We start from the raw sequence: 57,671 nt of genomic DNA on the forward strand, positions 1-57,671 counted from the left end.
ACGCATTCCGTCCGCAGGAAGACAGAAAACCATCAAAAAAAAGACTGGAGAAAGTCGCTATTTGGTGCAGATGATAATATTCGCCTATCTTTGCCGGGAATCACTGACGGCAACCCATGAAGCTACCCGCCCTACCCGGTTTTGACGCCCATGCGTTTGACAAGTACCTGAAAAATACCGGGTGGCTGTTAATGGCTCGTGTAGGATCGCTACTGATCAAGATGCTCGTCACAGCTGTTGTCCTTCCCAACTACCTCGGCGATGCGCAAACAGGGATACTCAATTACCCGCTGGTATTGGCTTCGTTCTTTGTTGCTGCAAGCAGCCTAGGCACCGACAGCCTGGTGACCCGCGAGCTGCTCGTGCATCCACAGCAGCACCGCACCATTTTGGGTTCGGCATTCCGATTGCGCCTATTCTCGGGCTTAACGGCTATCCCGTTGATCTATTTTGCCTACCTGTGCATCGGCCACTACGCTCCGGAACCTCCGGCAGCACCGTTAAGCTATGTTGCCATCGTGTCTTTCGTGTGCGTAGCTCAATCCGTCAATATCATTGATTGTTATTTCCAGTCTATTGCCAAAGGCAAGTTTATCATGTATGTGCAGGTTGGCGCCAACCTGCTGTCGGCGCTGCTAAAGCTTGTCCTCATTGTATCCGGCGCATCGTTGACAGCCTTTGTTTGGATGCTACTCGCAGACGCCGCGCTGCTATCGCTGGGCTATGTGTATGTATACCGCGCGCAGCACCACAATCCGTTCCACTGGAAATTTGACCGCGCAGTCGCCCTCAATTTGCTCAAACATTCCTGGCCGCTGGCGTTGTCTTCTGTGTTTGTAACCCTCTACATGAAAATAGACCAGCTCATGCTGGATGCCTTTTGGGGAAAATCGGCATTGGGTGTCTACGCCACGGTAGTGACACTGAGTGAAGGCTGGTATTTTTTCCCAATGGCCTTGGTAGCGGCCTTGTTTCCTGCGCTTATGCACGCCCGGCGTGACGATCCGGCGCGGTATCAGAAACGGCTACAGCAACTTTATGAACTCATGGTCATCATCAGTATTGGCATCGCATTGATCACCACATTTGCGGCCCCTTACATCTACCAATGGCTTTACAGACCCGAGTTTCATATCGGTGCCCCCACGCTGGCCATCCACATCTGGGCCGGAGTATTCGTTTTTCTCGGCACGGCAAGTGGCCAGTACCTCATCGCTGAGAACCTCACGCGGATATCGTTCCTGCGTACAGCCATCGGGGCTTTAACCAACGTGCTGCTCAACCTGTGGTTGTTACCTCGTTACGGCATGAACGGTGCGGCAGTCGCTACACTACTTGCCTATTTTATTTCCACTTTTTCGGTGCTGCTTATTCCCAAAACGCGCCAGCATGGCTTTTCCATGCTGAAAGCACTCGTATTATGGAATACATTAAGTACTTTAGCACACAAATCTGAAAAAAAATGAAGTTCATCTATCCGATAAGCAGTTTGTTCAGCTTGCGCAAGATCCGGTCGCTCCTTTCATTCGGTGTGAAAGGTTATTTGGCGGAGATCGGCTGGATGGAGGCTTATCGGGCACGCGTACCCCTTGACAACAACAAACAGCCACTACCTTGGTTTACATACTCATTTATCGATTTTATGGAACCACGGCTTTCCGACACGCTGCACGTATTTGAATATGGTTCCGGTTACTCTACCCGCTATTTTTCAAAGCGGGTTGCCTCTGTTACTTCTGCCGAGCATGACCGCGAATGGTTGGCAGCGGGAATGAAAGACAAAGCCGAAAACGTCACATTGGTCCATTACGAAGGCACGGTAGACGGCGATTACTGCCGTGCAGCAATGCTGCAAAACAAAAAATTCGATATCATACTGATTGACGGATTTGACCGTAATAACTGCTGCAAGCATGCCGCCGATGCGCTGAGCGAACAGGGTGTGATCATTTTCGACGACAGCCAATTGGAGAAATTTCAGGAAGGTGTCGCTTATCTTAAACAAGCTGGCTTCAAGATGCTGCCTTTTAGTGGTATCTCTCCGGGTTTATTTTACCGGAAAGAAACCAGCGTCTTCTATCGACCAACCAATTGCTTCGCGATATGACCCAGGCACCGGTATTGCTGCTTACGTTCAACCGCTTGGACACCACCAAACGGGTATTCGAGCAAGTGGCCCGATACCGTCCTCCCAAACTTTACCTCGCTTCGGACGGCCCACGGAAACACACGCAGGGCGAACAAGACAAGGTTGACCATATACGGCAATTTCTAACGGAGAGTGTGGACTGGGAATGTGAAGTAAAAACGTTGTTCAGGCCGGCGAATCTCGGTTGTAAAATTGCGGTAAGCGACGCCATATCATGGTTCTTTGCCCATGAGGAGTGTGGCATTATCCTCGAAGACGACTGTCTGCCTGATCTGTCGTTTTTCCACTTTTGTGCAGCCATGCTGGACATGTATCGCGAGGACACCCGCGTCATGCAGATTTCCGGCACTAATTTTATCGGCCACTATACCTCCGATCCGGAGTATCGTTATTTTTTTTCCAAGTACGGGGGAATATGGGGGTGGGCGAGCTGGCGCAGGGCTTGGAAACATTTTGATCTGTCGCCGGAGAAATACCACCAGGCTAAAACTTCCGAAATACTTAGGGGTTTTTTAGGAAATGCTTATGCTTGGCGGATGTCTCTGTACGAACAGGTATTTGAAAAAAATCTTGACACTTGGGATTATCAATGGAGTTTTGCACGTGCCATCAATTCAGGACTCAGTATTGTTCCAGCGGTAAATCTGGTCAAGAACATCGGGTTTGGAACGGATGCGTCTCACACACATCGGACGGCATCCGACCTCGCCGATATGCGAACAAGCGAACTCGATATACAGCAATTCCAACTCAACCCATTTGTCGTACCGGATCCCCATTATGACGAACGACTCATCCGCAAGCTCTCCGATGGCCTCTATCGCATTAAGCCTTTTATCCGACGGGCAAAAAATCTGCTGCCTTAGGCGGTTAGTTAGGTTCTTCGTAGTAATAACTAATTGAAATACCGTATCTTGCGGCAAGATAAAAAACATGGATACCCTAATTTGCGACAAACCGGGAGCTTTACGGATCATTCAAACGAACGAACCTGAATTAGGCAAGGAAGAGGCCCTATTAAAATTCGTCAGGTAGGCATCTACGCTCATGAGTAGCCGCAACGCCACCCAGGAAGATTTTGAACACGTCATCCAAACACTGCAGCAAGGCACTATTCAGCCCGCCCTGTTCATTACGCATCGCACCCCCTGCCAACAACTACCGGATGTCTTCAGCTCATTGCTGGATCCGACAAGCAATGTGATTAAAGCAGTGGTCGACTTTTCGTAACATAAGCATTGAGGCAGGACAGTGCAGTGCAGTTAATTCACAAATGTGTAGTACCTTTGTCCTATCATAATTTAGGTTTATAATTGGTTAGTAAAGGTTTCCATTCTCCCCGTTTGGAAACCTTTCGTTTTTACAAATCACTCATTTAACTACCTCCCAATGTGCTATGTCTCCCTCTTCCAACGAAAACATCGGGTGGGGATCAAGAGATGCTAAGCTCACCAATGACCGGTAATGCTCCGGATCCCGCTGTTTTAGTTTATTCAAAAGATGCTCAGTTTCGTAACGCATTTGCCCAGTCGTCACCGACATAGCTGGAGCATGAAAATCCCAATCTACTTTATTTCGGTCAAAGCAATATCCTCTCAGCACCGCCTCGTCATAAACGACGGCCAGATATCGGTTTATACTGGCTATGGGTTCAGACGAGCGCCTAAATCGCCACAATTGTGGATGCAAGGTGTATCCCTTCGTTTTTCCCTCAAGCACGTGTTTTGCCAACAAGGCCTCCCGCCAAAGCGCTACCAATCCTTTCGCATCAAGATATTTAGGATGAAGTGACCAAATACGCATAAGCTCAGTACAACTAAATACCCCGGATTTTCAACCGCGGACATACGACAAACGCCTGCTAAAGCGGTTGACCAGCAATAAACCGGCGACGAATCCACCGATGTGCGCAGCATACGCTACGCCTCCCGCTTGTTCGCCACCTAGTGCACCGATCCCATTGCTCACCTGAAAAAGAAACCATAAACCGATTGCGACGATAGCTGGGATCGAAACAACGAAAAAAAACAGCAAAAATGTAATCCGTTTATGTGGAAATAACACCAAATAACCCGCCAATACTGCCGAGATAGCTCCCGATGCCCCCAAACACGGTGTTAAAGGGTCCTGACCGAAAAACCACACACTAAACACGTGGCTTAACCCACTCAAGATACCACATAGCAAATAGAAAACGAGATACCTGAAATGCCCCAAGCGGTCTTCCACATTATCTCCGCATATCCATAGATAGAGCATATTCCCTGCCAGGTGTCCGACTCCGCCATGCATAAACATAGCTGAGATGAGTGTCAGAAAAACAGGGATCCCGGTCGGCTGCAATCCGGGCATTTCGAAAGACTCACCCGAAATCGGGTCGACGATCAGTTGACTGTCGGTAATAATATCTCTGCCGGTCAGTATCTCCGCAGGAATGGTAGCGTACGAAAAGGTAAAGTGAATATTATAACCAAAGCCCTGGAGAAACACAAACACCAAGATATTTAATCCGATAAATAAATAATTGACGAACGGAAATGATTTCCGGTCATGGTTCTCGTCTCCGATCGGCAACAACATACTACTTGCTTTATCCTAAAGACGAAGATAAGTGATTCGATCGGGATTGTTGGGTAATCGTGAATTCTTTTAACTAGCTTCGCGTAAAATTTGCACCGAGGTTGAAAACGCAATTCCAACAGTTTACCTATATCCTTGCAGGAACGATCTTCGCTATTTTTTGGGCCTCTGCTTCGGCAGCTACAAAAATCGGCCTCCAATCATCCCAGCCGTTTGTTATGGCCGTGGCGCGGTTTGCCTTGGCATCCGCGCTGATGCTGGGAATAACCCACGGCATCTTGCGACAACAGTTACCTTCTGGCAGAAAGATTTGGAGACAGCTCTTTATCTACGGATTACTCAATATAAGCTTATACCTTGGTTTATACGTGCTGGCGATGCAAGAAGTATCAGCCGGTTTGGGGACATTGTTCGTGGCAACCAATCCCGTACTTATTCTATTAATCAATGCCATCTGGTTTAAGCAGCCCATCCGCTTACACACCATACTCAGTTTCGTCCTATGCATTGCAGGCATGCTGCTGGCTGCCTATCCGCTCTACCAAGAGAGTCATGCCAGTTTGTTCGGTTTAGGCACTCTCTTTCTGAGCATGCTTTCCTATTCCGCAGGGGCGATCTATTTTGCCCGGCAGAATTGGGGCAATCTCCATATTCTAACGATCAACGGTTGGCAGACGCTCATTGGAGGGATTTGCCTGTTACCTTTTATGGTGCTATTTTTCGACCGATCGGCAAATGTATTTGATTCCGCTTGGTGGGGCGCTGTTACCTGGCTGGCCATCCCCGTATCCATCATTGCCATGCTATTATGGCTGTACCTACTGCGCGACAACCCCGTTAAAGCATCGGCCTGGCTCTTTCTTTGTCCCATCGCAGGTTTCGCTATTGCGGCGGTATGGATGAAAGAGCCCCTCTCGTGGCATACCTTTGTTGGCGTATTGCTTGTTTTAGCAGGTCTTTACCTGGTACAGCGCATGAAAATGGCCAAAAAATAATATTCAATTTGTATAAGGTACCGTTTCCGTATCGTCCAATGGAGGATAATTATATTTCTTCACATACTGTAATCCCGGCAAAAATTCGTCGCCATCTGCCGCAAGGCGATCCCGCAGCTGACGGTCAAATGCTTCCATCAGCTCCCGATAGCTGCGATCGCCTACCAAATTATTCCTTTGATAGGGGTCCCGTTCGTTATCAAAGAACAGCCAGGGCCCATTGAGGTCCCGTACATAGGTAAACCTTTTGGATCGCAGACCACGGAATTCTTTTCCCCCGGTTTTCCGCGTCCATTGTCCATAGGGTTGCACACAGGTGATCACCTTCATGGTGTCGGGTGCATCTCCTTGACCTAAGATATACGGAGAGTAGTCGATGCCGTCCACGTCTGCCGGAATGTCAATATCGCAGAGACTCAACAAGGTAGGCATGAGATCTTCAATTCCGATCGGAGCATCTTTTGTTTGTGCCGAGACACCGTATGAGTCGGGCAGCTTAAACATCATAGGTACGCGTATGGATTCATCGTAGGGTTGTTGCTTTTTAGTAGCTCCTTGGGATCCTAGCATATCTCCGTGATCGGAAAGGAAAAGCACAATCGTATTCTGATCTAATCCGGTTTCTTGGAGGAATTTAAGTAAATCACCCAATTGATCGTCCAAAGCTGTACAGTGGGCATAGTAACCTGCTAAATCTTTCCGGGCTGCCGCTTGACTGTTCGTTGGCACATTAGGACGCAGCTGAACGTTTTCGGCTTGGTACAACTCGCGGTAAGATTCCGGAGCGGTATGATAGGGCGCATGGGGTGGCCCCCATGATAAAAACATAAAAAAGGGCTGTTGATTTCCCAAACGGCTACGCATATAGGCTTTCGCATCTTCGGATTGTGCAAAAGCATCATATCCTTCCCAACGTAACGTATCAGGTGTGTCGGCGTAGTAACGAGAGTGATTGTAATTATGGGTACATTCCAGCACCTTCCAATATTCAAAACCCTGCCGACGACCGCCCGGGGGGATAAATGTACTTCTTCCCCGCCCATCGATGTGCCATTTGCCGATACAGGCGGTTGCATATCCTGCGTCGCCGAAAGCTTCGGCCAACGAGCGTGCATCGGGATCAAGCTGCACATCATTCATGAACACACCGTTGCGTAACGGGCGTTGTCCCGTCAGAAAAGACGCCCGTGCCGGTGTGCATACGGGAATTCCCGATACTGCATTTATGAAGTCGATTCCCTTCCGGCTCAATGCATCGAGGTGGGGGGTCCGAACATTCGAATCACCGTGGCTACCGATGGCCTGTGTCCGCCACTGGTCGGCCATGATAACCAACACGTTGGGTTGTTCGGGCAGGGTAATTTCGTTTGATTGGCTGGCAGCAATACCCGGTAAGCCTACCGTCAGCAATGCAACACCTAATCTGATTAAATACTTATTTTTTCTTTTGATATACATTTTCAAAAATTTGAATGGTTATCTAATTCGGTAACTTATCGGGCGGCCTGCTTCAAAAAATCAAAACGCGCCCGTATTTTTTTCAACTGCCGTGCATAGGTTTCATCCTTGGCCACATTGTTCAATTCATAAGGATCTTTTTTAAGATCAAACAGTTCTTCATACCCATGCTCCGTATAAATCATGTACTTATACCGGCCACCGACAACGCCCTCTACTTTCGGTATACGCGGGCTTCCCGCGAAGGTGTGCTCATAAAAGAACGCTGACCGGGTAGAACGCTTGTCCAAAGCTGTCTGCCGAAGGTTTACACCCTGCATACTTGGTGGAATGGATACCTGAGCATAGGCAAGCACGGTTGGCGCAATATCTATGTTCAAAGCGATGTCCGGGATGTCGCCCTGACGGCTTGTCGGCTTTTGAGGATCGTAAATAATAAGTGGTACCCGTACCGACTCCTCGTAGCCAAACCATTTCCCCTCCAGACCATGGTTACCTAAACAGAACCCATTGTCGCCCATATAAATGATCACAGTGCGATCGTCAATGCCTAACTCCGAAAGCTTTTCTCGCAATTTGCCTACCACCTCATCCACCCCCGTAATCAACCGATAATAGTTCTTTACGTTCGTTTGGTATAATTCAGGCGTGCCAAACAAGCCTTCCCATCGCTTACGGGCGATACTTTTACTGTCATGGAAAAAAGGCGGAGTCCGTTCCCACGCTTCCTCGCCACCATTTGGCTGGGGAGGAATGACTATCCCTTCATATAGATTTTCGAAGCGCTCCTGAACCTGATAAACCGGCGGATCACCATCAAGTTCGTGTGGTGCTTTGAAACTGACCGACAAGCAAAAAGGCGCTTCCTTCGTTCCATATTCGTCTAAAAAACGCATGATATCATGGCTCACACTATCGGTTTGATGGACCTTTCTCCCCGCGCCATCTTCTAGCCAATACGGTGGCTGACCACGATCCCAACACGACCAAAAGTCAAAACGATCGCTTGGCGGCTGGTTTCCCACGCCGTACTTACCAATAAATCCAATGTGATAACCCGCTTTCTGCAACAACATCGGATAGGTGTCTGCAAGTGCCGTTTCTGTAAAATTAGTACCAAAATCACTGATTTGGTGTCTCGACATGTATTGGCCGCTAAGCACACTGGCCCGGCTTACCGCACATATTGAAGTGGTCACATAGGCGTTGCGGAAAAGGTAGCCGTTCCTGGCCATCTCATCTAAATGGGGCGTCTGGATAATCGGATTTCCCATCACCCCCAACGCATCCGCCCGTTGGTCATCCGTCAGCAGGAAAATAATGTTGGGCCGGGCCTGATTTCCCGCCTTAGGCAGTTGCGCACAAACCGTTCCCACATGGCTAACCAACGTGAGAAAGGCGACGCCGATAATGGTTTTAATACCCTTCATTCTGTTCAATTTTATTCAATACAATCTGTTCGACAGGAATGGGTGCCAGCAACTTATAGGGTTGCATATCAAAAGCTTGGTCATTCAGCCAGGGCCGAAGCGCCTTCTCGCGTACACCATGGCCAGCTAATACTTCCAGCGCTTTGCCGGTACGTTTCAAATCATACCACCGTTGGTTTTCAAAACAAAACTCGACCTGCCGTTCTTTGGCGATCAATGCTTGTAACCGGGTTTGGTCGTAGCCATCGAGTGGCTGACGGAGTCCAGCACGTTCACGAACCTGGAAAACGTATGGAATGGCTTCCGAAGTGCGCCCCAATTCGTTCAATGCTTCTGCATACATGAGCAGCACATCGGAATACCGCAACACGGGCAGGTTATCACTGCACCGATCATCCGGTGCAGAAACCGGGGGTTTATATTTACTGCAATAGGGAATATCCCGTATTTCGCCATCCGAATCTTTCCCTTTCCAATAGGCAATGGATACTTCTTTTCGCAGGTCTCCTTCCTCAAACGCATCAATCAGATCCCGGGTAGGTTGATTCCATCCGCTACCCGATCCATTGATATTGATATTCGGCCGCTGGGTCACCGCTCCGCCGGAAGACCATGGCGCGAACAGGAAAATAAACCGATTTGCCAGTTCGACACTAGCGTCGGCATATTGCACGGCAAAAATCGTCTCCCTATAGTCTTTCGCGGCCGGATTAAAAAGCGCAGCATAATTATCAAGCAGTCCGTGCTTGGGAGATGACAGTACTGGCTCCAATGTATTCAACGCCTCTTCGTACCGATGAAGGGTAAGATACACCTTCCCTAATAACGACAGTGCTGCAGCATGGCTGGCCCTGCCGTTTTCCACTACCTCTTCAGCCATCGCCAGGTTGTCTACCGCCGTTGTTAGATCAGCAATAATCTGTTCGTATATAATACCTTCGGAAGACCGTTTGATTTGGATTGCATCCTGTGAGTTAACAGGTGCGAGCACCAAGGGTACCCCACCAAATTGCCGGACAAGGTTGAAATAATAAAGTGCCCGCAAAAAATGAGCTTCACCAGCTGTGCGCTCTTTGATGCCTTCATTCCAGGTCACCGTTGATTTGTCCAGTTCTTCAATCAACTTGTTACACCGCCTGATTCCCTGATAAGACTGATTCCAGAAATTGCCATAATTGTCGTTACTCGAAGATGCCAAAAACTGATCAATCACACGGCGGGGCCAGGTTCCACCGTCATCCCGCTTATCCTGATAGCTGGCATTGTCAGATGGGATTTCGGCAATTACCCAATGATCTACTTTCTCATAATTACGCATGGGCACATAGCACCCGTTAGCCAGTAAAATGTACTCCTCTTCCGACGAATAAAAATTGTCTTCATTAAGCGTAGTTTCAGGATACAGTTCCAAAAAATCGTGGGAGCAAGCCGCAAAAACTGGTAAAACCAAAAGTAAATATCGATAAAATATTTTCATAACCTAGCTATTAAAAAGTCAAATTAATACCAAACGAGGCGGTCCTTGCCAAGGGATACGAAGAAATGTCAAACCCCGGTGCCAACGTGTTGCTCAATGAAACAGACTGTCCTTCCGGATTGGCACCGCTATAGTTGGTAAACGTCGCAAGATTCTGCACCGTAACATATACGCGGCAAGATTTAATGAATGACGACCGACTAACCAGCGCTTCGGGCAGGCCGTATCCTAGTGTCAAATTGGTGATACGAAGATAGGAAGCATCTTCAACCCACAGATCTGAAACGCGATGTCCTCGGCTCGGCGCCGAGAAAGGTACCGCATAATGGCGCCCATCTCCCGGGTCGTCTGCGCTTCGATAGCGCGCTACCCACTCTTTCCCTACATTGAACTGCCCCTGCAAATTGTCAATCGTTTGTCGAAGTCCATTCATGACGCTCCCCCCGTATTGTCCGTTTATCACGGCAGACAGGTCAAACTGCCGGTACGTTAGCCGATTTGAAAAGCCAAAAATGAAATCCGGCTGTGGGTTGCCGATGATCGCGTAATCCAACAAGTCATTAACCAAGCCATCGCCATCCAAATCCTTATACCTGACGCCTCCTTCATAGACTTCAACCGAAGGATCCCGCACTACGTTGGGATTTGCAGCATCTTCCGCCGAGTACAACCCATCAAAAACATATCCGAAAAATTGACCTATCGGCCTTCCGACCTGTGTAATGTGGGTATAATTGTTGTCCGAATTACCCGAGTAAATGGGGTCTCCGTTGTCGTTCAGCGAGATCACTTTATTGCGGTTGAGTGCAAAATTCAACGTGGTCTCCCAGCGTAACTTACCTTCAACGGGCACCGCATTGAGCGCCACTTCCACCCCGGTATTCCGCACATTTCCTTTATTTACGATCTGGTTGTTGAAACCGGTAATTGCTGGAATCACATCATTCAGTAACATATTAACCGACTTCCGGTAGTAATAGTCCACCACCACCGAGAGTCGGTTGCCAAAAGTAGTCAAATCCACTCCACCGTCTATTTGGCTCGATTCTTCCCATGTCAAAAACGGATTGCTGATACCTACGCTTGATGCGGTTACCTGCCGATCTCCAAATACGTAAGACCCGGCATTGATAGCAGGCAAATGTGCATAATTTCCAATGTTATTATTACCGCTGCGGCCATAGGATATCCGCAGCTTCAACTCATCAATCCAATGGCTATCGTTAAGGAAATCTTCTTCAGATAAGCGCCAAGCACCTGCTACCGACGGAAAAAATGCAAATCGATTTTCCGAGCCGAAGCGGGACGAACCGTCGGAGCGGAACGTAGCAGTCAGCAAGTAACGATCTTTCAGCGTATAATTCAATCGTCCCAGATAGGAAATCATTGTCCATTCGTTGATATTCTGTCCCCACGCTTTTATCCCTTGTGCCGCATTGATTGTCTCAATCAGATCGTTCGCATACGGATTGCCCTGCAGATCGATGTTATCGCCTTTGCTCTTCTGTGTCGTGTAACCCATTAGTATATTAAGCCGGTGCGCATCTCCAAATGTCCGGTCGTAATTAGCTGTATTTTCTATCAACCAATCGAACGCGTCGCCGCGCGTTGTATTCGAGACTCCCGTACCGGGCTTTGGCGCACTATTCTGACCGCCAACCGTAGAAGGCTGATATAAGAAATATTTATTGGCCGAATAATTCGTACTGATGGCAGACCTCAATTTCAGCCCATCTATTACGTTCCACTCCAGAAATGCCGACCCCAGGTTCTGGAAATTATTGCGATTGCGCACGGTTTCCCGAAGCATAAAAAGGGGATTGACAAAACTCCACGACGAGTAATACTTGTTTTGAGGCGATACGATATACGGAATCAACTGACCCTGATCGTCATAGGGTGACAGGATCGGATTTCCCCAGCTGGCAAAGCCAATTACATCTCCCCGGCCGGAATTTGTATTGGTTTGCTGGTGGTGGATATAGGTCGGTTGCAGTGTTACACCCAACTTGACTTTACTACCAATATTCGACTCCATGGATAAATTTCCGGTAAACCGCTCCAATCCCGTATACCGTACCACCCCTTCTTGGTTATAATAACCCAAACTGAAATTGAGCCTCGACTCTTTACTTCCCTTGTTTACACTAACGGAATAATCCTGTACCCGCGCGGTCTGCAAAATCAAGTCATACCAATCGGTCCCTTCCCCCGATATATTCTGTGGCAGATACACTGCCGGATAATCACTATCGGTGGCCTCCCGTTTTTCACTTTTCCAAATCATAGCGGCTATTTTCTCCCGCTGGTAATCTGCAAATTCTCCCGCGTTCATCATACTCGGACGTCCTCTTTGGGGTACCTGCTGAATACCCGATGTGGCCGATACGTTCACTTCGGTTCGATCGTAACTCCCTTTCTTGGTAGTGATCATAATGACTCCATTCGCTCCCCGTGAGCCATAAATGGCGGTAGACGAGGCATCTTTTAATACACTGATCGACTCGATGTCGTTGGGATTCAAAAAAACCAGTGGGTTTAAATTTTGATTCATCCCCGATGCATAGGGCATTCCATCAATCACGTAAAGCGGCTCGTTGCCGGCGCCGATTGATCCGGCTCCCCTGATTTTCACAGAAGTACCGCCGCCCGGCGCGCCGGTTACCTGCTGAATCTGTACGCCCGCGACCTGCCCCACCAATTTCTGGTCGATGGTTGCCGCAGGCATTTGTTTGATATTCGTTTGATCGACCATCGTCACCGAGCCCGTCAAATCCGATTTCTGCATGGTACCATATCCTACCACCACTACTTCTTCCAAGTTGCCCATTAACGGTTCCAGCTGGATATTGACCGACCGGTTACCTGCCAAAAGCACTTCCAGCAATTCATATCCTATATAAGAGACTTCCAAAACTACTTCCAGGTCTGCCACGGCAAGGGTAAACTTACCACTTGCATCCGTTGCCGTAGCCAGTTGCGTTCCTTTTACGCGAATGCTTACTCCTTCCATGGGTTTTCCTTCGGGATCGACCACCGTGCCGCTTACCCTCTCCTCCTGTTCAGACTCCGTTGTTGAGACAGAATCCCGTTCCTTACCGGGTAGTCCCGTACGTTTACGCAGAACGATGTATTTTCCTTTCAGCTGCCAGGATACCGATGTGCCTTCGAGCAGGTAATTCATCACGCTTTCCAAGGGAGTTTCCCGGAAATTCACGTTAACCGCTTTTCGGGCATCCAATAGATCATTACTGAAAAAAACCGTCAATCCCGATTGCCGCTGAATTTCCTTGAAAACCTCCGAAAGTGGGGCTTGTTGGCGCTTCAATGAAATTTTGTGTTGTGCAGCGAGACAAATAGGAAGACCCACTGCCAAAAGCAGACTATATGTAAGACTGCATCTTTTCGAAAAAATACCAAACTGTTTAATCATAATTAGCTAAAATGGTTTACACACATAGACCGGGAATTCCGAAAAACGGGTGAAAAGAAATTAAAAAAATTTGATTAATGAACCGTAGTAAAAGTAACCGGGCAGGTTACAAGTTCAAACGCAGCAATGCTACCTATTATGGGAAGAAAAGGTACTTATTCAGGCGTTGTACCCGATAATAACAGCTTTCCACCGGAAAATTGATACCGTATGTTAGCCGTGGCCTTCAGGTTTTCAAGAAAGACAGTGATTGAGTCGCTCTTATGGATGGCACCGGAAAGTTTCATTGCTGCCAGTGCCGGATCGGTCGTCCGAATTCGCTTTCCATACCAACGCTCTAATACCGGCAACAACCGTTTCAGGGGTTCATTCTCAAAATGATAGATGCCGGCGCGCCAAGTTGCCGTGGTCGTTGGGTCAAACGTCCGGGACAACAGTCCTTCCGCTGTTGCAACTGCCTCAAATCCGGGAGAAAGGCGCATTCGATGATCGTTAACACGGGCTTCAATTGCACCGCTGAAAAGCGAAGTTATTATTTGAGCCCGATCGAATGTGTTGACATTAAACTCCGTACCGAGCACCTGTATGTCCACGTTATCGGCATGGACAGTAAATGGAAGTTTTGCTTGATTTGCTACCTTAAAATAAGCCTCCCCTGTTAAGAAAACTTCCCGCGAAAAAGTTTGAAATGACGCCGGAATCCGCAATACGGAAGACGAATTAAGCCACACCTCACTTCCATCGGGTAAGACGAGGTAATAATCCCTTGTGGCGGGTACGGAAATAGTATTGAAGGCTTCCGGCTGCAGTTCAGGTTGATGTTTCTCCACTGAAAGCGCTCGGAAACCGGCGGACGCCTTCCGGATAAGCGTTGTTCCTTGCGTAGTGTCAAGCAGATGATAACGCTCACCACTCCACAGTTCCAAGACGACGTCCGAACCCACCGCAACTTCTTCCAAATTTGCAGCAATTGGCGTACTGGAAAAATAGTTCCAAAACCCAAGGCATGTGATAACGATCAACACCGACGCAACAGCTGCTAACATCCAGCTGTTTTTCTGGCGTGGCGCTGTTGTTCGCTTTTCAGCGATCCGTTGTGATACGGACAACCAAGCTCGATCCGCATCTAATTCTCCTAAAAACCGCTGGGAAGAAGCGTCCTCAAATGTCTTCGAATATTCCCTCCATTTCGTCCGTATTCCTTCATCGGTCGACAATAGCCATTCAAGCAAGCTGTTATCTTCCTCAGAAAGACTGCCCGCTATACGATCCGCAAACAACTGACTTATCTTTTCTTGATCTGGCATTCGTACTGATGACAATTATATATCTTATGTGGGTGAATATGATCAGAACTTTTTAAAATCCTTACGCAGCGCTTCCAGCGCTAACCTGAGATGTGTTTTAATGGAGTTGACACTGATTCCTAACATATCAGCGGCTTCCTGGTATTTTCGTTCCTCAAGATACACGAGTTTGACGGCTTGTAGGCGCCTGTAAGGTAATTTACTGATAGCTCGCTCCATCCTTTCAGATAACTCTCTATTTTCCAACGTGATGTCGGCCCCAATCTGCTGCCCCGTTTCCGTTTGGAGGTAGCTTTCTCTCCGGCAGTTTTCTACCTTTCGTTTAGCTAACAAATTCAGACATTTATTCCGGATTGAAGTATGTAAGTAAGCCTTAACCGACGTACGTATAGAAGAAAGCGCATGGGTCGAATACGCTTCAACGAAAAATTGCTGTACTTGGTCTTCGGCTTCCGCTTCATCTTTAAGCAGATAATACGCCTCGACAACCAACGACTTGTAATATCGTTTAAATACGGCTTCGTAAGCTGCTATATCTCCCCGCTTGAGTGCAAAAAATAGGCTGTCTTCACCCAGGTTATCCATTGGTTCACAAATTTTGGTCATCACCTGGCCGGTCCCGGACTGATCGTCAACCGACTCGGTGAATCGCAAAAATCGTTTATTTTCAGGCGAAGACCGTCCTGAACTGTCAAGGTTGCCGTTTACTTTTTCATCAACCCGACAAAATCTGCCATTACGGATAGGCTTTCCTCCTGAATGAAATCCAGCCCCTCGTCTACGTCAGTGGCCGTGCCTCCACCAAGCGGCAGATCTATTTTCATCTGCTGAAGGGCGTCAGAGCGGCTTTTATTCTTTAACCGGTTATCTTCACGCTCTTTCTTCAACTTATCTTCCTGAAGCGTCACACTGGTTTCAGATTCCTGCTTCTGCATGGTATCGATGTCTTCCAGCAGAAATTTGTATGCCTGCGAACTGTCCATCCGGACTTGGTGCTTTTTGGCAAGCTGAGCGATGACTGACTTCAGATCGGCAACCGGTGCAAAATCAGCGGCATTGATCTGATCCCAAGGCAACGCCGAAGGTTCCGAGCTTTCACCATATTTTTCGGCGGAATATAACGACGGAAATGTGAGATCCGGTTCTACTCCCCTGTGTTGCGTACTGCTACCCGTAATCCGGTAAAATTTAGCCAGCGTAATGTTAATCTGTCCGAACTGTGGCGCACCGGCGGGCAGGCCGTCATCGCCATCGGCCTGTGCCTTCAACAAAAGGCGATCCGTAGGACTGATTACGCGGCTCATGTCAATGGCCGATTGTACGGTGCCTTTTCCGTAGGACTGCGATCCCAACACGATGCCCCTGCCATAATCTTGGATAGCCGCCGCAAAAATTTCTGAGGCCGAAGCGCTGAATCGGTTAATAATAACACCCAACGGACCATCCCATGCCACCCCTTCCTCACGGTCGCTATTTACCTCGATTTGATTTCGCGTATCACGTACCTGTACCACCGGTCCTTTGTCGATAAACAAACCTGTCAGTTCGATGGATTCCTGCAATGATCCTCCTCCGTTAAACCGCAGGTCCATCACCACCGCATCGACATTTTCCTGTTTCAGCGAATCCAATAACAGCCGGACGTCACGTGTGGTGCTCTTGTAATTAGGGTCATTTTTACGATATGCCTCAAAATCAATATAAAATTTGGGGAGACTGATAATGCCGACCCGGTAAGTCTTTCCATCGTCTCCGATCACTTCCTTGATTTCACGCTTAGCCGACTCGTCTTCAATCACCACCCGGTCTCGGGTGAGTGACACGATTTTCGGCTCTGCCGTTGGTTCCTCGCCGGCAGGAATAATTTTTAACCGCACGACGGTACCTTTCGGTCCTTTAATCTTGGATACCGCATGATCCAATTTCCAGCCGATAATATCCTCAAATTCACCGTCCTTTCCTTGAGCCACGCCAATGATGCGGTCATCGATTTGTAAGGCTTTCGCCTTATAGACGGGACCTCCTACAATAATATCGGCTACCTTCACCATTTCGTTTTCCATAGACAGCCTCGCCCCAATCCCTTCAAACGTATTGGCCATATCTTCATTAAACCGCTGTGCAAAATACGGATTGAAATAGCTCGTATGCGGGTCAATCGCGTCCGTCAATGCGGTCATAATCACTTGAAAAGCCTCGTTATTGTCGGTCTTTTTCGCCATCGAAATCAAGTTCTTATACCGGTTCGTCAGCGTTTCCTTCTGTTTAGCCGTTGCCGAATCGGTCGTGCTTCCACTAAGCCGTAAATTCAGCAGGTCGTATTTCACCCGCTTGCGCCATTGGTCATTCGCCTCCGTTTCGGAAGCAAACCAACTTTCTTTCTCACGGTTATACACATACCGTTCATCCACGGAAAAATCGTGTGCTGCATCAACCTGCGTCAATGCATAATCTAACCGATCTAAATAACGCTTCATGTATACATTAAACATGTGGTAGGCCGCACTTAAGTCGCCGTTACGAAAATCTTCCCCCAATGTATTCCTATATTGCTCAAATTCGTCGATATCCGACTGCATCAGGTAGTTCTTACCTTGGTCCACCGCTTCGATCAAATTGTCAAAAATCAGGGAAGAGATGGAATCACCAAAGGGAACCTTCTTATAGCTAATTGATTCAAACAGCCCCACTACATCCTTCGCTATCACGGCATGTTGAGCCGTTGGCTTTAAGGCTCCGGTCTCTGCATCAAGACTCACCCTCGGTTTAGATCCACAGGCCGCTATCGCCACCACAAACAGCGCAAAAAATACTTTCTTCAACATATTCTCCATACTTCTTTTATCCCTTTGTCTTGATTGTGGTCAGCCCACAATTTCCATTCGCTAATTAAGCCGCTAAATTTAATAAAAAACCGCTATTCTATAGTACACTGTTGTCTTTGATTTTGTTTTCCGAACGGCTTCAGTTGTCTACGGGTTTCTCTCCTTTAAAAAGGATATTTTTAAGCGCGTCATATCGATTAAGTGCCAAGGCTGCTCCATCGTAATCCCCCGCTTGATGATACAAGCTTCCCAACGCATCTTGGATTGCTAATTGCATTCCCATAATATGATCTTTTTTTGCCAGATCGTTCGCTACTTTATATTCTTCGATGGCTACCCGTGGATTTCCGGAATGTTTTTTTGTTTCTGCTAAGTTAAAAATGATCTCGGGCAGTTGGTCTTTGATGCCTTCCTTGTCTACAATCGTCTTTGCTTGCACCAAAAACCATTGGGCTTCGGGATATTTTTGTTGAAGGGTATAGACATCTGCCAACGTACGATAGGCAGAAGCGCGGCCGGCTTCATTTTTTGCTCTACGGAACAACGGCACTACTTTCCGGATAATATCCCGTTCGGCTTCGAGTGAAAAACCCATTTTGGCCTTAACAAGTGCCAATTCCATCAATGCCTCCGCCTGCCGGGTATTGCTTCCGTTTTTTACCGCGCGGTCGTATAATTGCTGGCGCAGGGCATGTGCTTTGTCTAATTGCCCTAGATACTCATAAGTAACCGCAAGGTTATGGGCAATGGTTTCCCAATCAGATTGATCGCCCAACGCCCGTTTTGCCTGCATCGCTTTTTCGAAAAACTCAACCGCAAAATCGCATGCTCCCAACGCAACATACTCCATTGCCAGTCGATTTTCTACATCCGCCTGTTTCCCTGCCTGCTCCGATACCCCTGTACCGTCCATCTCCATTAACAGCTTCCCTTCGACACTAGAAGTCTGGGCTTCGGCGATGGGCATATATTTTGCCAACACCTGGCCGTTGCCGGTCATATCCAACCGATGGTAATACTTCATCCGGTTTACATATTCTTCCACTACTGCCGAATCGATCTCCTTTTCCGCATAACGGTCGTCCAGCAGCTCCTCCTCCGTTTTCGGCGGCGGGAGGAAATAAACAGAGGGACCTATCCCTGTAAATGTGCTGTCATATTTGGATACCACGCCGGAGAAATCGACGTGTTGCTGGGCAAAACCACCGTTCAAAATGCTGCAGAAAAAGAAACAAAAGCATACAATATGTATAAACAGCCCTTGTTTTAATTTCATATACAATTCCAATCTGCGCACTAAGATAGGAATTCTTGGTTAATTTTCCTTACACCTCACAATCCTGTTACGTTTCCGTTTGCTGCTCGCAAGTTGGATTTCGTCTTGTTGGGGAAGGTGTATCCACAAGTTTGCGGGGGTATTTTGAGAATAAATACACCCCATTGATTTGTATACTCGCAGCGATTTTTTTAACTTTGCTAAAAAACATGGCAACACGGATTCCCCTGGCTGAGCGTATGCGCCCCACGACAATTGAGGACTACGTAGGACAACAGCACATCATCGGTGAAGGAGCTGTATTACGGAATGCCATCCAGCAAAACAACATTCCCTCCATGATTCTTTGGGGGCCGCCGGGTGTCGGCAAAACCACCTTGGCCTTCATTATTTCTAAACAGCTGGAACGATCATTTTTTAGCCTCAGCGCAATCAATTCGGGCGTAAAGGATGTGCGCGAGGTGATCGATAAAGCCGAACAACTTCGGAACTTCCAACAGGAGCAACCCATTCTATTCATTGACGAGATACACCGCTTTTCGAAATCGCAACAGGATTCCCTTTTAGGAGCCGTAGAAAGGGGGTTGGTTACGCTCATCGGAGCAACCACTGAAAACCCTTCTTTTGAAGTCATATCGGCTTTACTCTCCCGCTGTCAAGTATACGTATTGGAACACTTGACCGAGGAAGAACTGATCGGCATTATCGACAAAGCGCTGGCAGAAGATGAATATCTCAGCAAGTTGGCAGTCACCGTAAAGGAATACGGGGCATTGCTACGGCTTTCAGGTGGCGATGCCCGCAAACTGCTCAACGTGCTTGAATTGGTTGTGAATGCTGCCGGGGGGAAGTCATTGGAAATCACCAACGACTTTGTACTCAAGCAGGTACAGCAAAACATGGCCATTTACGATAAGACAGGTGAGCAGCATTACGATATCATATCCGCTTTCATCAAATCCATCCGCGGCAGTGATCCGAATGCAGCAGTATACTGGCTGGCACGGATGATTGAAGGTGGAGAAGACCCGCTCTTTATCGCCCGCCGGTTACTTATCCTTGCTTCGGAAGACATTGGCAATGCCAATCCGAATGCGTTGCTACTGGCCAACAATTGTTTTCAAGCGGTAAACGTGATCGGCTGGCCGGAGTCGCGCATCATTCTTTCGCAAACCGTTACCTACTTAGCTTCATCGGCAAAGAGCAATGCTTCGTACGACGCAATCAATAAAGCCCAAGCGCTGGTTAAACAAACAGGTGATTTATCCGTTCCCTTGCATATCCGCAATGCCCCAACCAAACTGATGAAACAACTGAATTATGGCAAAGATTACCAATATGCCCATGCGTATGAGGGCAATTTTGTAGAACAGGAATTTATGCCAGACAGCTTGAGCGGCGTTAAGTTATACGACCCAGGAAAGAATCCGGCGGAAGAAAAGTTACGCGAAAAATTGAGGCAAAACTGGAAGGGTAAATATGGATACTAATTCATTTGTGGTAACCGCCGACGGTTCAAAAACATTATACCATTCCGGAATCGGTGAGCACTATCACTCCCAGCATGGTGCGGTACAGGAAAGCAAACATGTTTTTGTCGGTATGGGGTTATCTCACTTTTTGAATATCCATGAGCCGGAGGTCGTGTCCATTTTGGAAATCGGATTGGGCACCGGGCTCAATTTTTTATTGAGTGCAGACTTCTGTATGCAAAAAGGCGTTCAGCTGGATTACGTGGGTGTAGAGGCCCACCCACTACCCAGCCAGTTGGTTGCCCAAACCGGATATGATCGCTATGTTTCCGCTTCGCTATGGGCATCTTTTCTCAGACAATATTCGGGCAGTTGGCATACGCTCCAAGCGCTGAACGCAGATTGCCTATTAACCGCTGTCCACTGCGAAATCCTGCATTTTACGATAGGCAAACAGTTTGATGTTTTGTATTTCGACGCATTTGCGTCGACCCGGCAACCGGAGATGTGGACAGAAGAAACATTGCAGCATGTCACTGCTTTTCTAAAACCCGGGGGAATATTCGTAACCTACGCCATCACCGGGCACCTCAAACGAACGCTAAAGGCGCTGGGATTTACGGTTGAAAAAGTGCCCGGAGCACCCGGTAAAAGAGAGATGCTCCGAGCCATCAAAATGTAAGTTATCAATGATGATGTGAACCATCGGGGCCGTGTGAATGTCCATGTGCCAATTCATCCTCCGTTGCTTCGCGCACCGATAATACTTCGATAGCGAAATGGAGATTTTGACCGGCCATCGGGTGATTCAGGTCGACCACCACTACTTCGGGACTCACTTCAGTTACCTTGCCACGGAATTGATTTCCCTGATTATCCTGCAGCGGCAGAATTTGACCGACAGCAGGAATACCACTTTCCTTAAACATATCGACCGGAAGCGTTGCTATGGCTTGTTCATTAACCTCTCCATAGGCGTCCGCGGCTTCAAGTTCAAAATCCGTCGTGTCTCCGGCACCAAGCCCGGCAATATTTTCTTCAAATTTTGGCAGCATCATGCCCACACCAAACAGAAAATCCAAGGGATTGTCCCGGCCGGCTTCTTCAACAAATGTTTTTTCGCCATTTTCAACGGTGTGGAGTTTGTAAGTCAGCGTGACGACGCTGTTGGGTACAATAGTCATTTTGTTCTAAATTAGGGGACATCCTATGCCCCAGTTATCATTGTGTAATTAATTGCAATAATGCTTCGCTGTTCTCCACAGGCAGGCTACACGTTTTATCGCGGCACACATATGCCCGCGTTGTGTTTCCTACCCTTCCTGCTAACAAGGGAAGGTCTCCTTTTGTTCCTCCCAATATCAATTTATTGGGAATGTATTTTGCATCCAAAGCTATTCGGAATGCATGCCAATCAGGGCCCGTCATCACTACTTGATAGCAACCAAATACCTCTTCTAGTAACTGGATTGCCCAATTGGAATACGCAGCGCCATATGCGGCCATCTGCGGAACTACATTTGCCAATGCCTGCGAGGCAATATCCAAATATCGTTGTTCATCAAAAATCAGTCCCAACCGGTTGAGTGCCCGCACGATGCCCGATGTGGAGGAAGGGATGACGTTGTCCATCACCTCCTGTTTGCGAGCGATAAGCGCTTCGGCAAGGGAAGACGTATAGTAAAATGCAGCCGCTTGCGGGTCGTAAAAGTGTGTCAACACGTACTCCATTAGCCTTTTTGCCTCATAAGCCCAGGTTTCGTCGAAGGTAGCTTCATAAATTGCCTGAAAGGCTTCAATGCAAAAAGCGTAATCATCCAGGAACCCGGGAATCGTTTTTCCGTTTGCGGCCGGTTGATGCAGTATCCCTCCGTCTTTGGCAGATAGATAGGCACGTATGAATGCGGCGCTATCCAGTGCACGGCGCAAATATTCAGGCACATCAAATACCCGATATGCATCCAAAAACGCCTTGATCATCAACGAATTCCAGGAAGCCAGCTGTTTGTTATCCAACCCGGGTTTCACCCGTTTGTTCCGATAATCCAGCAGCTTTTGTTTGCCCTGAGCAAGGTAGGCATTCCATTCTTCAGCAGAGAAACCCGCCTCTTGTGCCATTTTGTCTGCATCGATATCGATTTTCAACACATTGGCATGTTCCTCTTCCCAATTTCCAGCTTGCGTGACGCCGAAGTAACGAATGAACAATTCAGCATCTTCACCCAATATGCGTTCGATTTCCGCCTGCTGGAAGGTATAAAATTTTCCCTCAATGCCTTCGCTATCGGCATCAAGCGCACAGTAAAAGCCTCCTTCAGGACTGGTCATTTCACGCTGTACCCATTCCAACGTTTCCATCACCACCCGTTTATATTGATCGGTGGGACGTTGCTGCCAGGCCTCGGCATACAGGCTAACCAATTGCGCGTTGTCATACAGCATTTTTTCGAAATGAGGAATATGCCACCGACCATCCACCGAATAGCGGGCAAATCCACCCCCTACATGGTCATAAATACCTCCGGAAGCTATTTTCCGCAACGTAAAATGCACATGCTCCACGATCTCTGGATCGTCGGCTAATATGCCGTAACGCAACAGAAACAACCAATTATTGGGCATTGGAAACTTGGGCACGCGTGTATGTCCGCCTTCCCGTTTGTCGAAAAGGTGCTTCCAGGGGGAGACGATTGCCTCCAAATCTCCCGCAGTATACGCCTCGGGAATCCGGTTCACCGGCAGTTGTTCGCTCTGTTGTATTCCATTGGTGAGCCGTTGCGCATAATCAGCAGCTACGTCGGGGGTCTCCCGCCACATTTTAGCCAATTGTTGGAGTACATTTTCCCAGTCGGCAGGTCTGAAATAGGTCCCTCCATAAATCGGGCGACTGTCAGGCAAGCAAATGCAGTTGAGCGGCCAGCCTCCTTGGTTCGTCATCAGCTGTACTGCTATCATGTACAGCTGGTCGATATCCGGACGCTCTTCGCGGTCTACCTTGATCGAAACGAAATGTTGGTTCATCACCGCAGCGATGTCGTTATTCTCGAAGCTCTCCCGCTCCATTACATGGCACCAATGGCATGCCGAGTATCCGATGCTTACAATGATGAGTTTATTTTCTGACCGTGCTTTGGCCAAAGCTTCCTCTCCCCACGGATACCACTCGACCGGGTTATACTGATGTTGCAACAGATAGGGAGATGTTTCGTTTTGAAGCTTATTGGGCATGTAGAGATAAAGGTAAGATTTTTATATAAAAAGCCAACAGTTCCTTCAAGTTTGATACGCTAAGTTTCCTCCTTTGGAAAGGTAAACCATAGCTGGCTTCCCAAGCCGCCGCTTACAGCGGCCCAATTCTCGGCATCGTGAAACCGGATATGTACTAATCCACATGTGGGAAGGTTATAAATTTGTTCATCGGTTAGGTAATTAGCTAACAGCGTAAGTCCAGGATTATGCCCGATGAGCGCAATGCTGTGATATGCGTTATCAAACTCATTGACGATCTTTAATAAGGTGGTTGGCAGCGCCTCATAAATACGATCATCTGTTTGGATTGCACCGATGGGTATTTTCAGCTGGCTAGCGAATAATTGTGCGGTGGTTAGCGCTCGTTTCGCTGGGCTACTCACCAAAAGCTCAGGCTTAATGGAATATTCGTTCAATCGTGCTGCTATTTTTGGCGCATTGGCAAACCCACGCGTATTAAGCGGCCGATCGAAGTCACTGACATCGAAACTCCAATCTGACTTTGCATGTCTAATGATAAACAAATCCCTAGCCATAAGGTGAGGGTTGCAATAATCATGCCTACAGATTGGCAATATTCAGTTCAATTTTTAGCTTTTTTTTGATTTCACCTCCTTTGTAATGTCCATTCACCATATTGGTCAGTATCTCCCGGCTTACACCAATTTTCTCTGCAACTTCTTTGATAGTTCGTCGGGCCCTTATAATTTCAAGCTTAAACTGTATGTTTTCTGGATACCTTGGCTCTTTCATTTTAAATTTCTCTTATTTGTGTAATTCCACGTCGATTAGATCCTTCATGATTTTGTGCTTCGGGTCGTACTGGCGATAGTAAAGGTAAGAGGTTGAGATTTAATTTCAAAATTCGATGCAGGTCACGGAAGACGTCATAAAATCTTCGTAAACGATTTCAACCAAAACTGGTTGCCTTCGGGGGTTGTTGTAACACCTTGACCCTGCTTATTTCAGCGAGTTCAGACTTAATGGGATATTCGCTTTGATTTCGACGAAAAACTTAGAATGCCTGTAACATTTCAGGTCCTAAGTTCGTTAACAGAATATGAGCATTATCGCGGTGCGGCTCCAAGACTACCGAGCCATGCTTCGGGCAGAAATAGGAACTTCCTTATTTCGTCAGTTGCGTTTCTTCAGGTACTACCGGCGATGGAAAAAAAGCCTTAAGAATCCTGATGTGTTGAACAATCAAATTCCTTGGATCAATTTTCCAGCAATTGATTTTCTCGAAAGGTATCACCGGCCTGATATGCGAGTGTTTGAATACGGCGGCGGCGGGTCGACACTCTTCTGGGCTTCCAGGGTAAAAGCGGTCATAACCGTCGAACACGATGAGCAGTGGGTAATCAAACTCGCCAATAAGTTACAGCAATTAGGGATCACCAACGCCGAAGTACACCATATTTCCGCCGAGCCGGATTCTGGCTTCGGACGAAAGCGAATCACATCATTAACAGACTGCATCTCCGACGATCCGCTTCACCATGGCAAACATTTTAAGCGGTATGTCAATAAAATTCTTGAATTCCCCGATGCTTACTTCGATATAGTCGTTGTAGACGGGCGCGCACGTCCATCGTGTGTTGGCATTGCCAGATTAAAGGTGAAACCAGGTGGCTTATTATTACTGGATAATACAGAACGGGACTATTATCTTGCCGAAGCCTGGCCACTACTTCGGCGACAAGGATGGACGCGATTGGATTTTTTCGGTCCGGTTCCTTATCTTTATCACTTTTGCAAAACAACAGCTTTTTTACGCAAACTGTAAACAAATTGGCCGCTCCAATCATATTATTTACCTACAATAGACCCTGGCATACTCGAGAAACGGTCACCTATTTGCAACGTAACCATCTCGCGGCAGAAAGTGAGTTAATTGTATATGCCGATGGGCCAAAGTCAACAGCGGATGAACCGTTAGTCACGGAGTTGCGTAATTATCTGAAACAAATCAATGGATTCAAGCGGCTTACGGTTATCGAACGGCCAGAAAACTTCGGTCTGGCGCGAAATATCATTGCCGGTGTAACTAAAACCTTACATAAGCATGATGCTGCAATCGTTGTGGAGGACGACCTGATAACGTCACCATGGTTCTTAACTTATATGAACGATGGCTTGACGCGCTACGCCGGGTGCCATGAAGTAGCCAGTATACATGGTTACGTATATCCTGTGAAGCAGCAACTTCCCGAGGCATTTTTCATTAAAGGAGCGGATTGCTGGGGTTGGGCCACTTGGAAACGTGCATGGAAATGTTTTGAACCAAATGGACCTCTCCTGCTGAACAAGCTGCAAAAAAGCAATCTCACTTATGAATTTGATTTCAACGGTGCTTATCCGTACACCCCGATGCTTAAAGATCAAATTGCGGGAAAGAACGACTCTTGGGCCATCCGTTGGTATGCATCAGCCTTCCTGAATAACATGATTACCCTATATCCCGGAAAATCGCTCGTGCATAATATCGGAAACGATGCCAGCGGCACCCATAGCGCAGCCGTATCCACGTATGATACAGAAGTATTTCAGGGTTACATTGACGTGGAAACAGAGGTAACACACAATTTTGAGGCGTTCTCCGTTATCGCTGATTTTTTGCGTTCATTGCAACAACCGCAGCCTGCCGTCGCCAAGAAAAAAAACTGGCTCCATAAACTTTTTAACCGATGAAAGTATTCTCAAAAAAGAAGAAAAATATAACTCCTCCACTACCTTTATACGGTTGGTTTGGGGACTATTCCTCCTGGGAAGACGCAAGCTGCGAAACAGGTGGCTATCATCAAGCAAACATCCTGAAAAAAACGAGAAACGCGTTACTGAAAATACGGGATAGAGAAGCCATTTACGAACGGGACTCCGTATTATTCGATAAAAAAGAATATCCGTTTCCAATCATCGCATGCCTGCTTCACATCGCTGCGAAACGTGAGAACACCCTTCGTGTTATCGATTTCGGAGGTTCGCTGGGCAGCACTTACTTTCAACTGAAAGATTTCCTAAGCCCACTTAACACATTGCGCTGGCATGTGGTAGAGCAACCTATGTATATAGAGGCGGGGCGACAGGATTTTGAAAATGAGCAGCTAAAATTCTACCATACCATCGTCGAAAGTATGGCCATCGAACAACCGGATGTGATCTTACTTTCCAGCGTTGTGCAATATCTGGCGAAGCCTCACGACTTTCTTTCCGAATTGGTTAAATATGAAGTCGAATACTTGCTTTTTGACCGCACAGCTTTCATCAGTAACGGTCATGACCGTCTTACGATCCAACGGGTCCCTCCGGAAATATATGATGCATCGTACCCTTCGTGGTTTTTCAACGAAATGCAATTTATGGAACATTTCAGTCATTATACATTAGTGGCAGACTTCACCTCCTACGTCGCCAGCGAAGCAGACTTATACATTGATGGTCAGTTGGCCGGATATGATAAAGGGTTTCTCTTGCAGAAAAACGCATTATGATCCATTTTTGTACCTTATTCAATTCACAATACTTAACCAGAGGTTTGGCCATGTACCAGTCTCTTAAACAACATTGCACTAGCTTTCACCTTTATGTTTTCGCGTTTGATGATTTAGCCCATCAAACACTTAATACAATGCAATTACCGCATGCTACGGTGATTTCACTTGCGGACTTTGAAGACGAGCAATTGTTGACAGTGAAACCTACCCGAACAGCTGGAGAATATTGCTGGACATGCACCTCATCCACGATCCGATATTGTATTCAAACCTATGGCCTCGACGCCTGTACTTACATCGATGCCGACTTACTTTTCTTCGCCGATCCCTCCGTACTCATTGAAGAAATGGAAGACCGCTCCGTTCTGATCACGTCACATCGTTATTCACCCGCATACGACCAATCGGCAACGAGTGGCACCTACTGTGTGCAATTCATCTGTTTCAAAAATACAGAAGACGGTATGAGCGCCCTTAACTGGTGGCGAGAGGCCTGCCTAGCATGGTGTTATAATCGCATCGAGGACGGCAAATTCGGTGACCAGAAATATCTGGATGATTGGCCCAACCGCTTTTCAGGCGTACACGAACTGCAGCACATCGGAGGTGGGGTAGGCCCTTGGAATATTCAGCAATATGATTTCTCATATCGGAATGGTTCCCTTATGGGAAAAGAACTGGCTAGCGGCAAGGATTTTCCGGTAATTTTCTACCATTATCATGGTTTCCGCTATGCAGAAGCGGATGCCTTCATCCCAGCTCCCAACTACCAACTTTCTAAAAATGACTTGAAACATATCTACAGTCCCTATGTCAAAGCGCTAACATCTGTGGAAAGAGAGCTCAAAGAAAAAAGGATGTCTCAGCAATTCCACGAAACGGTTGAAATCCCACGTATTCGAAAATCGATCCGGCGGATGTATAAACTTTATATTAGTGGACATTTTCGCGAATTTTACCACCGATCTTATTTCTCACGTTAATGGCTTATCCAATTGATCTGACAACATTCACCGACCTGCGTGGCAACCTTACGGTTATCGAAAAAATTGTCCCCTTTGATATTAAGCGGATTTTTTATATTTATGGTGTCGACAATTCCGTACGCGGAGGACACCGGCATCACACCACTGTCCAAGCGGCGATCTGCCTGAAGGGAAGCTGTACTATCTACAACCATAACGGCACCCATGAAGATACATTTATTTTAGACGCTCCACACAAATGCCTGATCTTGGAAACACAAGATTGGCACCAGATGTATAATTTTACACCGGACGCCATCCTTATGGTGTTGGCATCGGCTTATTTTGACCCCGCGGATTACATTTACGAACCTTACGAGATATGATTGCCTACGAAGATTTACGAAAGGTCAACGAACCCTTTTTTCAGGAATACACCGAGACGTTCCAAAACACATTACAAAGTGGTTGGTACATTCTGGGCAACAAGGTAAATGATTTTGAATCAGCGTTTGGTAACTATTGCGGTGCTGACCATTGCATCGGGGTAGCATCTGGATTGGATGCGATGATACTCGCATTCAAATATTTTGATTTTGATAAGGGGGATGAAGTAATCGTTCCTTCCAATACATACATCGCCTCCATACTGGCCGTGCTGCACGCCGGATTAACACCGGTGTTGGTTGAGCCGGATATCCGTACCTACAACATCGACCCGTTAAAAATCGAGGAAGCGATTTCACCAAAGACAAAGGCCATTCTAGTCGTGCACCTCTACGGAAAAATGTGTGACATGGCACCCATTTCGGAAATTGCACGTCGCCACAATTTACGGATTGTGGAAGACTGCGCTCAAGCACATGGAGCCTCCTATCAAGGCAAACAGGCGGGTACTTTCGGAGATTTTGGTGCGTTTAGCTTTTATCCCACCAAAAATCTTGGCGCATTGGGCGATGCCGGTGCTGTGACTACCCATTCAGCAGAGGCCGCCAATGCCATACGTGCACTACGGAACTATGGGACCTCCCAAAAATACATGAATGATTATATTGGTTACAATTCGCGCCTTGATGAATTTCAAGCAGCCTTCCTTTCTATCAAACTCAAATACCTTGACGCCATCACCACACACAAACAGCGGTTGGCTGCTATTTATTTCAACGAACTGAAGGCGGATTTTACATTACCGCTCCTACAACCCGGATTCGACGATGTATTTCATATTTTCGCCATCCGACATCCTAATCGGGATAACCTGCGGGAGTATCTACTGCAGCAGGGCATCAAAACTGAGGTCCACTATCCGATACCCCCGCATAAGCAGAAGGCGATGGATGGGATCTTCAGGCACGACCGCTATCCGCTATCTGAAGAAATACATAATACCATATTAAGCTTACCCATCTCCTATGGGCTTACAGAAGAAGATATATATCGGGTCACAGAAACCCTAAATAATTATTGAGATCGGACGCTCAGCGGGACACCTGCTATCTCCGCCATTTTTTCGTCCGGTACTTTTCACTAAAGGCAAAATCCCCATAGAAAATATCATGATTGCCGTGGAATTCCACTATTTTTGAACCATACTCCAAGATGTCAAGCATGCAAAAGAAGTGTTCCATCATAACCGTAACCCTTAATAACAAAGCAGGACTAGAAGAAACGATCCGGTCAGTCTTAGGACAGACTTACCGGGATATTGAGTATATTATTATTGACGGAGCTTCGTCGGACGGTAGCGTGGCGGTTATTGAAAGCAATGCCTCCGATATTGATCAATGGGTTAGTGAACCCGATACGGGCGTATATAACGCCATGAACAAAGGAATACAAAAAGCTACTGGAGAATACTTACTCTTCTTGAATAGTGGCGATACCCTTTTTGAAACCTCCACGCTCGAACAAATCATACCTTACTTGGAAACGGCCGATGCCGACCTTTTCTATGGCGACCTTCGGTTTGACAATGGTAATCAGTTCGAAGATTTCCATTATCCCGATGAGGTAACATTTGAATTTTTATACCATCGTTCGCTCGGACATCCGGCGACTTTTATTAGAAGTAGCCTGTTTGAAACGGTTGGTTATTACGAGGAATCGTACCCGATATGTGCGGACTGGGTGTTTTTCACAAAAGCAATTAGCCTATATACTTGTTCCTATAAACATATACCCCTGATAGTTGCCAATTTTACAACCGACGGATTGAGCTCTGTAGATGAGAATCAACAAAAAATATTGGAAGAGCGGGAAAAAGCACTCCGTGGCCCTTTCAAGTTTTTAACAGCGCCTTACGAAAAATATATTTGCCTGCAAAAACGGATGGACGCACTTCAACGCTCAAAACCTTATCGCTTTCTTAAATTTCTCGGACTGCCAAAATATAAATAATTAATATTGCGGCAGTTTACCTTTGCAATAGCGGTTCAGGGTGGATAAGTAGGCTTTCAAAAATTCGCGTCCACCTATCATTTTGATGATGCTTTTCTGCTTCGAAAGGTTGGTATACCCCGCGGTATGAATTAGTTTCCTCAAAATTGCCTTATAAGGCTCGCGAAACTCGCGGGCGCTGAAATTAATTCCGTTGATGCCACGCACCTTAATTTCTCGTTCCGTCTGTTTTATGCGGCGCACATGTTGCAAAAGCATCTTGTATGTATTAGTACTCACGCTATCCCCATGCATCCTTATATTGACATAAGCATCCTGTTCGCCAAGAAAAGCGAATCTTGCCCCTTCAAATGCACACCGAAGCCAAAAATCCCAATCTTCCATAAACCAATAAGATTCATCAAATCCTTTGATTCGGTCAATTAACTTTTTACGTGTTAACATGCAGTTAATCGGGGCAATATTCTGGATTGCCAAATGAGCTAATAACGTCGTTCCGCTCGCATTGACCTGCGGAATCCATTCTTCCATACCAACGTGTCGCCTGCCCATCAGATCAAAATAGAAAGAACGATACCGTTTTTTTGGCATATCACCATAAAAATAAAAAGCATTGGTATAGGAAACGTCGACTTCCGGATGGTTCTGTAAAAATGCCTTCTGGATAGATAATTTATCGGCAGAAATTAAATCGTCCGCATCCAAAAATTGGATAAAATCGCCCGAAGCTTCATTTATCCCCGTGTTTCTGGCAGCAGATATACCCCTGTTAGTTTGATAATAATACCGGAACCTACGATCTGAATCGGTAAACATTGCCGCAACCTCTGCGGTTCTATCCGTAGAACCATCATCGACAATAATACATTCCCAATCATCCATGTGTTGATTCTTTACACTATTTAGTGTTTCAGCTAAATGGTGGGCGTAGTTATAACAGGGAACAACGATGGAAACCGCAGGTAAATTACTTTCTATAGCGCTCATGGGAATCGTGCAATCGTTTCATCCTTCAGAAAAGCCAACACATGGAGAACAATCAGATTCTTCCGCGCAACCGAAGGATAAAGGTAAGCCATGATGGTTTGTTCTCGAATCCGCTTTTTGTGGGTTCGGGCCAACCAAAGCCGGAGCGGTGTCAATAATTTCAATCGGAGCTTATTCAGTAGCCTTATTTTCCCGCGCTTATCAAAAAGTTTGACGGCGAGATAATAGTTTCCAGTTACTACAAACCCTTCGTGATTTTTTTTATACAACGCGTGCATATAGTTTTCGGTCAATTTATCCTCAGGTATAAAATGTTGGAATTTTAGCGCACTGTCGTAGTATAAATCATAACCACGAAGGATGAGCCGAAGGCAGTATTCAGTATCTTCCGTAGTCATAATACTTGGGTCGTCATGTAATAACAGAAAAGACGGGTATTTTTCATAAAATGACCGATAAAGGGTGGTCCTTGATCCCAAACCCGCTCCCCAAAGATACCCTCTTTTAGTTACATAACCCGTTTGGTTTGCCTGAGGCCCTACCGCATAGCCTTCGCTATACGACGCAAACCAAGAGGGAGAATTCCAATGTTCGGGAAAAACAGGAATTCCCTGACCGCCAACCGCTCCCACTTCGGGGTGGTATTCAAGTATAGAAAAGACTCGTGATAGATAATCATTTGCTAGCCAATTATCGTCGTCGCAAATCACGAAGTAGGAAAAACGGGCATGCGCAAGGGCCGTTTGTAAAGCGTAGTATTTAGCCGGTTTGGTTTCGCGTAAGGCGACAAACTCTACTTTTGCCGCTCCATAAGAATCCCACGCTGCACGTGCTACTTCAAAACTTCCGTCCGACGAGTTGTTGTCTACAAAAATAATCTCCCAAGGCATATTTGGAGACATTTGTTGTAGGGCAAGATGACGGATGGTCGCCGGCAACTTATCCGCCCCATTGTATGTGCAAAGAATAACTGAAATACCCCGCTGTAAATCATTACTTGATTGTTTTTTCATTTCCGTCCTTTCATCGCTCTCCATACTGCACTTAACCATATTTTATAAAAAAGCCGCCGCGAGGTAAGCGGATTCTGAAATCGATCCATAATCTGCCTTCTTACCGGATCGGAGATTTGATCGGCTACGCTTCGAAACTCCCTGAAATTTTTCTTATAAGCATTTTCATAAGCCCTTTTTCCGATAAGCTGATTTTCAAACATGTTATTAAGGATGAATAACCCCTCCAAAAAATTCAATCCACTGGCGTATGCGCCGGTACTTACGTCAGCCTCATGCTTCCTGAAATAATTAAGCAAGCGGCCGTCGACGCATACGCTGCCCGTTTTCGCAAGCTCAATCCAAAATACCCAGTCTCCACTAAATCGATAGTTTAAAAAATCCAGTGAAACATCATCAAACTTGTGCTTCCTCCAAATAGCCATACTGGCATTAAAGATCGCTGGATTCGGGCATAGAAATTCTTGAATAAACCGGGAGCTTTCCACAAGTTCGGAAAGCATTGGATGACTGGATTGCCACTTGATTTGATTTCCAATCACGCAATACGACTGACAATAACTAATGGCGCATTCATTGTCTTGCTGAATCCCTTCCACCAAATAGTTGAGCATGGTCTCTTCACACCAATCGTCGCTCTCTGCGATCCAGACAAACTCTCCTTTTGCTAATCCAATGCCTTTTACCCATTGTTTAAAGGGGCTTCCGACATTGGTTTCATTGCGGACAATACAGTTTAGCTTGGGGTGTTCCCGATAGCGCTCGATAATGGACATGCTATCGTCGGACGAACAATCGTCCAGAATAATCAATTCGAAATGCGGATAGGTTTGATTCAGCACACTTTCGATCCGCTGTTCTAAGTATTTTCCATGGTTATAATTGGGAATAATGACGGATACTAAACCTCTATTTTCCATTGAAATCACGCATGTCATTGGATAAATCCCGGTTCCCGGTAAGCCAGCTTTTCCTTTACTGTTTCCCGGTAAATCAACTCATTCGGCTCGAAACTTCCCCGGGAACTGAGCGGATGAAAGATGTGATAGCCCACTGCCGCCCATTTCAGCCGCTTCTTTTTGACTCCGGCATTGATGAGCCGTTCTGCAAATTCATAGTCTTCCCACCCCCATCCTTCAAAGCCGTTGTAATACCCATTTATCTTTTTATAATCGTCTACCCAAAAGGCTAAGTTGCATCCCTTGACGTTGTGCGAACTCTGCGGATTGGTTTTAAAAAGTCCTGACAGCAGCGGAAATCGGATAGCGTTAAAGCGCGTATGCATACCCGGGCTTAATGCATAAAAATCTAGTTGCTTACTCTCCAGTATTTGTTTTGATTTGCGTTCACCAATCATTGCACGGCTGCCCTGTACGAAAAACCCGCGCGCTGCGGCCTTCAAGTGATCGTTGATGAAATGCCGATGAAGAATGATATCTCCGTCGATTTCGATAACATAGGACGAAGAAACTTCCCGTACCGCCTTGTTCAAGATAATGCTCTTACGGAAGCCCCGATCCTCATGCCATACATGCTTGATTGGCAATCTGCCGGCATAATTACCGATAAGCTCCGCCGTGCGCTCGTCCGAACCATCGTCAGCGATAACCACTTCGTAGGGCTGACGGCTTTGACGGACCACGCTACGCAATACCAGATCCAACGCTTCAGGCCAATTGTAAGTAGAAATTAATAATGTTACATTCATAGTTGACGGTACTCACTCGTACGGTTACTAACTAAACGAATCAAAAAATGTTTTCGTTACATTCAGTATACTAATTTTATTCTTACGAGCTACCCCAACAATCCAAAAAACCGAAGTAGCTTATTATACGGTTTGGACCATGTACGATGAATCCGGAGCGGACCACCTAATACACGTTGGAAAAATTCGGCATGACGGGCGTTGAGCAAATCATTGATCTGTTTTTTCAACTTTCGTGTCCGTATCCGTTTTGAATTCGGCCGGATGCGGTATTGGTAACCTACGATCGGCAACCGGACCACGTCTCCGCCGCTTTTGAGCATGGAAATCCAGAAATCCCAATCTTCCCGCCCTTTCATCTGCGGACAATACCCACCCGCTTCCCTCCAATCCGACTTCCGGTAGAGTGCACTCACATGGAGAATGTTTTTCCGGGCGAGCAAATGGATGTCAAATTCCGGCAATTTGCGATGACCGCTCTTGTCGCCGAAAAATTCGCCCTCGGCGGTTACAACTTTCACTTCCGGATGGGCTTCCAGCACATTGACTGCTTCAGCGATGAACGTAGGGCAGATCCGATCATCCCCATCCAATGGCAATATATAAATGCCTTTTGCCTCACTGATACCGTAATTCCTTGCTACCGACACACCTTGGTTTTCTTGCTGCAAAAACGTAATGTAATCAAATCGCTGTGCATAATCTTCGGCGATAATGGCACCGTCATCCGTCGATCCGTCATCAACCAGCAGAATTTCCATGGGTCGATACGTCGACTCCAATGCCCACTCGATGGTCTGCGCCAGAAAGTCTTCCATGTTGAAAAATGGAATCACGATGGATACCAGCGGTTTCATATCTTATCCCTTCTTTTCAGAAATTTCAGCAGGTAATATTTTATCGGATTGGTGTATTTCAGCTGTTTCCATGGCCGGCTGCCATGCGGTTTATGCCAAACGGGAACATCGTACAACAGATAGTTCTTAAACCCCATATCCGTCGCTTGATACGAAATAAACGTATCAAACCAATCTTTGGATTCATTGAGATGAATGAAATCATATCGCCGCAGAAATTCGACTGAAATCAATGTACAGCAGAAGCTGAGGCTCTTCTTGGTTTCAATGCTTTTGGCCCCAAGAGACTGATCCTTAAAACGCAAATACGGGAAATTTATATTGTCCTGTTCGTCTACCGTAACTGCCCCAATCAGGCCCACATTCGTATGTCGCCCATAAAATTCCAGTAAGCGCTCAAACGTGTCGGTTTTGACGATGACGTCAGATTCCACCAGGATCAATGGAAGGTTACGCTGCAGCGCTTGTTTTTGTGCATCCTGAAGAACAAGTCTGTAATTCGGCGAGGGATGATTGGTCAGGTCCTCCAGATGGATGAGCTCATAACCAAACGACAACTTTTGCCGCTCAAGGATCTCTTTGGAAGCCGTCGAGCTGAAATCATTATAAACAATATGTTGAACAGCCGTTTGACTACCGTGTACTGCTTGTATGGTTTCCAGCGTGCTTTCGATGGCGTCCTTGACAGGCGTAACGACAATTGCTTTATTATTCCGGGAATCCATTGTTTATTTGTAAATTTTCACCAACCCCAACCGTTTCTTCCATCGAAATTTCCATAATTTATCAGACCAATCCTTGCGGTGTTTTCCCAACATATAAAAATAGCCGTTTCCCCTACGGATGTCACCCGGAATCACCCGGTATGTAAATTGGTTCTTCCACGCCACGTAATTGAAGCTTAACTGATCCCGTCTGCTATAGCTTTTAACCATGTACCACCAATCTTCCATTACCTGTATAAGTTTGGGATCACGATGCCTGCGGATCAATACCGTACCGACAATCAATCCCGCCTGTTCCGGATACCCTTCGGCGCGCAAAAAACCGATATGCTTCTCCATCACCTGCGGGTCATCTTTATAGACACCCTGCTGCTCAGCCAGCTGCTTCAGATAGTCATACTCACTGTAAATACAATTACGCGGATCCAGCTTAGCCTGTCCATGGTCGAAACATGCCATCGTGTGATCTGCCAGCACCGTTTCAACCAGTTTATCCAGGTTACCAATAACTAGTATGTTACCGTCTACAAAGATACTGATCTCATATGCTGGGAAAAACAAATGGGGGTTGATTTTTATATACCGGTTGCTCCGCGTGTTATCGCCCGGAACAGGCGGATCGATCAACCGGATTTGCCAAGAAGAGGCTTTTAAGGATGGATTGTCCGTAAAACATACGAAGTCCCAACCGGCTAACTTCTTTTGGGGTAATAACCCTTCATAGTCTCCGAATATAGCCGTATATATAACTTTCTGGTTCATCCGACTAATGACAGCTTTTCGATTCCGTTTAAGCACCGGTACTGCCGCGAGCTCTGCTTTTGGCGGAGCATGTTCATATTTTCTTCCTGTGAGTTCCAGCTTTCCGCATGGTATAAATGGTACTGCACTGCGAAGTGTTTGACCGATACAATACGGTAGCCCATTCCCTTGAATCGCCACACCAAATCAATATCCTCACCTACCGCCGGCCGCACGTAATCTTCGTCGAATCCATTAATGGCCAACATTGCCGCTTTAAAGCAGGAGAAATTACACCCCTTTATCGAACTGATGCCCAACATGCGGATTAGCGCATTGGAAATGGGATTAAGCGGCACATACAGGGCTTCTTCGACAAACTGGGCTCCGTCTTTTCGTAACTGCGGAATACGCGTCAGCAGCTGGCGTTGGAAAACCGTTACCGGTGTTTTTTGCAGCTCGTTGCTAAAAAGCGGACCGAGTTTGATACGTTTACCCGCCAATATATGCTTCGGACTGGCTAATCGTGTGTGATTCTGGATAAAGCGTGTATGCAACACGCAGTCGCCATCAATGAATATCAGATAATTGCCCGAGGCAGCAACAATTGCACGGTTGAGCGCGTGATTTTTCTGCCAGCCTTTGTCTTCCTGAGTGAGGTGAACGAGGTTCAACCCACCGCTTCGGTACTTGCCAAGAAATTCCTGCATTTCGGGACTGTCTCCATCTTCAGATATGATTACTTCGTCGGGCTTGACCGTTTGATAGCGTAAGCTCTCAAGCACGGCATTGAGAAACAACGTGTTCTTATATACGGAAATAATCAAGCTGATTTTCATCCGAATAATTTGCTTTTTATGGGTGATGAAGCTGTCATGATTTTCAAAAAATCATGACGGTTTCAGAGACATATACATTAATTCAATGTGTTTCTGTGCATCATTTGCGCAAAGATAGGGAATTTGGGCTTTTCTCATCGGATCGTTTGGGATTTCAACTATTTTTCTACTTTTGAGGCAACTAATCAATCAACAACATTTATGAATCGACTTCAACTAATTAAAAGCCTGGTCAAGAAAAGGAATTACAAACACTACCTTGAAATCGGCGTATTCAATGGCCACATTTTATTCCGTATCCCGTCAACGTTGAAAATAGCCGTGGATCCCTCTTTTCGGTTTACCTGGCTGCGCAAGTGGGGGAAAACCTTGTTAAAACCTCATAATCTGCGCAACCGTTATTACCAGAAAACAAGCGACACTTTTTTCGTCGAAGATGCCTGCCGGATATTCGACGGAAAAAAAATACACATCGCATTGATCGACGGCATGCATGAATATGCATATGCCCTGCGGGACGTCGAGAATACACTTCAATACCTCGATGACAACGGCGTGATCATCATGCACGATTGCAATCCTGTTTCTGCAGATGCGGCGGCCACATTTGACGAATGGCAAACAAAGAAGCCCGGTACGCCGTGGAACGGTGACGTCTGGAAGACGATTATGCACCTCCGGTGTAACCGCGACGACATCCGTGTGTTTGTAATAGACTGCGATCACGGTCTCGGAATTATTACGAAAGGTGTACCGGATGATATGCTGAGTTTCACGCCCGAGCAAGTTGAAGAACTAACGTATGCACACCTCGAATGCAACCGCGACAAATGGCTGAATTTAAAATCGGTAGATTATGCCCGGACTTATTTTGGCATTTAACGCAGTTAGGTAGCGGCAATTGCTTGATATAAGGCCATCAGCTGGTCCGCAAGGCGGTCGTCGTTGAAATTTTGGCTGTATACACGCCCCCCTTCTATCATTCGCTGACGCAGCGCAGAATCCGTCAGGATCTCATGAATCGCCGCTGAGAGTTCCGCGCTGTCATCGGACGATACATAACGACTATGGGGCCCTCCGGCCTCGGGAAAACATCCGGTATTTGAAGTAATAACCGGTACGCCAGAATACAAGGCTTCGATAATCGGTATACCAAAACCTTCAAACAACGAAGGATAAACAAAAAGGAGGGCGGCCTGGTAAAGCACTGCCAACTCATCGACAGACGCCCCATGGATAAATGTTACTTTAGCAGTGAGGTTCTTTGTTTCCAGGTAATCGACCAATTCTTTCATGTAGGGTGTTTTCTTCCCTGCGATAACCAGATGCACATCCACGTGCTCAATTGCTTTGACAATGGACAGCGCATTTTTACGGGTTTCGATGGTTCCCACATTGAGGATAAAATCCTGGGGGAGTCGATATTTATCGCGTACCGCCTGCTTATCGGCTGTGGTATACCGCTGTTTGAAAGCGGGATGACAACCTTGGTAAATCACGGTTATCCTGCTTTCATCCACCTTCAGGAATTCGACAATATCACGCTTGGTTTGCTCACTTATAGCGAGGATCCGATCCGCGTGATGGGCCGCATACTTGAACTTATGAAAATAAATCGCGCGATCAATCTTGGAATACAACTCCGGATACCGCAAAAAAATCAAATCGTGGATGGTGACTATGCTCTTGATGCCATGCCGCGACAGCCCGATTGGCAGTTCACCCGAAATACCATGAAACAATTGGACCCCATCGTTTTTAAGATCTTTTACAACGTTACGTTGCCGCCATAGATTATAAAAAAAGCGATCCGTTTTGGATCCGGGCAGTCGCTCAACTACTTGGGCAGCGTCCAGATCAAACAACCGATGCCGGGCGGGCTTGGGGTTATACAGATAATACGTATTTTCAGGATAGAACGTACTGAGCATCCGCACAAGATCGCGCCCATAATTACCCAATCCGCTGCGGTTATGAAATATACGCTTTGCCTCGTAACCGATCCTCATACTCCGATTTCCCGCAATTTACTGATGATCATTTCAGGCGGTATCAGTTCCATGCTATCCACTCCATCACACAGGCAGGGTTTATTGCCATAGACCGAGCTTGGTCGGGCGGGGTGGTCTACCTGAATGCAATCTTCCGGTTGTTGCCCGTACCCCAGAAAACCAGCGTAGGGGTGCGTAGCTCCCCAGACCGAAAGTGCACGCACTCCTACGAGTGACGCCATATGCATATTTGCTGAATCCATGGTAAGCATCACATTCAAATGGGAAATGATGGCCAAATCCTGCTGCAGGGTAAACTGACCGATCAGACTATGCACATTCCGAAATTGCTCTTGCCAGCCTTCGGCTATACGTTGTTCCTCCGCACCACCGCCAAAGATAAAAATAGCATGCCCTTGTCTGTCAAGATAATCGATCACTACTTCCATGCGTTTAAGCGGATAAACCTTGGGAGCATGTTGTGCAAAGGGAGCAATACCTACTATAGCGGCCCGGTGGTCGGAAAACAGGGGTTTGGCTGCATCCGGCAACGGCAATAACCGCAGTCGCAAAGCATGGCTCAGCACGACGGGATAGCCCAGCTTCCGGAATACGTCTGCATATCGTTCTACCATCGGCTTCAGTGGCTTCCGCACCTTATGGTGTGGTCTAGTGAGTGCCTTTTTTTCTTTCTTCCCTTTATCCAATTGGCTCACCGGTATCCCCGTTAACCGAAATAAGGCTGACAGCGCTCTGCTCCGAATGTTATAATGTAAATCTGCCACTCCGTCAGGGGTATAACGTTGCAGTTCGGCAAAGAGATGATAAAGCCCCTTGACACCTTTATGGGCGCCGTGTGGATAAAATGGATGAAAAACGACCTCAGGGATATCGGCAAAAAAAGGTTTGAAAGGCTCCCGGCTCACCATCACCAGCCTGAGATCAGGTTGCTGCTCCATTACTTCGCGCAACACGCTCGCTACCATCGCCACATCGCCCATGGCGGACAACCGGAAAACCAGCAGGGTGGGATTTATTTCCCGTTTCATCACTTTCTTGCCGCATACAGCACGGGGTTTAACGCTGCATCGTTATACATTTTCATCTGTTTGTATACTTTCATGTATTTTCTGCCAGTGCGGATGTCTTCAAGCAACTCGTCAATGCTCCGGCAAAGGTCTTCATGCTGACGCAACAGTGTCATTAGCTTCTCCATACAAGAAGCGACATGGGTTGGCAACGCATCCCTTTTTTCCGTTTCTTGACGCATATGGTAAATTTTCAGGCAGAGAATTGATAGCCGGTCCAAAGCCCAGGCAGGGCTTTCCGTGTTAATCCGTGCGTCTTTACGTGGCGATACGTGCGAGAAATACCGAAGGAAATAGCTATCGATAACCTCTACTGTGTCGGTGCGCAATTGGTTCGACTCGTCAATCCGGCGCTTCCATTCCAAACCGACAATCGGTTCTATATCCGGGTCCCGCACTTCATCTTCCATATGCCATTGCATGGTATCAATCCAACATTTCCGATACAAAAGATACTCCAGGGTATGATCGGGATAAGGGTTTTGGAAGGGACAATCGATGGAATCAAAAATGTGGTAATTTTCAATTACTTGTTCGAAAATACGGCTTGCCTTTTCACTAATCATCATATATTGCTCGGAATTAAGATGTAACAGCTAAAACAATGTTTTGTATACAATACGAAAAATGATTCCGAAATGCTACAATGCCATCCATTTAGCACATTATTAACCAATTCTTATTGATTTATAAACATTTAGATGGCACGTTGTTTTTCATACTTTTCAAATAAAAGGCATAAAAATAATGCCAATTGTAGAAAACGCCCTGTTTTTTGTGTTCATATTTCCACAGCATACGGACCAGTAAGCTGTTAATCTCCGAATAAATCGGCATAGGTTTTTTCCAACGAAAACATCTCGTCGCGGAGTTTCGCTGCTTGGAGAAAGTCCATTTCTTTAGCGGCTTTTTCCATGTCTTTACGCACTTTGTCTATGGCCTGCCTCATCTGGGGTTTGCTCATATAGGGTACCAAGGGATCTGCCGCCACACTGCTCGTTGCCTCCGGTTCCACATAGATTTTGGCTTCGCGCCCTTTATAATCGGCTACGGATGTCTGCTCCAATATCGCTTCCCGCGATTTACCTACCGTACGCGGCGTGATACCATGTTCTTCATTATAGCGGATCTGCTTTTCCCGGCGACGGTTGGTTTCATCGAGGGTTACCCGCATACTTTCGGTAATGGTATCTGCATACATAATTACCCGTCCTTTGTCGTTACGCGCAGCACGCCCAATGGTCTGAATGAGCGAGCGTTCCGACCGAAGGAACCCTTCCTTATCGGCATCCAAAATGGCGACCAATGTAACCTCAGGCAAATCGAGTCCTTCACGGAGCAGATTAATGCCCACTAATACATCAAATTCGCCCAGTCGCAATCCACGTAAAATCTCCACACGATCCAGCGTCTTGATTTCGGAGTGGATATACCGTACCCGGATTCCCAACTTGGCCATGTACTTGGTCAGTTCTTCCGACATGCGTTTGGTCAATGTGGTCACGAGCACTCTTCCCCCTTCTTTCGTCACCCGATCCACCTCGTCCAGCAAATCGTCCACCTGGTTGATAACCGGACGGATCTCAATCATCGGGTCCAATAGGCCCGTAGGCCGGATTACCTGTTCGACCACCACTCCTTCCGTCTTTTGCAGTTCATAGTCGCCGGGGGTCGCACTTACGTAGATGGTCTGGGTCACCAACGACTCAAATTCCGGGAAATTAAGGGGCCGGTTATCCAGCGCAGCAGGCAGGCGGAAGCCAAAATCGACCAGTGAAAGCTTGCGCGAACGGTCGCCCCCATACATCGCCCGGATTTGCGGGATAGTCACATGGCTCTCGTCTATCACCATGAGGTAGTCATCCGGAAAATAGTCCAGCAAACAGAAGGGACGCATACCCGGTTGCCGACCGTCAAAAAAACGTGAATAATTTTCAATACCGCTGCAGTATCCCAATTCCCGCATCATTTCCAGATCGTAGTTGACGCGCTCCTCCAACCTTTTCGCTTCCAACGGTTTGCCATCCAGTAACAACTGCTCCTTGCGCAATTCCAACTCCTCACCGATGGCCCAAAGGGAGTTGACGAATTTCTCCCGGGGCGTGACAAACAGGTTGGCCGGATACAACGCCATGGTTTCCATTTTTTCAAGCGTTTTACCTGAAATGGGATCGATCACACTCAGTTCGTCGATTTCGTCTCCAAAGAAAGAAACTCGATACGCCTCATCCATGTAGGCGGGAAAAACATCGACCGTATCTCCTTTGACACGGAATGTGCCCCGTTTAAAATCAGTGGTGGTTCGCGCATAGAGAATTTCGACCAAGCGGTGCAAAAACGCATTGCGGCTAACCACTGTTCCGACGCCAAATCGGAATACCGAGCGCGAAAAGTCTTCCGGATTGCCCATACCATAGATGCATGACACAGAAGACACGACAATCACATCTCGACGGCCCGACATTAACGCAGAGGTGGTACGCAACCGCAGTTTCTCAATCTCGTCGTTGATGGCGAGGTCTTTTTCGATGTAGGTATTGGAGGAAGCAATATACGCTTCCGGCTGATAATAGTCGTAATAGGAAACGAAATAATTGACCGCATTCTCGGGAAAAAATTGCTTGAATTCTCCATATAGCTGTGCGGCCAATGTCTTATTATGACTCAGAATCAATGTGGGTTTCTGGGTCTGCTGGATAACGTTCGCGACGGTAAACGTTTTGCCTGAACCGGTAACTCCTAGCAACGTCTGATACATTTCTCCGGTATTGACGCCTTCAACGAGCTGACGAATGGCTTCGGGCTGATCGCCCGTAGGTATATATTCTGAAGTAAGCTTGAATTTCATGGAATGTTCAATCTGATTTGTTTTGGGGAAACCACAGGGAATTTGCAGCCATTTACAAAGATAACGAAAACTATGGATTTGTGTCGCTTTTAAAAACCAAATCCCTTTTCGTTCTGTTTAGCTAAGAAATTAGTTATATTTGAAGATGCTCAACATTCTGACCCAGCAAAATAGCGCCGCCAATCATTTCCTTGCTGAACTCCGTAATCGAGACCTTCAGCAGGATCGCATGCGTTTTCGGCGCAATTTGGAGCGTTTGGGCGAGGTCTTTGCCTATGAAATTAGTAAAACATTAACCTATGAGCCAACGGAGATCGAGACACCGCTGGGTATTGCAGAAACGGCGCTGTTAACCGAGCAGCCTGTATTAGCCACGATCTTACGGGCAGGCATTCCGATGCATCAGGGAATGCTCAACGTGTTTGACCAAGCCGACAGCGCATTTATCGGGGCCTATCGAAAGACCAAAAAAAGCGGAGCCTTCGAAATCCGTAAAGAATATGTGAGTACCATCAACCTCGATAACCGCACGTTGATCCTCATCGACCCCATGCTGGCAACCGGGAAGACGGTTGTACTCACCTGTAAAGAATTGCTTGATGATTACGATATCCAATCGCTCATTATCGTGTCCGCTATCGCCAGCGAAGAGGGTATTATGCATGTACAAGCATTTTTACCCCAAGCTCAATTATGGGTGGGCAATGTGGACAGCGAATTGACCAGCAAAGCGTACATCGTCCCCGGACTTGGTGACGCTGGGGATTTGGCATATGGTGTGAAGGAATAAACTAATTTGCCAGCAACGAGGGTGTACGGTTGCCGAAGCGATACCCCATGCCCAACATCACGTAGTTCGGCTCACGGAAATCCTTTAGGTTATGACCGATGTGGAGGAACGAGCTCCTCGTTACCCTCACCTTTAACGCCACCGCTTGGTACGTGCCTCTCAAATCTCCACCTTTATGGAGAACATTGGCTCCCAAGCCCAAACTGATGGTGAAAATGGGCATCACATACTCTCCCCTTATTGAAGTTCCCAATGCCACTTGGCGATCCTTGTCCGGGGTAAAAAATAGTTGTTCGGTACCGACGATGTAATCCGCTGTGTATACATTCGCGCTACCATCATAAATCGCATCCAATGAAACGCCTGCACGAAACCGATATCCAAAGTTATACATCGGTGCAAAATACGCCCCTATAACGGGGTACTTATAGGGTGACGCCACCTGTGTCCCCAAAAAATCTACGCCCGTTCGCTTCCAAGACCCGAAAACAACCAAATCGTAACTTACATGCTTTGGAAATTCGAGCGACTTCATGGCCTTGATTTGCTCTGTCTCGTCCGATTCTTTTGGCGAAAAATCATAAAGCACTCCCATCTTCACCCCCAAGGTATTCAGACCCGCATTGGGGAACTCGGTATTGCCATTCGAAAAGTGAGTGGCATCAACTCCGCCCATAACTGCCCAGCGGGGTAAGAGCTTCCATCTGACATGTACGCCCGCATTGAGGTACGCATTCACCTTCGAGCCCACGATAATGTTGTTCGGATTAGTCATCGGATGATAGGGCTGCCATCCAGCAGATAATCCAAAATTCCATTCGTAGTCCAACGACATTTGGGAATTTATCCGCGTGATTCTTGATCGCTGAAACATGTAGGCGGCCAAGGGACTGCCTAGTTCCAATCGGTTGCCGAAATCAAAGTATGCCACACCTATACCTTGATAGGTATCGGAAAACACACGACTACCCAATGAGCCGCTGGGGAAACCAAAGGAATAGTTCATATGACCAGACCAGGAACGTTTGATGGGTAACTGCCGTTGATTTACCCCATCGAAGAAAGACACGGAAGGCATTACGAATGCGGGCCGAAGGGTGACGGCTACCTGATGATGAAATCGTTTCAGGCCGGTTACTTCTATGGAGTCGGGATGGCCGGTTTGGGGGAAAACGAGTAACGGATAAAGCAACGATAGTAATACTAACCGTAGGTTCAGAAAACTTGACATAAACGCTTTTTGAAGACACGTTTTTCTATTCGTGTCCGCAAGTATAGCAATTTCAGTCAATGCTTCCAACCCAGGTTATCAGGTATCGGCTATCAGTTATTGGATGTCAGTTATCAGCCACCGGCTCGTGGATAATAGCCTAAAATTATGTTAAAAACTGTTGGAATGTTAATAAAAACTTTACACTAAGTTATTGGGGTTAAGGCTGTTTTATCGGTAACTTTATATCGCATTCAATTGCGTTCTTTTCCGTATCTATTAAATCCCATCTTTTATGACTTGGAAAAAATTTAGTGGCGAACCCATCCGCCAACCCATTCTAGACGAAGTATCCTCCACCATTGCCCGCGAATATCTGTTGGGCAACAAACTAAAAGTCTGCATTGGCACCGACTCACAGGTGAAAGGTGCCATCACCGAATTTGCCACCGTCATCGTGTTTGTTCGCGAAAAGAAGGGTGGCTTCATGTACATTCACCAAGATCGTACTTCCTTAAAAATGAGCATCAAGGAGCGTATGTTGGCGGAAGTACAACGTTCCATTGAAACGGCGTATTCGCTATGCGACACCTTGGATCGATACGATGTGGATCTGGAGGTACATGCGGATATCAATACCAACCCCATGTTCAAGTCCAACCAGGCACTGCACGATGCCATGGGTTATATCCTGAGCATGGGGTTTGTGTTTAAGGCTAAGCCCGAGGCATTCGCCAGCTCCGCCTGTGCGAATAAGGTGGTGCAATAACCGCTTATTTCTTTCCCGAAGTCGCAGACAGGTAACTGTCAATATACTTTTTGTCGTTTTCGTCGGAATCCTTGTATTTTTTACGAAGCTCATCCAACTTTGCATGCATTTCTTCGCGGATGCTTTTATAAGAGGGATCGTCGTATACGTTGCGCATCTCATGAGGATCCTTCTCCAAGTCGTACAATTCCCACTCGTCAATATCGTAATAAAAATGGATCAGCTTGTAGCGGTCCGTCGCAATACCATAATGACGCTTGACCATGTGGATGGACGGATATTCATAATAGGTATAATAGATCGCATCCCGCCAATCCTTCGTTTCCCCGGATACCAGCTTCCTGAACGATTCGCCCTGCATGTCTGACGGAATCTCCGCCCCGGCATAGTCCAGGAAGGTTGGTGCGAAATCCAGGTTCTGTACCAGTGCATCGATCTTCGTGCCCGCCTTGATCTCTTTCGGATAGCGGATCATCAGTGGAGTCTTCAGTGATTCCTCGTACATAAACCGCTTGTCAAACCAGCCATGTTCGCCCATATAGAACCCTTGGTCCGATGTGTAAACTACGATCGTATTTTCCTCCAGTCCGTGCTCCTTCAGGTAGTCCAGCACCCGGCCCACACCGTCATCCACCGCCGCTACAGTGGCTAGATAGTCCTGCATGTACCGCTGATAGCGCCAGCGCATCAGGTCCTCTTTCGACATCGAAGGATAGCGTTTTTTGAAATCTTCATTGATGGGATCGTATACGGAATCCCAGGCCGCGCGCTGGGTTGAATCCATCCGCCCCAAATTGTTATTGTACGCATTTTTGTCCCAATTTAACGTGGGGGGTATTCCCAGTTCATCCATCAACTCCGGTTTGATTTTTGAATCGCCTGCCCAGTTCATGTCCTTCAAGATATTCATCTCGGCGGATTTAGCGGCCGTACCACGTCCTTCGTAATCATCAAACAGCGTTTCCGGCTCGGGGAATTTCATCTTGGTGTATTCCTTGTAGTGCCGTTCAGCCGCCAACCACTCCCGATGGGGAGCCTTTTGGTGAAACAGCAAACAGAAGGGCTTGTCTTCATCTCGTCCTTCCAGCCATTTCAGCGCCAGATCCGTAGTGATATCCGTTACATAGCCGTGTATCTGCTCTTTCTTGCCGTTTACGATGAAATCCGGATTGTAATACTGTCCCTGTCCTGGCACCACTGCGGAATAGTCAAACCCCTGCGGTAGCCCATCCATGTGGATTTTGCCCACCATCGCTGTCTGATAGCCCGCGCGTTGCAGTAACTTCGGAAAATTATCCTGCTCCCAGTCGAAATGCTGCACGTTATCCACTTTGCCGTTGACGAAGCTATGCTTGCCCGTCAACAGTACTGCCCGGCTCGGTGCGCACAATGAATTGGTCACCGTGGCACGTGTGAACAGTGCCCCTTCAGCCGCAATGCGGTCGATATTCGGTGTCTTATTCATTCCGTAACCATAGGCACTCACCGCCTGGTAACCGTGGTCGTCACTCATGATGTAAACGATATTGGGACGCTTGTCGGTCTGCTTCTCCGGCTGCTGACTGCATCCCAGAACCATCAGCATAGCTGCCGATAACATAATTGGTTTATTCATCTTTTATCTGTTTTATTGTCCATCATTTTTATAGGTGTCCTATCGGTCGCCGGTTTTTACCCGGATCGCCGGTCAAGTCGTCACCGAGATCATCCCGCGCCTGTTCAGCCAAACGGATCAGCTCCTTCACCACATCGGGATGCTGGGCAGATACATCGTACCGTTCACCCGGGTCCCGCCGAAGATCGTACAGCGCTTGACCGGTTTTCTTTTGCGTATATTCCCCTGGAAGTCCATTTTGCCCCGGCATAACATCTTCATACGAACGGTATCGATGTTGAAAAACGAGTTTCCACCCGCCCTGTCTCACCGCCTCCAGGTTGTTTTGTCCAAAATAGTAATAAAAGTGATCCCTCGGATTGGCATCCACCTCGTTATATAGCAAGGGAAGTATATTCACGCCATCTATTTTATTCGTTGGAAGTTCGGCGCCACTGATCTTGGCCACGGTTGGCAGAATATCAATCGTTGATGCCAGCTTACCGCATATCGTTCCTGCGGGAATCACATCCGGCCAGCGCATAATGCAGGGTACCCGTTGCCCTCCTTCGAAACTCGTCGCTTTCCCTTCACGTAGACCACCTGCCGAGCCAGCGTGGTCTCCGAAATTCATCCAGGGACCATTGTCAGAAGCAAAGACAACCAAGGTCTGATCGGCAATTCCCTGCGCGTCGAGCGCCTTCATGATTTCGCCCACCGACCAGTCCAGTTCCATCATCACATCTCCGTATAGGCCCTGCTTGCTTTTTCCCTTGAATTTGTCGGAAACGGCCAGCGGCACATGGGGCATGGAATGCGCCAGGTAAAGAAAAAAGGGACTGTTGTGGTTACGTTCGATGAAGTCCACTGCCGTTTCGGTATACAATGTCGTCAATTCGTCCTGGTCGGCTAAAGTCCGCAGTTCCCGGATCCGCTCATTCCCCTGAATCAGCGGTAGCTCGGGAAAGCTTTTCTTGCGCTCATAGGCGGGTGGTATGTTACGCGTTCCGTCGTAATAAAACGGCACCATATCGTTTGAATAGGGCAGCCCCAGGTATTCATCGAATCCCTGTTGCAGCGGAAGAAACTTCCGGTGGTGCCCCAAGTGCCATTTACCGATTGCAGCGGTATGATAGCCCTCCGATTTAACCAGCTCGGCAATCGTGGTTTCCGCAGCATCTAAACCGGTTTCAGCTTTCGGACTCAATGCGCCACTGAATCCAATCCTGTTGGGATAACAGCCGGTAAGCAATCCGGCCCGCGACGCACTGCAGATGGCCTGTGCCGCATAAAAATGCGTAAAACGCATCCCTTCCTTCGCAAGCTGATCCAAATGCGGTGTCTGATACTGCGTGGCACCGTAGGCTGCTAGATCCCCATACCCCATATCGTCAACAAAAATGATTACGACATTGGGTTTTCCGGTTCTTTGTTGGGCGACAACCTCCATCCATCCGGCCAAACCGACCACCAGCAGCAAAGAAGCCACTCCGGAAACAAATAATCTGAGATGATTGGTCTTCATCAATTCACACAAAGTTGCCATTAATATCCGGAATTTTGAGTAAGCAATGGATTTAAATCGATCTCCCGTTGGGGAATCGGCATCAGTACCATGTGTTCCTGCACATTCCGCCCAATTTCCGTCTTACTCGTTTCGGCCAGTGACGCTTCGAGGGCCGCATGCGCTTTCATCTGTTGGATAAAACGCCCGGTGCGCACAAGATCAAACCAGCGATGTCCCTCAAAGGCCAGCTCTAACCTTCTTTCCTGCCAGACGGCCTCGCGGAAGGCCTCTTTAGTGAGCGATCCATAACTTGCCTCGTCCGTGTTGAACGCCCGTTTACGCACGCGATTCAACTGCACCAACGCATCATCCGTCCGATCCAGCTCATTCAATGCTTCTGCATAAAGTAACAATGCGTCTGCATAACGGAGGATGTGGATGTTCGCATCGGAATTGCCACCGATGCGCTCACCTTCTTCCCAATACTTCGTAAAAAGAGGAATGGAGCTGCGATGCACGGAACCATCGATCAAGCTTACGAAATCGGTCCGGAAGGTGGCCGCTTTCCGTTCGTCATCATCGGCAAATTGGGTATATAAATCCAGGGTTGGGATATCCGCTTCATTGCCATTGTTTATCCCCAGTACGGCAAAGCCACCCGGCATGGAGTATTTGGGTCCGCAAAGCACCATTGCGTTATTCCCGGTACCCGGGGGATCCATGTACTCGATATAGAGTACCGCCTCCCGACCTGCTTCTGTTTCCGACTTCCAGTTATCACCGTAATTTTCATGCAGACCGTAGCCGTAGTCGCCTTCGCGGGTGATTACCTCTGCCAGCACGTCTGCACTTCGCTGGTATTCACCTAAGGTCAGATACACCTTACCCAATAAAATCTTGGCCGCACCGGCAGTCACCCTGCCCATATCCGCTGCTCCATAGCTGACAGGCAACGCTGCGGCTGCATCTCCCAAATCACTGACGACCTGCTGGTAAACTTCTGCAACTGACGATCGCGGCAGCATCGCATCGTTGATGCTTTCCAATTTCAGGATTAAGGGAACATCTCCAAAAAAACGGACCAGATTGAAGTAAAATAAACCTCGCAAAAATTTGGCTTCGCCGATCAACCTTGCCTTTGAGGTTTCGTTCATGGTTACCGAAGGGACATTTACGATGGCTGCATTCGCCCGGGAAATACCGGAATAATTGTCGCGCCACATATCGCGGATAAATGTATTTTCGGAATTGAAACGCAGGTATTCCAAATCCTGCAGAAATTGGTTGGGCATTCCCAGCCCATTCTTCTCGCCATCGGTCGTCAAGTCATTCAATAAGAACATGTTCCGATTATAAATCGAATACAGCTGTTGGTAGATCGCGTTTACGGCCGCTTCCGCGTCCGATTCACTGGCGTAGAAATTGCCTATTACAAATCTATCCTCCGGATGCTCCTCAAGAAAAGAAGCGCAGGAAGTCAACAGCGCAAAGGCGATCGATAACGCCGCTATATATTTTTTCATTGATTTCATCTGTTTATTTTTTGTCTTTTATTGTCAGTACCTGTCCCGTCTTCACGGGATGGAGCCTTTGATGATTAAAATAATCATTACCCTATGGTTTAAATGATTATTTTAATCATGTCGGGTTCATGACAGTTCGTTGTTAAATCAGATTCACTTACAGATCAATTTGTACGCCCAAGAGAAATGTTTTCGCCATGGGATAACCACCGAAGTCTTCCCCTATTTCCAAATTAGATGCGCCCCGGTAACTTACCTCCGGATCGTAGCCTTTGTAGTTTGTGAAGGCAAATAAGTTTTGGCCTGTTACATACACCTTTGCCCGGTTGAGATACTTCAATTTAAGATTCGAAAAGGTATAGGACATCGTAATTGTCTTGATCTTCAGGTAAGAAGCATCCTCAATAAAGACATTGCTGAATACTGCCGACCGGTTGGTGGTCGCTTTCGGATATTTTGCATCGGGATGCTGCGGTGTCCACCGATCAACCAGTCCTTGGTACACATTTTGACCGCCCGACGGCAGTTCCAATTCCATCGCATTGTAGTTGAAAATATCGTTGCCATAACTATACTGGAGAAACACGTTCAGTTCCAAGCCGCGGTAGGAAAACGTGTTTGTAAAGCCGCCGAAAAAGTCTGGATTGGGATCACCGACCACCGCCCGGTCATAAGTAGCGTCCACCTTGCCATCAGGTACCCCATCTGGGCCACTGATGTCTTTGTAGCGGCGTCCACCCAGCCAATTTGTGGGGCCAGCTGGTCCGGCCGCCAATTCCTCCTCATTGCGAAAAAGGCCATCGTACTGGTATCCATAAAAAAGCCCCATCGGCTTGCCTACAATCAGCCGGTGAACTGATCCCGTTTTCAAATGGCCATCGTCCGTTCCCACATCCTTATACGACTCGCCACCCAACTCCAATACCTTATTCCGATTGAAAGAGATATTGAAACTTGACGACCACGAAAAATCACCCCGGAAGGGATCCCCTTCGATTGCCAGTTCCCACCCATTATTGACCACACTGCCAATATTCTGGAGCGATGTACCATACCCGGAAACAAACGGCACCGTTACATCGTATATCAAGTCCGTGGTTCGCTTTTGGTAAAAGTCGGATGTCAGCCGCAACCGATTATCAAAAAAGGCAACGTCCACGCCGACATCAAACTGTCCCGTCCGTTCCCACTTTAAGTCCGGATTGGGGATGATATTGGGGAAGAAGCCCGTTACCAGTGCCCGGCCGATGGTATACCTATTGTTGGTTAACGTGGGAAGCGACCGATATAATCCAATCTCTTGATTTCCCGTTACACCATAGCTTACGCGCAATTTGAGGTCCGACAGCAGACCCGGCTGCCAAAAGGGCTCTTCGATAACCCGCCACGCAAACGATCCCGATGGGAAAAACGCAAACTTATTGTTTGCTCCGAAACGTGACGAGCCATCCACACGGCCACTTATCGAAAACAGGTATCGATCCTTGAACCCATAGTTGACACGGCCGAGGTAAGACATCAGGCTCCATTCCGTTTTATCGGATGACGGTTGGTTGTAGACCGACCCAGACCCGAGACTGTTCGGTCCAAGGATATCGTTCACGAAGCCCTGCGAAGAGCCCGAAAAACCTTCGGCCATATAACGCTGAAAGGTAAGTCCTCCCAGTACGTTGATGTTATGCACCTCATTGATTTCCTTGGTCCAGGTCAATGTATTTTCGTTCAGCCAATTCGTATTGTATCCACCCGTAATTGTGGCGTTGGCTACCCCATTGGATTCGTAAATCTTTGCCGGGACATAGGTATCAAATTTCGTATTGAATAAATCTGTACCGAACGAAACCTTGGCTTTCAGATCCGGCAGAATAGCCCATTCGGCAAACATGTCGCCAAGGAAGCGCGTTGTTTGGCTTTTATGTATCCGTTCCAATGCAGAAGCAACGGGGTTTGCATAAATGATCCCCGGAATATTGACCGGTGTATAAATACCCAATGTTTCGTCACTGTATACCGGCTGAATGGGATTGAATTTCATTGCTGCCGACACCACACCCTGTTGCCCCCCGGCATCGGTTCGTGTTGCATTGGAGATGGTACGGCTGATATTCAGGTGCGTACCGATCTTCACATTCTTCAGCACATCCCGTTCCAAATTGACCCGCCCCTGATATCGGTCGAAATAGGAATTCCGGATAACACCATCCTGGCTGTAATAATTGCCGGAGACCGAATACATGGTCCGGTCGTTACCCCCTGCAATATTAAGCTGGTAACTTTGTGTGGGTGCTTGTTGGAAAACCTCTTCCTGCCAATCTGTACCTGTCGGATTCGAGCGCAATTCGGCTATTTTAGCATCGTCATACACCGGCTCAAGTCCATCGTTCATATACGCTTCATTCACTAATTGGGCATATTCATAGGCGTTCATCACGTCAATTTTCCGTACAACGTTCTGAATACCGTAATTCACGTCGAACGTAATCCGGTCTTCACCTCTTTTTCCTTTCTTAGTTGTGATCAGCACGACACCGTTTGCTGCACGCGAACCGTAGATGGCCGTTGCAGACGCGTCTTTCAGAATCTCGATCGATTCGATGTCCGAAGGATTGACCGCAGACAACCCACTCATCCGCGCATTGCCGCCTGTATTGCCAAATCCAGATCCGTTATAGATGGGAAAACCGTCAATCACATATAAGGGTTCGTTGCCGCCCTGCAACGAGCTGGATCCACGTATACGGATAGACGCAATGGCGCCCGGCATACCGGATGTCTGCGTAACCATCACGCCCGATGCCCTACCCACCAGCCCTTGGTCCAGTGACGTAATCGGTGTGGCCTGCAACTCTTCGGCTTTCACCGAAGCAACCGACCCCGTCAGATCCGACTTACGGACGGTTCCATACCCAACCACCACTACTTCATCCAGATCACTGACCGACGCTTTCATCGAGGCATTAACGGTCTGCCGGTTATCACTTGGATGTTCAAGGGAATCGAAACCGATACTGGTAAACACGAGGATACTTGCTCCGGAAGGAATCGTAATCCGGTATTCGCCGCTGACATCGGTGGTAACTGCGATCGAAGTTCCTTTAACGGATACGGTTACCCCTGCCAACGGTCGGCCCGATTCATCCGTAACCTTTCCGGTCAATGTCCGCTGTTGTTGCATAGACACCGCAGGAGGCGCATCGGCGCTATTGATTTTCTTCAGCCGGCTGATCAATACCGTATTTTCTTTGATCTGGTAAGTTAATGCTTGTGGAGTCAGTACCGCTTGGAGAAAATCTTCCAAAGGCATCCGGTTAGCCACGATCGTAACCGGTTTAGCTGATTTAACAAAACGGTCGTTGTAGACGATCAGAAAGCCGGTCTGTGATTCGACCGATTCGAACACCTTGGGAAGCGATTGCTGGTCGACCCGAAGGGTAATCGTCTGCGATCGGGTGGCTGCACTCAGGTGTATCGCCCCGATAAAAAGTAGTAGCGTTGTTATTCGCATAATTCGGAATAATTGGGCTAGTTCATTGGGTAGTTTTCTAGTCTCCAATAGGAGATTCACATAATTTATCATTACGTTTGCACAGTTTGGATATTGGATAATCCGGTTAATACTTGGTTTTTAATAAAGGCAATGTCTGAACATGCGCAGGGAGGTGCCGGTAACACTTCCCTGTATTGTGTTCCTTGCTGGGTAATTTTGAAGTAATCAGGTCTCCATAGCGTCTTATTTTAGTTTATCCCTCCGTTAACTATTCGATAATAAGTTTCTTTCCCTTAATCTGATAATGGATTTCTGATACTTTTAATAAATCCAATACCGTTAGTAAACTTACATTTCGGCTCATCCGGCCACTGAATGTTTCTTGTGGGATGCTGCTGCCGTATTCGACATCTACGTCATACCAACGCTCAATCTGACGCATCATTTCCCTAAATGGCGTTTGCTTAAAATGAAACATGCCTGACTTCCATGCAACGTAGGGGCTGGTATCGATGTCGCCTATGGTGATTTTGCCGTCGACCAAACTACTTTGCTGGCCCGGGGATAGTGTAACGGGCGACCGATGTCCGGTGCCGGGCATAACACGCACAGCTCCCTCAACCAATGTTGTTTTCACGTCGTGCTCATCTTCGTATGCTGTGACATTGAATTGGGTTCCGAGTACTTCCACTGTTTGTCCTTTGCTGATTACCCTGAATGGAAGGGTCGGAGAACCGGCGACTTCAAAGTAGGCTTCACCCTTCAGCTCAACCACGCGTTCATTGTCTGCAAATCGTGACGGATATTTTAATGTAGAAGCCGAGTTAAGCCACACACGGGTACCATCAGGGAGGGTTACCTGATACGTACCCCCTTTGGGGGTGGTGAGTACCAGTGAACGGGTGTCTTGCTCACTTCTTCCCTTACTTTCTTGTTTACCGAAAACGGAGCTACCATCCAAATAGGCAATCTCATCTCCTACGACAATTCCTACATGCGTCTCACTTAAGTTAATCGTCCGGCCATCGGCGAGCGTCAACACAGCGCGGCTGCCACCTGGGGGAATATCCATGCTATCCAAGAGAGGTACCGTGTCCATCTTGGCCACTCGTTTGTTATTCACACTCAGCACGCCTATACCGATCATCGCTACCACAAGCATTGCCGCCGCCACATAAGGAAGCCATCGGATCATCCGGACGCTGGCACGATGCGGGCTCGCTGCGTTTGCCTGTTCGAGAATATGTCGCAACATTCGGTCCTTAAGCTGTTCGGCATTATCGGCAAACGTGGTATCCAATTCGACGACATTCTTGGTCATCTGTTGGTCCAACCATACATTAAGTTGCGCTTGCTCGGAAGCCGTAATGCTGCCGTCGATCATTTTTGACGCTAAAGCCTCTATTTCGCTACGAGCTAAATCCATTTACAATTGGGTCTTTAATCCATAGTCTACTTTTTTCAGGAAAAGGGTGTATCGGAAGAAAAATTTAGTTCGTCTTATCGAAGAAGAGATCCAAGACAGTCGGAATAAGTATCAACAAGTCGCCTTTCAGCTTTTTGGTTGCATTCTTGAGGTGCATTTTAACCGTATTTTCGGACAACTGAAGTTCGTCCGCAATGGCTCTCGCCGACATATTTTTTTCGCGGCTCATCCGAAAAACCAGCTGACATTGGGCAGGAAGTCGATTGATGCTTTGTTCAATTCGGCGCTGTAGCTCCTTTGCTAAGTATGCTTCTTCGGGTGAAACCGTGTCGACCATGTCCAGCGCCTCGTTCCATTCCACCTGCGCAGAACGACGATGGGCATGCGCCAACATTGTGAGAGACTGATACTTGACCGACACCGCCAAGTAAGTGTGCAGCGAATAACGAAGCCGTAGATTTTCCCGTCGCTTCCAAAGGCTTAAAAACACATTCTGCACACATTCCTCGGCTTCTTCTGCCCGATTGAGCAGATTTGCAGCAACCACAAATAGTTTATCCCAGTACCGGTTATAAAGCGCTACCAAGGCAGACTCTCTGTTGTACTGCAATTCCTGTAATAAATCGTCGTCGCTGTATTGGCTATAATCGGTCACATCCCAGCTCTTTTGTCGCTGGAAAGTTACAAATTATTCTACAGCTTGGCAACATCATCAAAAATCAACCTTCACCCAAAAATCAATTCAATCGGTAAAATATCGATCCAGTGTATACTTGGGTTGATGGACATCGGGGTTCTGTTCAAATCTTTCCGGGTTATACTCCAGTGGCAAAATGGATTTTGCGGTCAAAGCAGCTGTGTCGTCCGTTGCGACCTGCCATTGCTTGAGCAATACGGTCATTGAATCAACTGTCGACTTGCTTTCCGGTAGCATAGCGAGGTTATTAATTTCCAATGGATCGTTCTCTAGATTGAAAAGCTGCATATAATCTCTTTCTGGATAACGGATCAGCTTCCACTGTTTCGTCCGAACCGCTCGCACCGTATTTCGGTAGGCCGTAAACAAAGATGTACGCATACTGTCAGACTCCCCTTTGATAATCGGCGTAATCACTTTTCCATCTACTCCTTCAGGCACAGATAACCCGCACATATCCGACAAGGTGGGGAATAAGTCGTATAAGTAGACGAGCGCATCCGAAACCTCCCCTTCGGGAATACCAGGGCCACGGATAATCAACGGAACCTTCATGCTATGCTCATATAGATTCTGCTTACCCAATAGTCCGTGACTGCCTATGGCCAAACCATTATCCGCAGCATAAACAACAATGGTATTTTCAAAAAGACCCGACTTTTTCAGGGTTTCAATGATGTCTCCAATCCGGTTATCCATGTGGCTGATCAATGAATAATAGTCACTTAAGGACGCCTGAATCATCTCCGGCGTACGCGGCCATGGCGCTAAATTTTCATCACGGATCTGCATATCGTCGAATGCAAAGGGGTGATACTTCTTGAAATTACCCGGTATCGGAATGCCGGCTTGTTCGTACATCCCAATGTAATCCGTTCGGGGGGAACGGGGATCATGCGGCGCTGTGAACGCAACGTAGCAGAAGAAAGGATTTTCCTTATCCCCTTTTGCGTACTGATCTAAATACTCAATCGCCGCATCTGCAAACAAATCGGTAGAATAGCTTTTCTTTACCGGGGTAGTCAATTTACCATCCGGACCCAACTCACGGCACGGGACACTGAAATGATCACACATACCCCCGAGGAATACATTTTTCCCTTGCTGAAAGGACGCCTCAAACGTTGCGCCCCCATTGTGCCATTTGCCGGTCCCAAAGGTCTCATATCCGTGATCAGCGAAGTACTTGGGCATCGTAGTTACGCCATCCAGTTTATCATATACGTGAAAAAGGCTCCTTCCACTCATCAGCATGGCCCGGCTTGGCGCACAGATAGCCCCGTGATGCCCTCCCATTACGTAATTGTTCGTAAAGCGAACACCCTGTACAGCCAACTCATCGATATTGGGGGTTTTGATATACG

The 57,671-nt window shown here is 47.2% G+C and carries 51 protein-coding genes (1 of these 51 only partly in view); 17 read left to right on the forward strand and 34 right to left on the reverse strand.

Features of this window, described 5'->3' with window-relative positions:
* Nucleotides 1-116: 116 nt before the first annotated feature.
* From BMZ56_RS16545 to BMZ56_RS16560, 4 genes are all read left to right on the forward strand, one after another.
* Nucleotides 117-1,466: a flippase gene (locus BMZ56_RS16545; protein ID WP_090628589.1), complete on the forward strand. Its 1,350-nt coding sequence runs from the start codon at nt 117-119 to the stop codon at nt 1,464-1,466.
* On the forward strand, nt 1,463-2,107 hold the full coding sequence (locus tag BMZ56_RS16550; protein WP_090628591.1) for an O-methyltransferase: 645 nt from the start codon (nt 1,463-1,465) through the stop codon (nt 2,105-2,107). The genes BMZ56_RS16545 and BMZ56_RS16550 overlap by 4 nt, the downstream gene beginning before the upstream one ends.
* Nucleotides 2,104-3,015: a hypothetical protein gene (locus tag BMZ56_RS16555; RefSeq protein WP_090628592.1), complete on the forward strand. Its 912-nt coding sequence runs from the start codon at nt 2,104-2,106 to the stop codon at nt 3,013-3,015. Before BMZ56_RS16550 ends, BMZ56_RS16555 begins: the two co-directional genes overlap by 4 nt.
* A 181-nt stretch (nt 3,016-3,196) precedes the next feature.
* Nucleotides 3,197-3,379 carry a hypothetical protein gene (locus tag BMZ56_RS16560; RefSeq protein ID WP_090628594.1) on the forward strand — a complete coding sequence of 61 codons (183 nt, stop codon included), beginning with the start codon at nt 3,197-3,199 and terminating at the stop codon, nt 3,377-3,379.
* Nucleotides 3,380-3,520: 141 nt separating this feature from the next.
* Here BMZ56_RS16560 and BMZ56_RS16565 read toward each other — a convergent pair whose 3' ends face one another.
* Both BMZ56_RS16565 and BMZ56_RS16570 read right to left on the reverse strand, forming a co-directional pair.
* Nucleotides 3,521-3,952: a pyrimidine dimer DNA glycosylase/endonuclease V gene (locus BMZ56_RS16565; protein WP_090628595.1), complete on the reverse strand. Its 432-nt coding sequence runs from the start codon at nt 3,950-3,952 to the stop codon at nt 3,521-3,523.
* 30 nt (nt 3,953-3,982) lie between these two features.
* The gene (locus BMZ56_RS16570; RefSeq protein WP_090628597.1) at nt 3,983-4,729 is read right to left on the reverse strand and encodes a rhomboid family intramembrane serine protease; all 747 of its coding nucleotides are present in this window, start codon (nt 4,727-4,729) and stop codon (nt 3,983-3,985) included.
* Between the two features lie 101 nt (nt 4,730-4,830).
* Here BMZ56_RS16570 and BMZ56_RS16575 point away from each other — a divergent pair, with 101 nt between their 5' ends.
* The gene (locus tag BMZ56_RS16575; protein ID WP_090628598.1) at nt 4,831-5,724 is read left to right on the forward strand and encodes a DMT family transporter; all 894 of its coding nucleotides are present in this window, start codon (nt 4,831-4,833) and stop codon (nt 5,722-5,724) included.
* Between the two features lie 3 nt (nt 5,725-5,727).
* Here BMZ56_RS16575 and BMZ56_RS16580 read toward each other — a convergent pair whose 3' ends face one another.
* From BMZ56_RS16580 to BMZ56_RS16615, 8 genes are all read right to left on the reverse strand, one after another.
* Nucleotides 5,728-7,182 carry a sulfatase family protein gene (locus tag BMZ56_RS16580; protein ID WP_090628600.1) on the reverse strand — a complete coding sequence of 485 codons (1,455 nt, stop codon included), beginning with the start codon at nt 7,180-7,182 and terminating at the stop codon, nt 5,728-5,730.
* A gap of 35 nt (nt 7,183-7,217) precedes the next feature.
* Complete coding sequence (locus BMZ56_RS16585) at nt 7,218-8,612, reverse strand: sulfatase family protein (RefSeq protein ID WP_090628601.1); 1,395 nt, start codon at nt 8,610-8,612, stop codon at nt 7,218-7,220.
* The gene (locus BMZ56_RS16590) at nt 8,599-10,089 is read right to left on the reverse strand and encodes a RagB/SusD family nutrient uptake outer membrane protein (RefSeq protein WP_090628603.1); all 1,491 of its coding nucleotides are present in this window, start codon (nt 10,087-10,089) and stop codon (nt 8,599-8,601) included. The genes BMZ56_RS16585 and BMZ56_RS16590 overlap by 14 nt, the downstream gene beginning before the upstream one ends.
* A gap of 10 nt (nt 10,090-10,099) precedes the next feature.
* Nucleotides 10,100-13,417 carry a TonB-dependent receptor gene (locus BMZ56_RS16595; RefSeq protein WP_218146599.1) on the reverse strand — a complete coding sequence of 1,106 codons (3,318 nt, stop codon included), beginning with the start codon at nt 13,415-13,417 and terminating at the stop codon, nt 10,100-10,102.
* Nucleotides 13,418-13,677: 260 nt separating this feature from the next.
* A complete protein-coding gene (locus BMZ56_RS16600; RefSeq protein ID WP_090628606.1) occupies nt 13,678-14,829 on the reverse strand; it encodes a FecR family protein in 1,152 nt (383 codons plus the stop codon).
* Nucleotides 14,830-14,871: 42 nt separating this feature from the next.
* Nucleotides 14,872-15,414 (reverse strand): RNA polymerase sigma factor, encoded by a 543-nt coding sequence (locus tag BMZ56_RS16605; RefSeq protein WP_177195179.1) that lies wholly within the window; start codon nt 15,412-15,414, stop codon nt 14,872-14,874.
* A 119-nt stretch (nt 15,415-15,533) separates the two neighbouring features.
* Nucleotides 15,534-17,654: a carboxy terminal-processing peptidase gene (locus BMZ56_RS16610; RefSeq protein ID WP_090628876.1), complete on the reverse strand. Its 2,121-nt coding sequence runs from the start codon at nt 17,652-17,654 to the stop codon at nt 15,534-15,536.
* A gap of 139 nt (nt 17,655-17,793) precedes the next feature.
* Complete coding sequence (locus tag BMZ56_RS16615) at nt 17,794-18,930, reverse strand: tetratricopeptide repeat protein (protein ID WP_090628609.1); 1,137 nt, start codon at nt 18,928-18,930, stop codon at nt 17,794-17,796.
* 209 nt (nt 18,931-19,139) lie between these two features.
* Between BMZ56_RS16615 and BMZ56_RS16620 the strand changes: the two genes are divergently transcribed.
* Entirely contained in the window at nt 19,140-20,420 is a 1,281-nt protein-coding gene (locus BMZ56_RS16620) for a replication-associated recombination protein A (protein ID WP_090628611.1), read from the forward strand.
* On the forward strand, nt 20,410-21,084 hold the full coding sequence (mnmC2, locus tag BMZ56_RS16625) for a tRNA (5-methylaminomethyl-2-thiouridine)(34)-methyltransferase MnmC2 (protein ID WP_090628612.1): 675 nt from the start codon (nt 20,410-20,412) through the stop codon (nt 21,082-21,084). Before BMZ56_RS16620 ends, mnmC2 begins: the two co-directional genes overlap by 11 nt.
* Before the next feature lie 4 nt (nt 21,085-21,088).
* Here the strand turns inward: mnmC2 and BMZ56_RS16630 are convergent, their stop codons facing one another.
* Genes BMZ56_RS16630 through BMZ56_RS16645 form a run of 4 tightly spaced genes read right to left on the reverse strand, consistent with a single transcriptional unit; the run spans nt 21,089 to nt 24,404 of the window.
* Nucleotides 21,089-21,586 (reverse strand): FKBP-type peptidyl-prolyl cis-trans isomerase, encoded by a 498-nt coding sequence (locus tag BMZ56_RS16630; RefSeq protein WP_090628613.1) that lies wholly within the window; start codon nt 21,584-21,586, stop codon nt 21,089-21,091.
* Between the two features lie 37 nt (nt 21,587-21,623).
* Entirely contained in the window at nt 21,624-23,630 is a 2,007-nt protein-coding gene (locus BMZ56_RS16635; RefSeq protein WP_090628615.1) for a thioredoxin domain-containing protein, read from the reverse strand.
* 59 nt (nt 23,631-23,689) lie between these two features.
* The gene (locus tag BMZ56_RS16640) at nt 23,690-24,187 is read right to left on the reverse strand and encodes a SixA phosphatase family protein (protein WP_090628616.1); all 498 of its coding nucleotides are present in this window, start codon (nt 24,185-24,187) and stop codon (nt 23,690-23,692) included.
* Between the two features lie 25 nt (nt 24,188-24,212).
* Nucleotides 24,213-24,404: a hypothetical protein gene (locus tag BMZ56_RS16645; RefSeq protein WP_090628618.1), complete on the reverse strand. Its 192-nt coding sequence runs from the start codon at nt 24,402-24,404 to the stop codon at nt 24,213-24,215.
* 307 nt (nt 24,405-24,711) lie between these two features.
* Here BMZ56_RS16645 and BMZ56_RS16650 point away from each other — a divergent pair, with 307 nt between their 5' ends.
* From BMZ56_RS16650 to BMZ56_RS16680, 7 genes are all read left to right on the forward strand, one after another.
* On the forward strand, nt 24,712-25,437 hold the full coding sequence (locus BMZ56_RS16650) for a hypothetical protein (RefSeq protein ID WP_090628620.1): 726 nt from the start codon (nt 24,712-24,714) through the stop codon (nt 25,435-25,437).
* Between the two features lie 71 nt (nt 25,438-25,508).
* Complete coding sequence (locus BMZ56_RS16655) at nt 25,509-26,342, forward strand: glycosyltransferase family 2 protein (protein ID WP_245893269.1); 834 nt, start codon at nt 25,509-25,511, stop codon at nt 26,340-26,342.
* Nucleotides 26,339-27,142, forward strand: coding sequence for a methyltransferase, TIGR04325 family (locus BMZ56_RS16660; protein ID WP_090628622.1), 804 nt, complete (start codon nt 26,339-26,341; stop codon nt 27,140-27,142). Before BMZ56_RS16655 ends, BMZ56_RS16660 begins: the two co-directional genes overlap by 4 nt.
* A gap of 137 nt (nt 27,143-27,279) precedes the next feature.
* Nucleotides 27,280-28,128 (forward strand): glycosyl transferase, encoded by an 849-nt coding sequence (locus tag BMZ56_RS16665; protein ID WP_090628624.1) that lies wholly within the window; start codon nt 27,280-27,282, stop codon nt 28,126-28,128.
* A complete protein-coding gene (locus tag BMZ56_RS16670) occupies nt 28,128-28,496 on the forward strand; it encodes a sugar 3,4-ketoisomerase (protein WP_090628625.1) in 369 nt (122 codons plus the stop codon). Before BMZ56_RS16665 ends, BMZ56_RS16670 begins: the two co-directional genes overlap by 1 nt.
* Nucleotides 28,493-29,578 carry a DegT/DnrJ/EryC1/StrS family aminotransferase gene (locus BMZ56_RS16675; RefSeq protein ID WP_090628627.1) on the forward strand — a complete coding sequence of 362 codons (1,086 nt, stop codon included), beginning with the start codon at nt 28,493-28,495 and terminating at the stop codon, nt 29,576-29,578. Before BMZ56_RS16670 ends, BMZ56_RS16675 begins: the two co-directional genes overlap by 4 nt.
* A 140-nt stretch (nt 29,579-29,718) precedes the next feature.
* Nucleotides 29,719-30,507 carry a glycosyltransferase family 2 protein gene (locus tag BMZ56_RS16680; protein WP_177195180.1) on the forward strand — a complete coding sequence of 263 codons (789 nt, stop codon included), beginning with the start codon at nt 29,719-29,721 and terminating at the stop codon, nt 30,505-30,507.
* On the opposite strand, the gene BMZ56_RS16685 is transcribed toward BMZ56_RS16680, so the two are convergent.
* From BMZ56_RS16685 to BMZ56_RS16720, 8 genes are all read right to left on the reverse strand, one after another.
* Nucleotides 30,508-31,494 (reverse strand): glycosyltransferase family 2 protein, encoded by a 987-nt coding sequence (locus BMZ56_RS16685; protein ID WP_090628630.1) that lies wholly within the window; start codon nt 31,492-31,494, stop codon nt 30,508-30,510. It lies immediately after the preceding gene.
* A complete protein-coding gene (locus tag BMZ56_RS16690; protein WP_177195181.1) occupies nt 31,491-32,507 on the reverse strand; it encodes a glycosyltransferase family 2 protein in 1,017 nt (338 codons plus the stop codon). Before BMZ56_RS16690 ends, BMZ56_RS16685 begins: the two co-directional genes overlap by 4 nt.
* On the reverse strand, nt 32,504-33,427 hold the full coding sequence (locus tag BMZ56_RS16695; RefSeq protein WP_177195182.1) for a glycosyltransferase family A protein: 924 nt from the start codon (nt 33,425-33,427) through the stop codon (nt 32,504-32,506). The genes BMZ56_RS16690 and BMZ56_RS16695 overlap by 4 nt, the downstream gene beginning before the upstream one ends.
* 14 nt (nt 33,428-33,441) lie before the next feature.
* Entirely contained in the window at nt 33,442-34,215 is a 774-nt protein-coding gene (locus tag BMZ56_RS16700; protein ID WP_090628634.1) for a glycosyltransferase family 2 protein, read from the reverse strand.
* 89 nt (nt 34,216-34,304) lie between these two features.
* Entirely contained in the window at nt 34,305-35,072 is a 768-nt protein-coding gene (locus tag BMZ56_RS16705; protein ID WP_090628636.1) for a glycosyltransferase family 2 protein, read from the reverse strand.
* A complete protein-coding gene (locus tag BMZ56_RS16710) occupies nt 35,069-35,797 on the reverse strand; it encodes a glycosyltransferase (RefSeq protein ID WP_090628638.1) in 729 nt (242 codons plus the stop codon). Before BMZ56_RS16710 ends, BMZ56_RS16705 begins: the two co-directional genes overlap by 4 nt.
* Before the next feature lie 3 nt (nt 35,798-35,800).
* Entirely contained in the window at nt 35,801-36,559 is a 759-nt protein-coding gene (locus BMZ56_RS16715; protein WP_090628639.1) for a glycosyltransferase domain-containing protein, read from the reverse strand.
* Nucleotides 36,556-37,377 (reverse strand): glycosyltransferase, encoded by an 822-nt coding sequence (locus BMZ56_RS16720; protein WP_090628641.1) that lies wholly within the window; start codon nt 37,375-37,377, stop codon nt 36,556-36,558. Before BMZ56_RS16720 ends, BMZ56_RS16715 begins: the two co-directional genes overlap by 4 nt.
* 201 nt (nt 37,378-37,578) lie before the next feature.
* On the opposite strand from BMZ56_RS16720, the gene BMZ56_RS16725 reads away from it, so the two are divergent.
* Nucleotides 37,579-38,259, forward strand: coding sequence for a class I SAM-dependent methyltransferase (locus BMZ56_RS16725; RefSeq protein ID WP_090628642.1), 681 nt, complete (start codon nt 37,579-37,581; stop codon nt 38,257-38,259).
* A 5-nt stretch (nt 38,260-38,264) separates the two neighbouring features.
* Here BMZ56_RS16725 and BMZ56_RS16730 read toward each other — a convergent pair whose 3' ends face one another.
* The 4 genes from BMZ56_RS16730 to uvrB all read right to left on the reverse strand — a co-directional run bounded on the left by BMZ56_RS16730 (nt 38,265) and on the right by uvrB (nt 43,304).
* Entirely contained in the window at nt 38,265-39,386 is a 1,122-nt protein-coding gene (locus tag BMZ56_RS16730; RefSeq protein WP_090628644.1) for a glycosyltransferase family 4 protein, read from the reverse strand.
* Nucleotides 39,383-40,417 (reverse strand): glycosyltransferase family 9 protein, encoded by a 1,035-nt coding sequence (locus BMZ56_RS16735; RefSeq protein ID WP_090628645.1) that lies wholly within the window; start codon nt 40,415-40,417, stop codon nt 39,383-39,385. Before BMZ56_RS16735 ends, BMZ56_RS16730 begins: the two co-directional genes overlap by 4 nt.
* A complete protein-coding gene (locus BMZ56_RS16740) occupies nt 40,417-41,025 on the reverse strand; it encodes a DUF4254 domain-containing protein (protein WP_090628647.1) in 609 nt (202 codons plus the stop codon). Before BMZ56_RS16740 ends, BMZ56_RS16735 begins: the two co-directional genes overlap by 1 nt.
* A gap of 245 nt (nt 41,026-41,270) precedes the next feature.
* Nucleotides 41,271-43,304 carry an excinuclease ABC subunit UvrB gene (uvrB, locus tag BMZ56_RS16745; protein WP_090628648.1) on the reverse strand — a complete coding sequence of 678 codons (2,034 nt, stop codon included), beginning with the start codon at nt 43,302-43,304 and terminating at the stop codon, nt 41,271-41,273.
* A 145-nt stretch (nt 43,305-43,449) separates the two neighbouring features.
* Between uvrB and upp the strand changes: the two genes are divergently transcribed.
* Nucleotides 43,450-44,094 (forward strand): uracil phosphoribosyltransferase, encoded by a 645-nt coding sequence (upp, locus tag BMZ56_RS16750; RefSeq protein WP_090628649.1) that lies wholly within the window; start codon nt 43,450-43,452, stop codon nt 44,092-44,094.
* 1 nt (nt 44,095) lies between these two features.
* On the opposite strand, the gene BMZ56_RS16755 is transcribed toward upp, so the two are convergent.
* A complete protein-coding gene (locus BMZ56_RS16755) occupies nt 44,096-45,325 on the reverse strand; it encodes an acyloxyacyl hydrolase (RefSeq protein ID WP_090628651.1) in 1,230 nt (409 codons plus the stop codon).
* 274 nt (nt 45,326-45,599) lie between these two features.
* Between BMZ56_RS16755 and BMZ56_RS16760 the strand changes: the two genes are divergently transcribed.
* On the forward strand, nt 45,600-46,073 hold the full coding sequence (locus BMZ56_RS16760) for a ribonuclease H-like YkuK family protein (RefSeq protein ID WP_090628652.1): 474 nt from the start codon (nt 45,600-45,602) through the stop codon (nt 46,071-46,073).
* Between the two features lie 4 nt (nt 46,074-46,077).
* On the opposite strand, the gene BMZ56_RS16765 is transcribed toward BMZ56_RS16760, so the two are convergent.
* The 7 genes from BMZ56_RS16765 to BMZ56_RS16795 form a co-directional block, all read right to left on the reverse strand.
* A complete protein-coding gene (locus tag BMZ56_RS16765) occupies nt 46,078-47,688 on the reverse strand; it encodes a sulfatase family protein (RefSeq protein ID WP_090628654.1) in 1,611 nt (536 codons plus the stop codon).
* Between the two features lie 28 nt (nt 47,689-47,716).
* Nucleotides 47,717-49,213 (reverse strand): sulfatase family protein, encoded by a 1,497-nt coding sequence (locus BMZ56_RS16770; RefSeq protein WP_218146600.1) that lies wholly within the window; start codon nt 49,211-49,213, stop codon nt 47,717-47,719.
* The gene (locus tag BMZ56_RS16775; RefSeq protein ID WP_090628656.1) at nt 49,213-50,697 is read right to left on the reverse strand and encodes a RagB/SusD family nutrient uptake outer membrane protein; all 1,485 of its coding nucleotides are present in this window, start codon (nt 50,695-50,697) and stop codon (nt 49,213-49,215) included. The genes BMZ56_RS16770 and BMZ56_RS16775 overlap by 1 nt, the downstream gene beginning before the upstream one ends.
* Before the next feature lie 157 nt (nt 50,698-50,854).
* Nucleotides 50,855-54,202 (reverse strand): TonB-dependent receptor, encoded by a 3,348-nt coding sequence (locus BMZ56_RS16780; RefSeq protein ID WP_090628657.1) that lies wholly within the window; start codon nt 54,200-54,202, stop codon nt 50,855-50,857.
* A 250-nt stretch (nt 54,203-54,452) separates the two neighbouring features.
* Nucleotides 54,453-55,610, reverse strand: a complete 1,158-nt coding sequence (locus BMZ56_RS16785; RefSeq protein WP_090628659.1) for a FecR family protein — start codon at nt 55,608-55,610, stop codon at nt 54,453-54,455.
* A gap of 64 nt (nt 55,611-55,674) precedes the next feature.
* Nucleotides 55,675-56,265 carry an RNA polymerase sigma-70 factor gene (locus BMZ56_RS16790; protein ID WP_090628660.1) on the reverse strand — a complete coding sequence of 197 codons (591 nt, stop codon included), beginning with the start codon at nt 56,263-56,265 and terminating at the stop codon, nt 55,675-55,677.
* An 87-nt stretch (nt 56,266-56,352) separates the two neighbouring features.
* Nucleotides 56,353-57,671, reverse strand: the 3' portion of a protein-coding gene (locus BMZ56_RS16795) for a sulfatase family protein (RefSeq protein WP_218146601.1). The gene runs 166 nt beyond the window's last position; 1,319 of the gene's 1,485 nt are visible here — the last part of the coding sequence; the start codon falls outside the window, past its right edge; it ends in the stop codon at nt 56,353-56,355.

It is taken from the genome of Parapedobacter indicus (assembly GCF_900113765.1).
Classification (GTDB): domain Bacteria; phylum Bacteroidota; class Bacteroidia; order Sphingobacteriales; family Sphingobacteriaceae; genus Parapedobacter; species Parapedobacter indicus.

What these genes read in the sequence shown, in the direction of transcription:
- BMZ56_RS16680 (WP_177195180.1), top strand. Translation starts at nt 29,719, where the DNA reads ATGCAAAAGAAGTGTTCCATCATAACCGTAACCCTTAATAACAAAGCA.
- BMZ56_RS16675 (WP_090628627.1), top strand. Translation starts at nt 28,493, where the DNA reads ATGATTGCCTACGAAGATTTACGAAAGGTCAACGAACCCTTTTTTCAG.
- BMZ56_RS16765 (WP_090628654.1), bottom strand. Translation starts at nt 47,688, where the DNA reads ATGAATAAACCAATTATGTTATCGGCAGCTATGCTGATGGTTCTGGGA.
- BMZ56_RS16720 (WP_090628641.1), bottom strand. Translation starts at nt 37,377, where the DNA reads ATGAAAATCAGCTTGATTATTTCCGTATATAAGAACACGTTGTTTCTC.
- BMZ56_RS16585 (WP_090628601.1), bottom strand. Translation starts at nt 8,612, where the DNA reads ATGAAGGGTATTAAAACCATTATCGGCGTCGCCTTTCTCACGTTGGTT.
- BMZ56_RS16620 (WP_090628611.1), top strand. Translation starts at nt 19,140, where the DNA reads ATGGCAACACGGATTCCCCTGGCTGAGCGTATGCGCCCCACGACAATT.
- BMZ56_RS16600 (WP_090628606.1), bottom strand. Translation starts at nt 14,829, where the DNA reads ATGCCAGATCAAGAAAAGATAAGTCAGTTGTTTGCGGATCGTATAGCG.
- BMZ56_RS16640 (WP_090628616.1), bottom strand. Translation starts at nt 24,187, where the DNA reads ATGGCTAGGGATTTGTTTATCATTAGACATGCAAAGTCAGATTGGAGT.
- BMZ56_RS16565 (WP_090628595.1), bottom strand. Translation starts at nt 3,952, where the DNA reads ATGCGTATTTGGTCACTTCATCCTAAATATCTTGATGCGAAAGGATTG.
- upp (WP_090628649.1), top strand. Translation starts at nt 43,450, where the DNA reads ATGCTCAACATTCTGACCCAGCAAAATAGCGCCGCCAATCATTTCCTT.
- BMZ56_RS16545 (WP_090628589.1), top strand. Translation starts at nt 117, where the DNA reads ATGAAGCTACCCGCCCTACCCGGTTTTGACGCCCATGCGTTTGACAAG.
- BMZ56_RS16760 (WP_090628652.1), top strand. Translation starts at nt 45,600, where the DNA reads ATGACTTGGAAAAAATTTAGTGGCGAACCCATCCGCCAACCCATTCTA.
- BMZ56_RS16685 (WP_090628630.1), bottom strand. Translation starts at nt 31,494, where the DNA reads ATGAGCGCTATAGAAAGTAATTTACCTGCGGTTTCCATCGTTGTTCCC.
- BMZ56_RS16725 (WP_090628642.1), top strand. Translation starts at nt 37,579, where the DNA reads ATGAATCGACTTCAACTAATTAAAAGCCTGGTCAAGAAAAGGAATTAC.
- BMZ56_RS16755 (WP_090628651.1), bottom strand. Translation starts at nt 45,325, where the DNA reads ATGTCAAGTTTTCTGAACCTACGGTTAGTATTACTATCGTTGCTTTAT.
- BMZ56_RS16555 (WP_090628592.1), top strand. Translation starts at nt 2,104, where the DNA reads ATGACCCAGGCACCGGTATTGCTGCTTACGTTCAACCGCTTGGACACC.
- BMZ56_RS16660 (WP_090628622.1), top strand. Translation starts at nt 26,339, where the DNA reads ATGAAAGTATTCTCAAAAAAGAAGAAAAATATAACTCCTCCACTACCT.
- BMZ56_RS16605 (WP_177195179.1), bottom strand. Translation starts at nt 15,414, where the DNA reads ATGGATAACCTGGGTGAAGACAGCCTATTTTTTGCACTCAAGCGGGGA.
- BMZ56_RS16780 (WP_090628657.1), bottom strand. Translation starts at nt 54,202, where the DNA reads ATGCGAATAACAACGCTACTACTTTTTATCGGGGCGATACACCTGAGT.
- BMZ56_RS16715 (WP_090628639.1), bottom strand. Translation starts at nt 36,559, where the DNA reads ATGAACCAGAAAGTTATATATACGGCTATATTCGGAGACTATGAAGGG.
- BMZ56_RS16735 (WP_090628645.1), bottom strand. Translation starts at nt 40,417, where the DNA reads ATGAAACGGGAAATAAATCCCACCCTGCTGGTTTTCCGGTTGTCCGCC.
- BMZ56_RS16570 (WP_090628597.1), bottom strand. Translation starts at nt 4,729, where the DNA reads ATGTTGTTGCCGATCGGAGACGAGAACCATGACCGGAAATCATTTCCG.
- BMZ56_RS16695 (WP_177195182.1), bottom strand. Translation starts at nt 33,427, where the DNA reads ATGGAAAATAGAGGTTTAGTATCCGTCATTATTCCCAATTATAACCAT.
- BMZ56_RS16770 (WP_218146600.1), bottom strand. Translation starts at nt 49,213, where the DNA reads ATGGCAACTTTGTGTGAATTGATGAAGACCAATCATCTCAGATTATTT.
- BMZ56_RS16665 (WP_090628624.1), top strand. Translation starts at nt 27,280, where the DNA reads ATGCAATTACCGCATGCTACGGTGATTTCACTTGCGGACTTTGAAGAC.
- BMZ56_RS16740 (WP_090628647.1), bottom strand. Translation starts at nt 41,025, where the DNA reads ATGATGATTAGTGAAAAGGCAAGCCGTATTTTCGAACAAGTAATTGAA.
- BMZ56_RS16705 (WP_090628636.1), bottom strand. Translation starts at nt 35,072, where the DNA reads ATGAAACCGCTGGTATCCATCGTGATTCCATTTTTCAACATGGAAGAC.
- BMZ56_RS16785 (WP_090628659.1), bottom strand. Translation starts at nt 55,610, where the DNA reads ATGGATTTAGCTCGTAGCGAAATAGAGGCTTTAGCGTCAAAAATGATC.
- uvrB (WP_090628648.1), bottom strand. Translation starts at nt 43,304, where the DNA reads ATGAAATTCAAGCTTACTTCAGAATATATACCTACGGGCGATCAGCCC.
- BMZ56_RS16775 (WP_090628656.1), bottom strand. Translation starts at nt 50,697, where the DNA reads ATGAAAAAATATATAGCGGCGTTATCGATCGCCTTTGCGCTGTTGACT.
- BMZ56_RS16615 (WP_090628609.1), bottom strand. Translation starts at nt 18,930, where the DNA reads ATGAAATTAAAACAAGGGCTGTTTATACATATTGTATGCTTTTGTTTC.
- BMZ56_RS16645 (WP_090628618.1), bottom strand. Translation starts at nt 24,404, where the DNA reads ATGAAAGAGCCAAGGTATCCAGAAAACATACAGTTTAAGCTTGAAATT.
- BMZ56_RS16710 (WP_090628638.1), bottom strand. Translation starts at nt 35,797, where the DNA reads ATGGATTCCCGGAATAATAAAGCAATTGTCGTTACGCCTGTCAAGGAC.
- BMZ56_RS16730 (WP_090628644.1), bottom strand. Translation starts at nt 39,386, where the DNA reads ATGAGGATCGGTTACGAGGCAAAGCGTATATTTCATAACCGCAGCGGA.
- BMZ56_RS16670 (WP_090628625.1), top strand. Translation starts at nt 28,128, where the DNA reads ATGGCTTATCCAATTGATCTGACAACATTCACCGACCTGCGTGGCAAC.
- BMZ56_RS16630 (WP_090628613.1), bottom strand. Translation starts at nt 21,586, where the DNA reads ATGACTATTGTACCCAACAGCGTCGTCACGCTGACTTACAAACTCCAC.
- BMZ56_RS16650 (WP_090628620.1), top strand. Translation starts at nt 24,712, where the DNA reads ATGAGCATTATCGCGGTGCGGCTCCAAGACTACCGAGCCATGCTTCGG.
- BMZ56_RS16580 (WP_090628600.1), bottom strand. Translation starts at nt 7,182, where the DNA reads ATGTATATCAAAAGAAAAAATAAGTATTTAATCAGATTAGGTGTTGCA.
- BMZ56_RS16700 (WP_090628634.1), bottom strand. Translation starts at nt 34,215, where the DNA reads ATGAATGTAACATTATTAATTTCTACTTACAATTGGCCTGAAGCGTTG.
- mnmC2 (WP_090628612.1), top strand. Translation starts at nt 20,410, where the DNA reads ATGGATACTAATTCATTTGTGGTAACCGCCGACGGTTCAAAAACATTA.
- BMZ56_RS16560 (WP_090628594.1), top strand. Translation starts at nt 3,197, where the DNA reads ATGAGTAGCCGCAACGCCACCCAGGAAGATTTTGAACACGTCATCCAA.
- BMZ56_RS16610 (WP_090628876.1), bottom strand. Translation starts at nt 17,654, where the DNA reads ATGTTGAAGAAAGTATTTTTTGCGCTGTTTGTGGTGGCGATAGCGGCC.
- BMZ56_RS16590 (WP_090628603.1), bottom strand. Translation starts at nt 10,089, where the DNA reads ATGAAAATATTTTATCGATATTTACTTTTGGTTTTACCAGTTTTTGCG.
- BMZ56_RS16635 (WP_090628615.1), bottom strand. Translation starts at nt 23,630, where the DNA reads ATGCCCAATAAGCTTCAAAACGAAACATCTCCCTATCTGTTGCAACAT.
- BMZ56_RS16690 (WP_177195181.1), bottom strand. Translation starts at nt 32,507, where the DNA reads ATGAAAAAACAATCAAGTAATGATTTACAGCGGGGTATTTCAGTTATT.
- BMZ56_RS16550 (WP_090628591.1), top strand. Translation starts at nt 1,463, where the DNA reads ATGAAGTTCATCTATCCGATAAGCAGTTTGTTCAGCTTGCGCAAGATC.